The following is a 57,671-nucleotide window of genomic DNA, read 5'->3' on the forward strand; positions in this document are numbered from 1 at the left end:
CGCGTCCGTATTGTGTCACCGTTAAGTACCGTGAGAACTATAAAACTGGAGCGACACACGAGGTTCGAACTCGTGACCTCAACCTTGGCAAGGTTGCGCTCTACCAACTGAGCTAGTGTCGCATATTAACAGCAGTCGCTATTAATGGAATTTGGTTGCGGGGGCCGGATTTGAACCGACGACCTTCGGGTTATGAGCCCGACGAGCTACCAAGCTGCTCCACCCCGCGTCCGTATTGTGTCACCGTTAAGTACCGTGAGAACTATGAAACTGGAGCGACACACGAGGTTCGAACTCGTGACCTCAACCTTGGCAAGGTTGCGCTCTACCAACTGAGCTAGTGTCGCATCAACAACGTTTCCGCTGTTTAGGGCTGCGAATTATAAGAGCATTTTTTTGTGATGCAAGTCCTTCCTTCAAAAAAACTTTATTTTTTTACTGAACGATGAAAAAGCAATCAAAAGCGATATAAATTACAACAATTTGGATCGCAACCTTAACAGTTAAATCTTGAAAATAGTACCACGATAGTACTTAAGTTCTGCAATCGACTCGCGAATGTCGTCCAAGGCCAAATGTGTTCCCTGTTTTGTGAACCCATTTAATACTTCAGGTTGCCAACGACGCGCCAATTCTTTAAGAGTGCTGACGTCAACATATCGGTAATGAAAGAACTCTTCTAATTCCGGCATGTGTTTGTACAAGAAGCGACGATCTTGCCCAATGCTGTTACCACATATTGGCGACGCCCCTTTCGGCACCCATTTTTCTAAGAATTCAATGGTTTGTGCGACCGCATCTTGTTCTGAGATTTTACTGTTGCGAACGCGTTCCACCAAGCCGCTTGCCGTATGCGTATTGGTGCACCAATCGTCCATTTTCTCTAGCTCTTCTTCCGGCTGATGAATCGCTAATACTGGACCTTCAGCTAAAATATTTAGCTCGCTATCCGTGACAATAGAAGCAATTTCAATGATTTTGTGCGTTTCAGGATCAAGCCCTGTCATCTCTAAATCAACCCAAATTAGGTTTTGATCGCTAAAGGACATGGTTACGCCGCCTATTTGTTTATCGATAAAAGAGGTACTATACCTCAAAATACGGGAAACACGATACTCACTCAGAGCCAAGATCACGGCTCAACCATTTGAGTAAATTCACATAAAGTACAGAATTGTGGCAAAGAAGAAAAAGTTAACCAAAGGTCAAGTGCGACGCGTACGCAGCAACCAACAAAAGCGTTTAAAAAAGCAAGAAGAGTCCATCCAGTGGGATGAAAACATGCTAGGCGCAAGCAAACAAGGTCTCGTGATCACTCGTTTTGGCCAGCACGCGGATATTGAAGACCTTGAAACAGGCGAGATTCAACGCTGTAACCTTCGCCGTGGTATCGAATCTTTAGTATCTGGCGATCGAGTTTTATGGCGCGAAGGCTTGGAGTCTATGGCTGGCATTTCTGGCGTTGTTGAAGCGGTAGAACCTCGTTCTTCAGTGCTCACTCGTCCAGATTACTACGATGGCCTAAAGCCCGTAGCTGCCAATATTGATCAAATGGTCATTGTCTCCTCGGTACTGCCCGAGCTATCACTGAATATTATTGACCGTTACCTCGTAGCATCAGAAACACTGAATATCGCACCATTGCTGGTCTTAAACAAAGTCGATCTTCTAGAAGCCGATGATCGTGCAATGTATGAAGAATGGCTCAAAGAATATGAACGCATTGGCTATAAAGTGCTTCTGGTCAGCAAGAAATCTGGAGAAGGCATTGCTGAACTAGAAACCCTGCTGCGTGACCGAATTAATATCTTTGTTGGTCAATCAGGCGTAGGGAAATCCAGCTTAGTCAACGCGTTAATGCCGGAACTAGAGAGCGAAGTGGAAGAAGGCGAAGTTTCCGAGAACTCAGGTTTAGGCCAACACACCACGACAGCAGCGCGCTTGTATCATATTCCGACGGGTGGCGACTTGATCGACTCGCCTGGAGTGCGTGAATTTGGGCTTTGGCATTTGGAAGCAGAAGAAGTAACGAAAGCATTCGTTGAATTCCGACCATACTTAGGCGGTTGTAAGTTCCGAGATTGTAAGCACAATGACGACCCTGGCTGCCTTCTACGTGAAGCTGTTGAGAAAGGGGAAATCAACGAAACTCGCTTTGAAAACTACCATCGCATTTTGGAAAGCATGGTTGAAAACAAAGCAAACCGTCAGTATTCACGCAATAAGAAAGCCGATCTGTAATTAAGTTAAGACTGTAACTGTGTAAAAAGTCTTCACCTAATACTGACAAGCAAATTAAATTTCAGTAACATCACGCGCCCTAAAGCGCGAATCTAACAGAAGTATCGGAATTAAAGATGGACAAGTTTAAAGTTGGACTGCAGTACTGGATCCCACAACACGGCCTCACTCGCCTAATGGGTAAACTGGCTTCAGCAAAAGCTGGCGGTCTAACAACAGCAGTTATTCGTTGGTTTATCAAACAATACAATGTGAACATGGATGAGGCGAAGCACTCAGATCCTAAGCATTTTAAAACGTTCAACGAGTTTTTCGTTCGTGAGCTAAAAGAGGGCGCACGCCCAATTTCTGAAGGCGAAAACGTCATCACTCACCCAGCCGACGCTTGTGTTAGCCAATTTGGCCCTATTGAAGATGGTCAACTTATCCAAGCAAAAGGTCATCACTTCTCAGCGCAAGAACTGCTGGGCGGTGACGCGAATTTAGCAAACGAATTTAAAGATGGATCTTTTGCCACGCTGTACCTGTCTCCGCGCGATTACCATCGTGTACACATGCCGTGTGACGGCACACTGCGCCAAATGATTTACGTGCCTGGTGACCTGTTCTCGGTAAACCCACTTACGGCAGAAAACGTTCCAAATCTATTCGCACGTAACGAGCGTGTGGTGTGTATCTTTGACACTGAGTTTGGTCCAATGGCACAAGTGCTTGTTGGTGCGACAATTGTTGGCAGCATTGAGCAAGTGTGGGCTGGCACGATCACTCCGCCTCGTGGCAATACTGTCTACAAATGGGATTACCCAGCTGAGGGGGACAAGGCCGTGATCTTGAAAAAAGGCGAAGAGATGGGCCGCTTCAAACTGGGTTCTACTGTTATTAACCTGTTTGCCAAAGACGCGATTGAGTTTGACGCAAGCATGGAAAACGGTAAGCCAACCGTAATGGGCACACCTTACGCCTTGAAAAAATAAGCAAAAACCCCATTAAAAGAGCCCTTTCTCAAGGGCTCTTTTTATTGATAAAAAGCAAAATTCCGTTCAAAATTTAGCCTCTATTTCTCAAACTCATACCTGCCTCTAAGACCTTCATTCCACAATCAATTATCCTGCGCTTAGGATGAATATTTAGAGGGGCAGCCAATGCCAAAGATGAGTGTAAACACGCTGGCGAAATTGCTGGTATGCTTTTTAATTCCGCTCGGTGTTTTGATGATGCCGATTGATGCTATTCCTATTGATGATCTTACTTTAATTCAGCATCGTCTGTTGGCTATTTTTCTTCTTGCTGCCCTACTTTGGGTTCTTGAGCCGGTACCCGTTTTTGCTACGTCCATTCTTATTATCGCTCTTGAACTGATCATGATATCGGATAAAGGTTTGCATCTATTTCGCAATCCACCAGCGGGGCATGATTTAGGAGAGTTAATTGCTTACACCGATATTTTCTCGGCCTTCTCTTCACCGATCATTATTCTTTTTATGGGTGGTTTTGCTCTCGCGATTGCGGCTTCCAAATACGAGCTCGACAACAACCTCGCCCGAGTTCTATTAAAACCATTCGGCACACAACCTAAGTTCATCATGCTGGGCTTGATGTTAATTACCGCCGTTTTTTCAATGTTTATGTCCAATACTGCCACGACCGTGATGATGCTAGCCCTGCTTGGCCCCATCGTCGCTTCAGCACCTAAAGGGGATTTAGGCATTAAAGCACTGGTGTTGTGTATTCCAATTGCCGCGAATACAGGCGGCATTGCGACTCCGATAGGCACGCCACCTAATGCAATAGCGCTCCAATACCTCACCGGAGAAAACGCCATAGACTTCCTATCTTGGATGACAATGGGCCTACCATTTGTGCTGATACAACTCACTGTTGCTTGGTTTTTGTTGCAGAAGCTGTTTCCGTCCAGCGAACCAGAAATGAAACTAAAGCTGGATGGTACGTTCAAAAAGAGCTGGCGCGCGATCGTCGTCTACATCACTTTTGCATTAACCATTTTGCTTTGGATGACAACGAAAGTGCACGGCATGAACACGTATGTTGTTGCGATTATCCCGCTTGCGGTCTTCACCTTAACGGGCATTATGGGCAAAGAAGAACTCAAGCTGATTAACTGGGACGTGCTATGGCTGGTTGCTGGTGGTATCGCAATTGGTATTGCCTTAGACAAAACGGGCTTAGCCGAAGCATTAGCGCACGCCATTGATTACAGCTTACTATCACCATTTGCCGTTGTCTTTGCCCTATCGGTCGTATGTTGGTTAATGGCGAACTTTATGTCTAATACCGCAACGGCAAACTTATTGATGCCTATTGCTGCCGCTATTGGTACATCCATGCCAAGCCTTATTGCGGTTGGTGGCCTACAAGGTTTACTGGTTGTCGTCGCATTCTCCGCATCACTTGGCATGATCTTACCGGTTTCCACGCCACCAAACTCTTTGGCTTATTCAACAGGCCTCATCGAGAGCAAAGACATGGCGAAAGTAGGCCTGATTCTCGGTTTGATTGGTCTACTTATCGTGTATGGCGCAGTTTTGGTACTGTTTTAATCGAAGAGCTCCATGAAAAAGCGTGTTGTCATGGAGCTGTTCGCCAACTACTGCCCTCATAGAGCGGCTTTTACATCCATTAAATTTCGTGCATATTAAGACTCCTCAAATCTACAAGGACGTCGACACATCATGGGTTACGAATGGCTTGCTTTATGCGCCGCTTTTTTGTGGGCAGTTTCTAGCCTAATTTCGGTCATTCCTGCACAACACCTAGGCGCTTTTTCTTACAGCCGCTGGCGCATGGGCTGTACGGCCGTGATCTTATCAACAATGGCCTGGATAACTGGCGGCTGGTTAACGGTTTCTTGGGAACATGTAACGCCAATGATGGCGTCGGGTCTGATTGGAATTTTCATCGGTGATACCGCTCTGTTTGCGTGCTTGAATCGTATGGGACCAAGACAAGCCGGACTACTGTTTTCCTGCCATGCGGTATTCTCTGCTATTTTGGGCTACTTCTTATTTAGCGAAGTCATGACCACAATAGAACTCCTGGGCGCATCCTTGGTATTTAGCGGCGTGGTGATGGCGATATTCTTTGGTCGAAGAGGCCAAGTGAATAACGTCTTGGAAGACATTAAAGGTAACATCTGGGTGGGTATTGGACTTGGCTTAACCGCTGCAATGTGCCAAGCATTGGGCGGCATCATCGCCAAGCCAGTAATGCAAACCAGCATTGACCCTGTTGCGGCTTCTGCTATTCGAATGATCAGTGCATTTTTCGCCCACAGCATGTTGTTAGTTCTAGGGGTCAAAGTCGCTCGCTCGACACAACACATTACTTGGCGAGTATTTGGTATTACTGCGCTTAACGGTTTCTTGGCGATGGCCGTCGGCATGACGCTAATCTTATACGCACTGCAAGAAGGGAATGTAGGTATGGTTGCACTGCTATCTTCAACCACGCCAATTATGTTGCTACCGCTACTCTGGATTTACACTAAACGCCGACCAAACCGATTTGCATGGTTGGGCGCAGCCCTAGCTGTGATTGGTGCTGGCATTTTGGTTCAATAACCTTACAGACCAGCCCTTGTTGCCAGATACAAAAAAGCCCGAGTTTAAACTCGGGCTTTTGTCATTCTGAGTTGTCAGTTAATTATTTAACTAGCACTTCACCCGTCATTTCTGCTGGGATTTCTAGACCCGCTAGAGAAAGCATGGTTGGTGCAAGGTCAGAAAGTTTGCCGCCTTCTTTGAACTCAACCGCTTTATCACCTACGTAAATAAGAGGAACCGGTAGGTTAGTGTGCGCTGTGTGAGTACCACCCGTTTCTGGGTCAACCATCATTTCTGCGTTACCATGGTCCGCAGTGATCAGCAGCTGACCGCCAACTTCTTTGATTGCTTCAACTACTTTGCCAACACTTTCATCTAGCGCTTCGATTGCTTTCTCAGCTGCTTCGTAAACGCCAGTGTGACCAACCATATCTGCGTTCGGGTAGTTACAGATGATAGTGTCGAACTTACCAGACTTGATCGCCGCAACCAGTTTCTCTGTAAGCTCAGGGGAGCTCATTTCTGGCTGAAGGTCGTAAGTGGCTACTTTTGGAGAAGCAACAAGCTGGCGCTCTTCGCCTTCAAATTCGTTTTCAACACCGCCGTTGAAGAAAAACGTTACGTGCGCGTATTTCTCTGTTTCAGAGATACGTAGCTGAGTTTGACCTTGCTTAGACAGCCACTCACCGTACGTGTTTTCTAGAGACGCTGGTGGGAATGCGATTGCTAGAGGGATATCTGCCGCGTATTGAGTCAACATAACGAAGTTAACTGCTGGGAATACCGCACGCTCAAAACCATCAAAGTCAGGCACGAATGCGCGAGTGATTTGACGAGCACGGTCAGCACGGTAGTTCATGAAGATAACCGCATCGCCGTCTTGCATGATTGCGTCTTCTTCGCCTTCCGCTTTAATGGCTGTCGCTTTCACGAACTCATCGTTCTCTTCACGAGCGTAAGCGGCTTCTAGACCAGCAACGGCGGTTTCTGCTGTGAACTCAGCTTTCGCTTGAGTCAGAAGATCGTAAGCCACTTGAACGCGATCCCAGTTGTTGTCACGGTCCATAGCGTAGTAGCGACCTACTAGAGAAGCAACACGACCTTTACCTAGTTTCGCGAATAGATCTTGGAAACGTTGTAGCGAGTTTTCTGCACTACGTGGTGGCGTGTCACGACCGTCTAGGAAACAGTGTAGGTAGATTTTCTCAGCGCCACGAGCCGCTGCCATTTCAACCGCTGCGTAGATATGGTCTTCATGAGAGTGTACGCCACCTGGAGACATCAGACCCATGATATGTACCGCTTTCTCTGCTTTAACAGCAGCATCAACTGCTTCAACAAGCGCTGGTGTTTCAGCAAACTCACCGTCAGCGATCGATTTAGTGATACGAGTTAGATCTTGGTATACAACGCGACCTGCGCCAATGTTAGTGTGACCAACTTCTGAGTTACCCATTTGACCATCAGGAAGGCCAACATCCATGCCTGAAGCAGAGATTAGAGTGTGTGGGTTATTCGCAATCAGAGCATCCATTACTGGTGTTTTCGCATTCGCAATTGCGTTACTTGCTGTGTCTTCACGGTAACCGTAACCGTCAAGAATAACTAGAGCCAGTGGCTTCTTAGCTGACATAGTGATGACCTCATCAAATTTAAGTAACTTTTGGCGTAGGGCCTCGCTGCCCTATCTAACCTTGAAACAAAACTAGCGTAATTTTACTACACTTTTTAACCAAAACTGTAGGCTAAGATCAAATAATGTTTGCGATTTATTGTTGCTATCTTACAAGTTAAGCGAACAACGAGTCAGTGCCGACAAACGTGTTCCACAAGCATAGTCATTCCTAATACGCTTTGTACACCCCAGTCTAGGTTCGGTTTTCTTACGCTTCTGATTCTTGTTTTTGCACCTGAAACAGCGCTTATTTAAAGCATTATCGAACAAGATTGGTTAGTACCTATTGTTCGCTTTTTTCGGTAAAACAAAAGTCACTTAAGTCGATAAATCCAATAGGCAAAAACAATCAAGCCACCATAGTCCAAGGCACGGATGGCAATAACATAAAGGGTTTATAGAGATCTCAATTATTCGTTAGAAAATTTTAACCCTCTCGCCTAAGAGGCTTAACCCCGCTATACTCCTGCTTTATTTTTCCGCCAACAGCGTAAGAGCTCAAGACATGCAAGAGTACATTGAATTTTTCCAACAGAACATGATTCTATCTTTGGTTTGGGTAGGTCTTCTTGTCGCCTTTATCATGAACATCGTGAAGTCAGCGACGGCCGCATACAAAGAAATCAACGTAAACCAACTGACTCATCTTATGAACCGTGAAAACGGCGTTGTAGTGGATATCCGCACAAAGGACGAGTTCAAAAAAGGTCATATCACCGACTCACTTCACATTTTACCGTCAGATATCAAAGCGGGTAACTTTGGTAGCCTTGAAAACCACAAATCAGACCCAATCATTGTGGTATGCAAGACAGGGCAAAACGCTCAAGAAAGCGCGAACCTATTAGTAAAAGCAGGCTTTGAAAAAGTAAGCCTACTGAAGAACGGCTTGATTGCATGGAACGAAGCGAACCTGCCTTTAGTACGTGGTAAAAAGTAATACCCGGCAGCTTCGATAACGGGGCAGAGGCAAAAGATAAGGTACGCATTCAAGCGTGTTTTTGCCAAGCTTCGTGGATAATAAACTGAGCAAATTGAAAGCAGTTGAAGCATTAAGTTGTGACGCTTTGCACGTAATACACGCTTCATCTAGTCAAGGTAGATTGGCTCAGTTAGTCTCGGGACATACCAGTTTTCTGAGTTTAGACGTTTCTAGGCTCTACAAATATTTATTTAAGGATTAAAAAATGGCTGAAGCAGCACCTCAAGAAGCACAACAAAACTTCGCAATTCAACGCATCTTCCTAAAAGACGTTTCTTTCGAAGCGCCAAACTCTCCAGTAATCTTCCAAAAAGAATGGAACCCAGACGTTAAACTAGACCTAGACACTCAAAGCCGTGAGCTTGGTGAAGGCGTTTACGAAGTGGTTCTACGTCTAACTGTAACTGTGAAGAACGAAGAAGAAACAGCGTTCCTATGTGAAGTTCAACAAGGTGGTATCTTCACTGCTGAGCAAATGGAAGCAGGCCAACTAGCACATTGCCTAGGCGCATTCTGCCCGAACATCCTATTCCCATACGCTCGTGAAACTATCTCAAGCCTAGTGGTTAAAGGTACGTTCCCTCAACTGAACCTAGCGCCAGTTAACTTCGACGCGCTATTCATGAACTACCTACAACAGCAAGCTCAACAAGGCGAAGCTGAAGCGTAATTCACTTTTTGTAAGTGACGAATAGCCTGAGTGCTGACGTCACCGACTCTAATAAAATGCACAGAGCGTCTACCATCCGATGCAATGTGCATTTTTTATTTCTGACAAAAGTTCCTAGTTCCTAATCGCCAGAAGGCGTAAAATTTGACGATTAGGAACTAGATTCTACTAGTAGAAAGACAATTAGGCGGTAGCATGACACAAGCAAATACAAACAATGCTTACGGTAAAGACATCGCAATGACGGTGATTGGCGCAGGTTCATACGGTACCTCTCTGGCGATCTCACTCGCTCGTAACGGCGCGAACGTAGTCCTTTGGGGACACGAGCCTGAGCACATGGCACGTTTAGAAGCGGATCGCGCGAACCACGCTTTCTTACCTGGTGTTGATTTCCCTGAAAGCTTGATCATTGAATCGGATTTAGAAAAAGCCGTACAAGCAAGCCGAGATTTATTGGTTGTGGTTCCAAGCCATGTTTTTGGCATCGTACTGAACAGCTGTAAGCCTTTCTTACGTGAAGACTCTCGTATCTGCTGGGCAACCAAAGGTCTTGAGCCAGAAACGGGTCGTCTGCTGAAAGACGTCGCTTATGACATTATCGGTGAAAACTACTCACTGGCTGTATTGTCTGGCCCAACGTTCGCCAAAGAGCTCGCGATGGGCATGCCTACTGCAATTTCAGTTGCTTCTCCAGATGCTGAATTTGTCGCTGACCTACAAGAAAAAATCCACTGCAGCAAAACTTTCCGCGTGTACGCCAATAGTGACTTTATCGGCATGCAATTGGGCGGTGCGGTGAAAAACGTTATCGCAATTGGTGCGGGTATGTCTGACGGCATCGGTTTTGGAGCCAACGCGCGTACTGCATTGATTACTCGTGGTTTGGCCGAAATGAGCCGTCTTGGTGCTGCGCTTGGTGCAAAACCAGAAACCTTCATGGGTATGGCTGGTTTGGGCGACCTTGTCCTAACGTGTACCGACAATCAATCACGCAACCGCCGCTTTGGTTTAGCGCTAGGTCAAGGTAAAGACGTCGACACGGCACAAGAAGAAATTGGCCAAGTCGTAGAAGGCTACCGCAACACGAAAGAAGTATGGATGCTCTCTCAACGCATGGGTGTTGAGATGCCAATTGTTGATCAAATTTATCAAGTATTGTATCAAGGGAAGGATGCACGCCTGGCAGCGCAAGATTTACTTGCTCGTGACAAAAAAGCCGAAGGAAAGTAGCACTCTACGCCCCTTCGCACCTCATCTGAGAAGAATAGAAGTTGTCGGGTCACGGAAGAACCACTCAGGATATTGAGAATGAAACACTGCGAAAAACAAAAAGTCTGGAACAGAATTGTCTCAGAAGCCCGCGAAATGTCAGAGCAAGAGCCAATGCTGGCCAGCTTTTACCATGCCACCATCATCAAGCATGAAAGTTTCTGTGCCGCGCTCAGCTACATTTTGGCAAACAAGTTAAACACGGCATCGATGCCAGCAATGGCAGTACGTGAAGTGGTAGAAGAAGCGTTCTCTGCCGACCCAACCATTACCGATTGTGCCGCTTGTGACATTTGTGCCACGGTTAATCGCGACCCTGCAGTTTCGATGTACTCTATGCCGCTGCTGTACTTAAAGGGCTACCACGCTCTGCAAGGCTACCGCGTGGCAAACTGGCTATGGAAGCAAGGGCGCCATGCACTGGCCACCTACCTGCAAAACCAAATTTCGGTTGCGTGTCAGGTAGACATTCACCCGGCAGCACGCATTGGTAGCGGCATCATGCTCGACCACGCAACGGGAATCGTCATCGGTGAAACTGCAGTTATCGATAATGACGTCTCAATTCTACAAGACGTTACCTTAGGCGGTACGGGTAAAGAGTGCGGCGATCGTCACCCGAAAATCCGTGAAGGTGTGATGATTGGTGCAGGTGCAAAAATTCTTGGCAATATCGAAGTGGGCGAAGGCGCGAAAATCGGTTCTTGCTCTGTGGTATTGCAAGCAGTACCACCACACACAACTGTGGCGGGGGTTCCTGCGAAAATCGTCGGTCGTCCAAAAACGGACAAACCTTCTCTCGATATGGATCAAGGCTTTAATGGTAAATCACAAAGCTTTATCCATGGAGATGGTATTTAATCGTCAACAAACCTTTTGACAACAACGTGGTAGGTAAATCTCAAGTGCGAAAACAAAATCACCCTGTTCTACGCTCGGCTATTTTATTAACTTGTGCTTTATCTGCCACATATCCCCTCGCCTCTTCTGCCGCTAGTCAACAAGAGCTCAAAGGCGTATCAAGTGAGATAAGCCGTCAACGCAAATCTCTCTCTTCCCAAGAAAAGCAACTCAATGAGCTACAAAAATCGCTCAAAGAGCAAGAACTTGGCATTTCTAAACTTGAACGCGAAATAAGACAAACCAAATCTGAGCTAGCACAAGCAGACAAAAACATAGACAAGCTAGAAGATAAAATTGCCTTGCAAGAAGCGCAGCGCCAAGAGCAAGAGGAAGAGCTCAAACAGTTGCTGCAAACGTATTACGTGACCGAACGAGCGAAAGCCAATGGTCACTTGTTGAATCAAGGTGTGGAAGAAGACCGTATGAGTCAATACTTCCAGCACTTAGCCAAAGCGCGTGCTGAAGTGATTGATGCAATCACCAAAACCACTCAAGAATTGGCACACAACAAAAACCAGCTTGAGCTAGAAAAAGATCAAATCGAGACGTTACTCAAACAGCAATCTGAGAAACGTACGGCGCTGGCAAGTACACAATCCAAACGTAAGCAAACCTTGAATAAAATTCAGAGCAGTATCAAGAACGATAAACGCTACCTTGCTGAACTGCAGCGCAACGAAACACGCCTAAAAGCCGAGATCGCCAAAGCGGCTAAGCGTAATACCGTGCCAATGGACGGACTGGGCAAACAGCGCGGTAAACTGCCATGGCCACTCAAAGGTCGTGTATTACACAACTTCGGTACTCGCCAAACCGGGCAAGTAAACTGGAAGGGCATGGTGCTTGCGGCCAATTATGGTCAACAAGTGAAAGCCGTTTACCCGGGCACTGTCGTATTTGCGGAGTATTTACGCGGTTATGGCTTAGTGGTATTGCTTGACCACGGCAAAGGTGACATGACGCTCTACGGCTACAACCAAGCGTTGACGAAAAAAGAAGGCGATCGCGTGACCGCTGGCGAAGTGATCGCTCTTGCGGGTGATACTGGCGGGCAAGATCGCGCATCACTCTACTTCGAAATTCGCCGCAACAGTGAAGCGCAAAACCCGAAATCTTGGTTGAAGCGCTGATTATCTGACTCATCGACTTATAATAAAAAAGGAGCCACTCGGCTCCTTTTTTGTATTCATATTTTGGCAAATGCTATGCGTAGTACGTTTCTACCGCATCAATAAAAGCACTTACATCATCTTTGCTTAATGTGTTGATGCCTGCCGCCGCTTCTCGGCCGCCACCAGTTGGAAACTGTCCACACACGGCAACGGCGCCTTGTTTGTTGTTCAACGGGGCACGTAGAGAGACCGTGTAAGTGCCATCTGCATTTTCGGTGAGTACTGCATGAGCAGAATCTGGGTTTTGATTTGCCAGCCAGTTGCCATACACACCGCTGATTCGACGTGATGCGGCCGTGTTTGGTAGCTCGAACAGCTTTAGCTTACCGCTCTCATGCGTGGCAGGCACTGCCAGAGCGGCATCCATATCTTGTTGGTAAGCAGACTGCAGTTGGTAGTAAGGCGAAGTTTTATCTTCAATTACATCAAATGGCGACGCGTACTTCAGCAAGGCTTGGTACAAATCCGCAGGATGGAAATGTAAGTCATCCACTTTCGAACCGTAACCGTTGTAATTAATCAAAGTGCCAAGCTCTTTAAGCTGCGCTTTCTGATCGTGTGACAATCCGACCTTGTCAGCTAATTCATCTGCTTTCGCGATCATGTTATCGCCATAAGCCGCCGTAATCGCCCATGTGTGAAAACGTCCATTTAGCAATTGATCGACAATCAACGCCGTACACATGTTGGCATCGAGATCGATGTGCGCATCCAAGTTGCCATGCTGAGGAATATCACCCGCCTTATGGTGATCGGCGTAAAACACGTGCGCGCCTTGAGCCAATGCTTGCTCTAGGCCTACCATGTTCTTTTCCATCGAAATGTCTAACACCGTTAGCTCATCACCCGCTTGCACGTCTACTTTTTCCACCAGCTTGATGTCGCGCTTTACACCAGTAATTAACTGAGCCTCGATAGGATCAGCCAAGCGTAATTGTAGAAGCGCAATGATGCCATCAGCATCGCCATTAAAAATGTCGTAATTCATGGAGCGATAGTTCCTTTATCGAGAGTCATATCCCAGAGAGGGCTGAACGGTATGAGGACTATTGTGCGTGGCATATTTGACAAGTCAACTCGAGCCACGACTCGAAAATGAGAGTGACTCTCGAAATATTAAGCAGTTTGACGTTTAACTGTGTAGATTGCTGACTGCATCTTCCAGTAACAGTAGCTGCTCTAACCCCTGCTCAGTTGCTAATGGCTTAACGACATTAAGCATCTGCAACATCCCTTGCTTCACCATTTGCTCAGTGATGCTGGTTTTCGAAGCCATTGCAGACTGATACGCCAACCAGCTACACGCAATCAAATGCAACGTACACACCAGTGACTTCAACTGCTGTTGATCAACATTAAGCAGCTTCAGCGATACAAACTCTTGCATGATCGCAATGAGGTTCGCTTGCAGCTTTTCTTGCACATCGATGTACTGCTCATGTAACTGCTCATCTCGTGACAAGATCTCAGGTAGATTCGCGTAGAAAAAGCGGTATTTCCACATTAGCGTAAAGATGGAATCTAGGTAGCTCTTCAGCATAGTCAGGCTTTCTTGTGAGCCTTGAATAGGGGTAAATCTTTCTAAAAGTTCTGCTGAATAAAGCGCAAAGATCTCACGAACGATTTCTTGCTTATTACGGAAGTGGTAATACAGATTACCTGGGCTAATTTCGATGTGATCGGCAATGTGATTGGTGGTGATGTTGCGTTCACCATGTTGGTTGAACAACTCCAGTGCCGCGTAGACGATTTTGTCGCGCGTTTTCATTGTTATCGTGTTCCCTCTTCATTAACGAATCGAGTATAGCGACTTCACCAACCTAGGTCGATAGAGGCTCCAAATACGGTAACATAACAGACCAGTTAGAATACCCGTTGAGTTGGCGACAAGGTCTAACCAAGAGGTTTGTCTTCCGACATACCCTTGTAGCCATTCGATGGCAGCACTAAATAATAAGATACTAATCGCCACCGCCCAACGCTGACGCCAACGCCACACGCAAAAGCAACCTAAAAACGCAAATCCGCTGTACGCCATGGCGTGCTGCATTTTATCAAGATACGCAATGTTGCCCCAGTCTTGCAACTCGCCCGAGCTCAACGATAAGTAAGCGATCAGTATTGCGTAGCTGAGAATGACCAAACGTGCAGCAGCCAAGTTCATTGAATATCCTTATGCGATTGGGAATGGAAAAGCCGTCACTTGATCAATGTGGTCACAGCCAAGCGCTAGCATGATCAAACGATCGATGCCTAACGCAACACCCGCACAATCTGGCAACCCTGCCTCCAATGCGGAGATCAAATGATAGTCGATTGGCTGCGGTTTTAAACCCATGTCGAGACGCTTCGCGTTATCTTGCTCAAAACGCGCCAGTTGCTCTTTCGGGTTATCGAGCTCATGGAACCCATTTGCCAGCTCAATTCCCTTAAAATACACCTCAAAGCGATCCGCAACACGATGGTCTTGAGGATTGATTTTCGCAAGCGCCGCCTGTGATGCCGGGAAGTCGTACACAAAAGCAGGCACATCCTGACCAATTTTGTGTTCGACTCCCACGCTAAATAGCAATTGCAGTAACGTATCGCGATCTTCTTCAGGCTCTGCAATGTCACTCAAACCCAGCTTGCTTGCCGCCGCTTTCAGCTCCGTCATCGAGCCTTCTAGTGGGCACACACCCAACACATCAATGAAGGCTTGTTGATAAGTCATGCGCTGCGCTGCGCCACACTTCAATACCAGTTGCAACAGATCATCCATTTCATCCATCAATTTATGATGGTCAAAGCCAACGCGATACCACTCCAACATCGTGAATTCTGGATTGTGGTAACGACCATTTTCTTCGTTACGAAATGCTTTGTTGATTTGATAAATACAACCGCTGCCAGCCGCCAGCAGGCGCTTCATGTGGAATTCAGGGCTGGTCATAAAGAACAGCTTGCTACCATCGGCGTAACCCGGGCCAACAAACTCGGTTTGGAAAGTATGCAAATGAATGTCGGTCACGGTTGCGTGACTCATGGCTGGCGTGTCGACTTCCATCACCTGTCGATCAGCGAAGAATTGGCGAATCGACGCGATTAACGTCGCACGTTGACGAAGTTGGTCAATGGAAGCAGTAGGTTGCCAGTTGGTTTGCATAACAAGTCTCTCAAACTTTAATTCAGCGAGGAAAGTCTCATTCTACATGCTTTTTACTCTTCAAGAAGAGAGGAATATCCCTTCTTATTTTTACTAACGTGCTCGCCTATTTGAGGCAAGCATTACTCGTGCCGCAGCACAAAAAACACTCAGTTAAAATCCTATTATCCATGCGGTTAATGTCACGCAACACAGGTTTAACATCCCTAATGTTAATGCTTGAGGGCCAAAACCTCGATGCCGTGATAGCAGTCACATAACCTATAAATTCTATGCCCTTAAGTGCATTACCGAAGCAAAAACCCAATTACATCAATTTTTCTGCCATGTGGCTCATCTACACTAACCCTACTACTTTTGGGGAGTTCTTTTTAAAGAGCGCCTCGTAATGACAATAACAAGCGGATTTCCGCAATCACACACTGGAGGATAACTGTGCAAATTATCACCACAGATATCGCAGTCATCGGCGCAGGCGGCGCTGGTCTTCGTACTGCTATTGCAGCGGCTGAAGCAAACCCAGACTTAGAAGTCGCTCTGATTTCTAAAGTTTATCCAATGCGCTCCCACACGGTCGCTGCAGAGGGTGGCTCAGCAGCAGTTATCAAGGATGAAGATAGCTTAGACAACCACTTCAACGACACTGTTGGCGGTGGTGACTGGCTATGTGAACAGGACGTTGTTGAATACTTTGTAGAGAACGCGACTCGCGAAATGATCCAAATGGAGCAATGGGGTTGCCCATGGAGTCGTAAAGAGAACGGTGAAGTCAACGTACGCCGCTTTGGTGGTATGAAGGTTGAACGTACTTGGTTCGCTGCAGACAAAACTGGCTTCCACATGCTTCATACGCTATTCCAGACATCAATGAAGTACAGCAACATCAAACGTTTTGATGAGTACTTTGTGGTGGACCTGCTTGTTGATGAAGGCGAAGTTCAAGGTCTGATTGCTATTCACATGTCTGAAGGCGAGCTTGTCATTATCAAAGCAAAATCTGTTGTTCTAGCAACAGGTGGCGCGGGTCGTGTTTACCACTGTAACACCAATGGCGGTATCGTAACGGGCGATGGTATGGCAATGGCTTACCGTCACGGCGTTCCTCTACGTGATATGGAATTCGTTCAATACCACCCAACCGGTCTTCCAGGCACAGGTATCCTGATGACGGAAGGTTGTCGTGGTGAAGGCGGTATCATCGTTAACAAGAACGGCTACCGTTACCTACAAGATTACGGCATGGGTCCTGAAACTCCAGTTGGCCAACCGAAGAACAAATACATGGAACTGGGTCCTCGTGACAAAGTTTCTCAAGCTTTCTGGCACGAACAACAGAAAGGCAACACCATCAAGCACCCTCTTGGTGATGTGGTACACCTTGATCTTCGCCACCTAGGTGAAGAGTACCTACAAGAGCGTCTACCGTTCATCTGTGAGCTAGCAAAAGCTTACGTAAACGTAGACCCTGCAAAAGAGCCAATTCCAATTCGTCCAACGGTTCACTACACCATGGGTGGTATCGAGACAAACGGCGGCTGTGAAACTCGCATTAAAGGTCTATTCGCGGTTGGTGAATGTGCGTCTGTTGGTCTTCACGGTGCAAACCGTCTAGGTTCTAACTCACTGGCTGAGTTCGTGGTATTTGGTCGCGTAGCGGGTGAAAACGCAGTGAAACGCGCTGAAGAATTCAAAGGTTGGAACGAGTCTGCAATCGATGCTCAAGTGAAAGCAGTTGAAGAGCGCATCGCCAAACTGATGAACCAAGAAGGTGATGAGAACTGGGCAAACATCCGTACTGAAATGGGTCATACCATGGAAGCGGGTTGTGGTATCTACCGTCAAGAAGATTTGATGCAAGAAACCATTAACAAGATCACCGAACTAAAAGAACGCTACAAACGCATCAGCATTAAAGACAAAGGCAAAGTGTTTAACACTGATCTTCTGTACGCAATTGAAGTGGGTTACGGCCTAGAAGTCGCAGAAGCGATGGTTCACTCTGCGATTCTACGTAAAGAGTCTCGCGGCGCGCACCAACGTCTGGACGACGGTTGTACAGAGCGTGATGACGTGAACTTCCTAAAACACTCACTTGCTTTCTACAAACCAGATTCAGCGCCAAGTATCGATTACAGCAATGTGACTATCACTAAGTCACAACCAAAAGCTCGTCTATACGGTGAAGCAGCAGAAAAAGCCGCAGCTGAAGAGAAGAACGCAGAGGAGCAAGCATAATGTCAGCAAATCGCATTCAAAAAGTAGACATTCTGCGTTATGACCCAGAAAAAGATGCAGAACCATACAAGCAAACATTCGAAGTGCCATTCGATGAAACCATGTCTGTGCTTGACGCACTGGGCTACATTAAAGATCACCTAGACAAAGATCTATCTTACCGTTGGTCTTGCCGTATGGCGATCTGTGGTTCTTGCGGCATCATGGTGAACAACGTACCGAAGCTTGCTTGTAAGAGCTTCCTACGTGATTACCCAGACGGTGTGACTATCGAGCCTCTAGCAAACTTCCCAATCGAAAAAGACTTGATTGTTGATATGACACCGTTCATCGAACGTCTTGAGGCAATCAAACCGTACATCATTGGTAACGACCGTAAACCAGAAGACGGTACGAACTTGCAAACGCCAGAGCAAATGGCGAAATACAAGCAGTTCGCTGGTTGTATCAACTGCGGTCTATGCTACGCGGCGTGTCCTCAGTTTGGTCTAAACCCTGAGTTCATCGGTCCTGCGGCACTAACGCTAGCGCACCGCTACAACCTAGACAGCCGTGACAACGGTAAAGATGAGCGCATGAAGCTTATCAACGGTGAAAACGGTGCTTGGGGTTGTACGTTTGTTGGTTACTGTTCTGAAGTTTGTCCGAAGAACGTTGACCCAGCAGCGGCAGTAAACCAAGGCAAAGTGGAGTCTTCTATGGACTTCGTGATTGCTATGTTGAAACCTGATGGTTCACCAAAGAAAGTGGAGGCATAAGGATGAGCAATCGTAAACCTTACGTTCGTGAAGTAAAACGCACTTGGTGGAAGAACCATCCTTTCTACCGCTTCTACATGCTACGTGAAGCGACTGTGCTGCCTTTGATCCTATTCACTCTGTTCCTAACTTTCGGTTTAGGTTGCTTGGTGAAAGGCCCTGACGCATGGCAAGGTTGGTTGGATTTTATGGCAAACCCAATCGTAGTCGCAATCAACATCGTTGCACTACTAGGTAGCCTATTCCACGCTCAAACTTTCTTCAGCATGATGCCACAAGTAATGCCAATTCGTTTGAAAGGCAAACTAGTGGACAAGAAAATCATCGTATTGACTCAGTGGGCCGCGGTTGCGTTCATCTCACTGATCGTTCTCATCGTGGTGTAAGGAGCTGAGCATGAAACCGAATTATAGTGTAAACACATCACCAAAACGTTCTGATGAGCCAATCTGGTGGGGTCTATTTGGTGCTGGCGGTACTTGGTTCGCGATGATTACGCCAATCACGGTATTGGTGCTAGGTATCTTGGTCCCACTAGGCGTGATTGATGCAGAAGCGATGAGCTATGAGCGTGTCTCCGAATTCGCAACCAGTATCATCGGTGCGCTATTCATCATTGGCACCCTAGCTCTACCAATGTGGCATGCGATGCACCGTGTACACCACGGCATGCACGACCTTAAATTCCACACTGGTGTGATAGGTAAAATTGCATGCTATGCATTTGCAGGCCTCATTACTGCACTAGCCGTTATCTTTATCTTCATGATTTAAGATACTGACTAAAAAGAAAAAGCTGGCTCTATGCCAGCTTTTTTATTGCTTTGGGTTACCCATGATCTTTTTGCTTTTTAAGCTTTTGACCACCCATAATCTTATTGCTGTATGACCTTCTTCGTTTGGTCCATAAGACCCAGGGCGCCAAAGCCAGTAATCACATCTAGGTTTGTTTTCAAGCCCGTTTCTTCGCTACCACCAATGTAGTTTTGTGGCATCTGAACTTGGAAGTTTTGCAAGTTGTTGTACAACGAGTTCGCTACGTCTCGATTCAACTCTGCCAAGTAAACTTCACGGTTTGCCCCTAACGCCGAGTACTTCGCTTTTAGGACTTCAGATTCTGCACGACCTTTCGCTAATATTGCTTTCGCTTCAAACTCAGCAGAAAGTGCGTTCGCCTTTTGAATGGCTAAGTTAGCCTCTGCGATAGCTAGCTCTTTCTCCTTCTCGACTTCAGCAAGTCGTTTGGTTTTTTCCACTTCAACGATTTCACGCTCTGCAATCTGACGTGCAACTTCCACTTCTTTTTGCTGAGCAATAATAGCGAGTTCTTTACCACGCTGAGCGTCTTGCACTTCACGTGTTCGTTGAATCTCTTTACGTAACTGCTCGGTCTCAGCCTGTGCTTTCGACGTTTCTTGTTCCTGAATCGCGCGAATACGATCCGCCACTAAACGCTTTTTATCCGCCAATAGCTGATCCAATTGCTTTTCTGGCTGTGGGTCACCAATGGTCACCTGCGTCACTTGAATGCCGTATTGTTGTAACGGGTTGTCTTGACGAATTGGTTGCCCGGTTTTATCTACAACTGGCACCGTTTTCCAAACCAGTTGATTGGTGCGCTGTAGTTGGTTCGCATTGGCCTGATTCGCCCCAACAGGCGCAAGATCCAACTCTTCCACTTCAACCTGACGTCGCTCTGTTAGATAAATCCCCTCTCGCAACTGATCGCCAAGTTTCGATTTGAACTGGTTCAAACCACCTTGGAAAAACTCTTCACCCGTGTATTGGGTTGCAGTAATCACCGTCACGTTACGTGCGTTCTTTACAAGCAACGCATCAATCAAGTTACTATTGTTGCGGAACTCTTTGTGCATCTTCTTCACCGCTTCAGGGTCATTACTGAGCTTAAAGCGGAATGTTACGGGAATCTGACCAATGTAGGTGTCGGCAAACCGAACCTGAATCGCATCAAGACGTTGATAAAAATCTTCGCCCTTGCTATTACCGAATGACACGGTGATCACTTGATCATATTTGGTGATTTTGGAAAGAAATGGCATACGAAAATGAATGCCAGGTTCAGTAAACACATCCAACTCACCAGTGATATTGTTCTGATGCACGTAGCTGTAACCTGCATCGGTCATCAGCACAGAGCTATTAATCGTTAAGCCTATTGCCAACAGCGGTACGCCAAACACCGCAGCTTTCAATCCTTTGTGTAGTAACTGACGTCTTTCTTCCACCTTTAAACCCCTACCTAAACCTCTGCTTTCCATTTTGTTCTCCTTTTTGGGTTGTTACTGAGTTAAATCGATAAAAATCAGATTGCTATGCAACTCAGCAACAAGTACTAATGTATCAAAATGTTACATTAAGGAATAATCGACAGATTCATGAAATAAATAAGATTTTTACGAATAATACAAAATCATCGAAAATTTGCGGAGGATATCGATTTTCTATGCAGGGACATTCAAGAGAGAATTACAGGCAATAAAAAAGGCCGCCGAAGCGACCTTTCTAACAATCAATCTAAAGTGCTTACTTCACACGGCCTACGTATTCAGCCGTACGAGTATCTACTCGAATCACTTCACCAATTGAGATGAACAGAGGAACACGAACAACAGCGCCAGTTGATAGCGTAGCTGGTTTACCGCCAGTACCTTGAGTATCACCTTTCAGGCCTGGATCTGTGTCTACCACTTCTAGCTCAACGAAGTTTGGTGGAGTAACAGTAATTGGGTTACCGTTCCAAAGTGTGATCATACAAGTGTTGTTTTCTACCAACCACTTAGCGTTGTCACCTACCGCTTTTGCGTCTGCTGCGATCTGTTCAAACGTTTCACTGTTCATAAAGTGGTAGAATTCGCCGTCTGAATATAGATAATCTAGGTCGATATCCATTACGTCTGCCACTTCACAAGTGTCACCAGACTTGAATGTTTTCTCTAGCACTTTACCAGAAAGAAGTTTACGAATTTTAACGCGGTTGAACGCTTGGCCTTTACCTGGTTTAACGTATTCGTTTTCCAGAATTACACAAGGCTCGTTATCAAGCATTAACTTAAGACCGCCTTTAAATTCATTGGTGCTAACTGTAGCCATTTTTTCCTCTTACATTCTTAGAGCTAAATTCAATGCCGCACATAATAACCCGAAAAGTCGAATCTGTTGAGCAAAACTGGCTCAAACAGTTGGCGAATGGGATCTCTGATCCTGCAAAATTGCTCGAAATACTGGAAATAGATCCTTCACCGTGGCAAGACGGGTTTGCCGCGCGCAAGCTGTTTGCACAGCGTGTACCGCAAAGTTTTGTCGATAGGATGGAGAAAGGCAACCCTAAAGACCCTCTTTTACGTCAGGTTTTACCATTAAGTGACGAATTTGAAGTACATCCGGGCTATTCCAACGATCCGTTAGAAGAGCAGGATAATGAAGTCCCAGGTCTGCTACACAAGTATCGCAACCGCGCCTTAATGATCGTCAAAGGTGGCTGCGCGGTAAATTGCCGTTACTGTTTTCGTCGTCACTTCCCTTATCAAGAAAATAAAAGCGGGAAACAAGCATGGACAAAGTGCTTAGAGTACATGGCGCAGCAACCAGAGTTGAACGAAGTCATCTTCTCAGGTGGTGACCCATTAATGGCAAAAGACGATGAGATTCATTGGCTTTTAGAGCACATTGCTCACATACCTCACATCAAACGTCTGCGTATTCATAGCCGTTTACCTGTGGTGATTCCCGCTCGAGTCACTGATGAACTATGCCAACTGCTGCAAGCATCAAGGTTGCAAATCATCCTCGTGACTCACATCAACCATGCCAACGAAATCAATGACGAATTTGCTGAACAGATGTTCAAGCTCAAAAGAGCAGGCGTTACGCTTCTAAACCAAGGCGTTCTGCTGAAAGGCGTGAATGATTCGGTAGAAGCTCAAGTGGCGTTAAGTGAAGCCTTATTTGACGCGGGTATCTTGCCTTATTACCTCCACGTGCTTGATAAGGTGCAAGGCGCGGCGCACTACTTTATTTCGGACGAAGAAGCAAAAGCCATTATGCGCGGACTCATCACGCGTGTATCGGGTTATCTGGTACCAAAACTGACACGAGAAATTGGTGGCAGGCCAAGTAAAACTCCATTGGATTTGCATTTAGAATAGGTCCTGACGCTCAATTAAATTTGTCGTCACGACCGTTCCTTTTTGTTCGCTTTGCACGGTAAGTCTATGCATACTCCGCTCTTTTGGAGGTCAAGATGCATACAGCACTCGAACAAATTTTCGATCTTGGCCCATTCAGCTGGCCTGCCCTACTATGCTGTGCCATTAATGGGCTAATGATCGGTATCGAACGCCAAACTCGTGGTAAACCTGTTGGCATTCGCACGGCAATTCTTATTATTTCAGGCACTTACCTGTTTATGTCGATGGCAGTATCGTTATCGCCAAATACGCTCGATCAAGCACGCGTGCTTGGTCAGATTATTACTGGCGTCGGCTTCTTGGGCGCAGGCGTGATGATGACACTCGATGGAAAAATCCACGGCGTAACATCCGCAGCGGTTATTTGGGTACTGGCGGGGTTAGGGTTGATGATAGGTTTGGGTTATTTAACGCAGTCGGTGGTCATTACCCTACTGGCTTTAACGGTGTTACTGGGCGTGGATAAAGCAGAAAACCACATCAAAGCATTGCGCCGGGGGGTTCACCAAAGAATTCAACAACGCAAAACCTCATCCCGCTTAATTAAATAGTTAACGCGCCGATAAACTCGCTTCACCCCATCAGTAATTAAAAAGCCCTCGACGAATATCGAGGGCTTTCTGTATCTAAAGATTCTGACTTGCTCAGGGATTATTTAGAGAAGTTGATGAGTGGGAAACATTTGAAGAAACCGTTATCCGCACAGTTCAAAAGACCAATTTGTACGCCATCAATTTGATCGGTCATGTTGAAGAAACCAAACTGGAAATTAGACTTTTTAGAGATACTCGCTAAGCCCACATCCGCCATGGTGTAGCCTTCAGAATAGTTCACCGCGCTCCAGTTCAAGCCTTTTACATTGTTCGTAATGTTGACAGCACCCAAGTTAACACCCGTCGTCTGACCTTGGTTCCAGTTAACTAAGCCTAAAGACGCACCTTTCATTTCTTGGTTTACCTTTGCTGCACCAAAAAACAGACCGAAGTTCACACCTGTCGTACGATCCGTTTCTGACATACCAAGCAGTGAAAAGTCGACACCTTTAACCTCATTCACCTGTCCATGCAACACGGCTAAACGAACACCACCAACTGACGAATTAGAAGGTGCGTTTGTGTTGTCGATAGTAGAGAACATCACAGGTGTACTGTCAGCAAGAGCAACTGGTGATGCGATAGCGGCTGCAACCGCCAATGACGTCATAAGCTTTTTCATTTTCATCTCCATGATGGGAAGCAACAATTTACAACATAGTGTAATGTTCAGATTTTGCGCTATCCACGTTCAAAAAGTGTTAGCGGTAGGTCAGATTTAACCATCTGACTCAAAAGAAAAAATTTTATTGCTTCTATTTTCATGTTTTTCCACTGACATTTCTTGAACTCGCCTCTCACAATCGAAGCCACATCAGAATGCTATATTTCTCGGATAACGCGCATAAAAAAGTCGAGGCAAATGCCTCGACTTTTAAAGGTTTGGTCGGTTATCTTTCCGCTATAAGGATTCCCTTAGAGCAAAGAGATAAGCTGGCTTACATCATGCCGCCCATACCGCCCATGCCACCCATGCCGCCCATGTCAGGCATCGCTGGTGCGTCTTTTTGCGGTAGGTCAGTAACCATTGCTTCAGTCGTGATCATCAGACCCGCAACCGATGCTGCGAACTGTAGCGCAGAACGAGTTACTTTCGTTGGGTCTAGAATACCCATCTCTAGCATGTCGCCGTATTCGCCTGTTGCCGCGTTGTAACCGTAAGAGCCTTCACCCGCTTTCACGTTGTTCGCAACCACTGAGTCTTCCTCACCTGCGTTCTTCGTGATTTGACGGATTGGCGCTTCCATTGCACGTAGTGCAACGCGAATACCAACGTTTTGCTCTTCGTTGTCACCCGTTAGGTGAGCAATCTTAGATGCCGCGCGGATAAGTGCAACACCACCACCAGCAACAACACCTTCTTCAACCGCTGCACGAGTTGCGGCTAGCGCATCTTCTACACGGTCTTTCTTCTCTTTCATTTCAACTTCAGTCGCTGCACCAACTTTGATTACTGCAACACCGCCAGCCAGTTTCGCTACGCGCTCTTGTAGTTTCTCTTTGTCGTAGTCTGAAGTTGCGTCTTCGATTTGTTGACGAATTTGAGCTACGCGACCAGAGATCATCTCTTCTTCACCGATACCATCGATGATAGTCGTGTTTTCTTTCGTGATAGAAACACGCTTCGCTTGACCTAGATCTTCTAGTGCTACTTTTTCAAGCTCTAGACCGATTTCTTCAGAAATCACAGTACCGCCTGTTAGGATAGCGATGTCTTGTAGCATTGCTTTACGACGGTCACCGAAGCCAGGTGCTTTCACTGCAGCAACTTTCACGATGCCACGCATGTTGTTGACAACCAATGTTGCTAGCGCTTCGCCTTCTACATCTTCTGCGATGATAAGCAGTGGACGAGACGCTTTCGCTACAGCTTCTAGCGTTGGAAGAAGTTCACGAATGTTTGAGATCTTCTTATCAACTAGCAGGATGAATGGGTTTTCTAGATCAACACTGCCTGACTCTTGGTTGTTGATGAAGTAAGGAGATAGGTAACCGCGGTCGAACTGCATACCTTCTACTACGTCTAGCTCATCTTGTAGCGCCTGACCTTCTTCAACAGTGATAACGCCATCACGGCCCACACGCTCCATTGCTTCAGCAATGATGTTACCTACGCTTGCGTCAGAGTTCGCAGAGATAGTACCAACCTGTGCGATTGCTTTCGTGTCGTTACATTCAACAGAAAGCTCTTTTAGTTGCTCTACTGCTGCTGCTACTGCTTTGTCGATACCACGCTTAAGGTCCATTGGGTTCATACCCGCTGCGACTGCTTTTAGACCTTCGTTTACGATAGATTGTGCTAGTACTGTTGCTGTTGTTGTACCGTCACCTGCCGCGTCGTTTGCTTTAGACGCAACTTCTTTAACCATTTGTGCGCCCATGTTCTGGAATTTATCTTCCAGTTCAATTTCACGCGCGACTGATACACCATCTTTCGTGATAGTCGGTGCACCAAAAGATTTGTCTAGAACGACATTACGTCCTTTTGGACCCAGTGTTACTTTTACTGCGTCAGCCAGAACGTTTACACCCTCTAGCATTTTAACTCGTGCGTCATTACCAAATTTAACGTCTTTAGCAGCCATCTTTGATTTCCTTTCTAAAATTCTTTGTGTGTAATTTCGTAATTGAATCTGAGCAAAAAATTACTCAATGATTGCTATTATTCAACGATCGCCATGATGTCGTTTTCAGACATGACAAGCACTTCTTTACCGTCGATTTTTTCAGTTTTTGTACCGTAACCTTCAGCGAAGATAACAGTATCACCAACTTTAACGTCCAGCGGCAGTACTGTGCCGTTTTCTAGGATGCGGCCTTTACCCACAGCTAGAACAACACCGCGAGTTGATTTTTCTGCAGCAGAACCAGTCAGAACGATGCCACCAGCAGACTTAGATTCAACTTCTTTACGTTCAACGATAACTCGGTCATGTAATGGACGAATGTTCATCGGTCGTCTCTCCTGAAAATTTCCATGTTTATTTGATAATTGTCCTTAGGGACTGTAGCCCCAGACACGTGATCCCTATATAAGGGGTCGAAGCAGCGATCCCAAGGGGGTGGCACAAAATTTTTGTGACTTAGTTAAAATAACGAACAACTAAGCAACGGTTTGCGTTCGAAATGCTCACTCGCCCAGCATCTCGCTTTCTTGTATCCTTGCAGTTTGCTCACCACATAGTTGTCATACATGCAGGAAAATAACAAGCTGGAACCCCAAGCGACCGATAAGCATGGTTTGTTGACCGCACCCATTCCTGAAACGCTGCGGAAAATGACCGTCCCCATGACCATGGGCATGATCGCGATTTTGATGTTTAACTTGGTGGACACGTTTTTTATCTCGTTGCTTGGTACTCAAGCGCTAGCGGCGATCAGCTATACCTTCCCTGTAACCTTTGCGGTTAACTGCATCACGATGGGAATAGGGATGGGTCTATCGACCAATATTGGTCGCTTACTTGGACAAGGTCACGCCCCACAAGCCGCTCGGTTTACCACTCACGGTTTGTTATTAGCGGTGTTACTCGTGGCTATCGCCTCTTCGATTGGCCTTGCCACCATTGCACCACTGTTCCGCTTTCTTGGCTCAGCCGACGACCTAATTCCACTCATCGAAGAGTACATGCAGGTGTGGTATCTCACCATTCCATTGTTGGTGATCCCAATGGCGGGCAATAGCGCGATACGAGCATCTGGGGATACAAAAACACCCGCCAAAATCATGATGTTGGCGGGCTTGATTAACGGCATGCTCGATCCACTACTGATCTTCGGACTTGGCCCATTCCCCGAGCTTGGCATCCAAGGGGCGGCAATAGCCAGTGCTTTTAGCTGGTTAGGTGCGCTATGTGGCTCATTCTATGTGCTAGTTAAACGCGAAAAGTTGCTCGCCCCCCCCCAATGGTCCTTGCTGAAACAAGATTGGCAGCAAACGTTAAAAATCGGCACTCCTGCCGCACTGTCGAACGCGATGAATCCATTGTCCGGTGCCATTCTGATGATGCTGTTATCCAGCCACGGTACGGCAGCAGTTGCGGCTTACGGTGCGGCGCAGCGTATTGAGTCTATTTTGATCCTAGTCTTGATGTCTCTGACCTCAGCACTCACGCCATTCATGGCACAAAACTTAGGGGCGAAAAACCCTCAACGCGCCTTTTCCGGCTTATTTATCAGCATGCGTTTTGCGGTGGTGTTCCAAGGGTTTATCTTCTTGATGATGGTGCCATTGAGTATTCCTCTAGCGGCATTGTTCTCGCAGGAAGAAGCAGTTAAAAATCTGCTGTGGCATTACCTGCTTGTGGTGCCGTTCAGTTATGGTTTTCAAGGCATTGTGATGATGTTAATCAGTGGGTTGAATGCGATGCACAAACCATTACGAGCATTCCAATGGAGCTTTATGCGTTTGTTTGTGTTTACCCTGCCATCGGCATGGATCGGAAGCCAAATTTACAGTATTGAAGGCTTGTTTATAGGTATCGCAGTGGGGAATACGTTAGGTGGCCTACTTGGCTATATGTTTGCACTGCGCGAACGTAAATTGACGCTCATTGAACAGAGCAGCGCTTCGTAAGATTTTGTCCGATGCGTCAGCTTCCTTTTGCTGATACTCAAATACAAAAAAACCGCGGAAAGCCGCGGTTTTTCTTTATCTATTTCAAACTTGCTTAGAACAGTTCTTCAGCAACTTTGTATAGATCGTTGCGTACTGGACGCTTCATGTTTTCGATCGCGTCGATGATGTCGTGGTGAACAAGTTGCTCTTTCACGATACCGACACAGCGACCGCCATGACCTTCAAGCAGTAGGTGAACAGCGTAGTTACCCATGCGAGATGCTAGAACGCGGTCAAATGCCGTTGGACGACCACCACGTTGGATGTGACCAAGTACTGTTGCACGAGTTTCACGACCTGTCGCCGCTTCGATGTCACGAGCCAGTTCATTGGCATCCATCATTAGCTCAGTCAACGCGATGATTGCGTGTTTCTTACCTTTTGCGATGCCGTCTTGGATGTTGCTGATCAGCTTGTCTTTGTCTAGGCCAGTTTCTGGAGTGATGATGTACTCACAACCACCCGCGATTGCAGACATCAGAGTTAGGTCACCACAGTGACGACCCATGATTTCTACAATTGAAATACGTTGGTGAGATGAAGAAGTATCACGTAGACGGTCGATCGCATCGATAACTGTGTTTAGTGCACTTAGGTAGCCCACTGTGTAGTCAGTACCAGCGATATCGTTGTCGATTGTGCCTGGTAGACCGATACATGGGTAACCCATTTCAGTCAGTTTCTTCGCACCCATGTACGAACCGTCACCACCGATCACGACTAGCGCATCAATACCATGTTTTTTCAGGTTCTCAATCGCTTTTTCACGCACTTCCACTTCTTTGAATTCAGGGAAACGTGCAGAACCTAGGAACGTACCACCTTTGTTGATCACATCTGAAACGCTAGAACGATCTAGCTTCTCGATGCGGCCTTCGTATAGGCCTAGGTAGCCGTCGTACACACCGAATACTTCCAATCCCTCGGATAGTGCTGTACGTACTACGCCGCGTATCGCCGCGTTCATACCAGGTGCGTCACCGCCACTTGTTAAAACACCGATCTTCTTAATCATGCTCACCCTCGATCTTTGGCAATCAATTATTTAATTTTCTTTTAGGCCCCTTGTTACCAAGCAACCTGCATAATCCAGAACTGTGCGTTATGTTACATTTCCTCTACAGGATTACCAATGAAAACGCACTTTTTTATGTAACTTTTCTACTTATGTAAGAGTATTACAGTTTCTCTATGAAACTTTGTTGATTCACATCAGGATCACGAATCTTAATAAGTATTGATGGAAAGATAGTCAATAAGTGCCTGTTTGTCGTCAGGCACTTATGGATTTTTCGAGCCCTACCAATCTTGCGCTTTTTGCTCTTTCTCTGGCCCAAAAACGACAGACAATGGATCTTGATGGATCAAAACATCCGCATCAGGAAACAAAGCTAAAAGGTTTTCCTCAACTTTATCGGCAATATAGTGCGCTTCGATTAAACGTAAGTTATCGTCTAACTCCAAGTGCAACTGAATAAAGCGTGTCGGCCCTGACATACGGGTACGCAGTTGATGAACCCCAAGAACCCCTTTCACATTCAAACATTCATTGCGGATTTGCTCCAATTCGGAATCCGGCAGCTTTCGGTCTAATAACGTCTGAATCGCTTCGCTGACCATTTTGAAGGCGCTGTAAAGAATGAAGACACCAATGCCAATCGCAAACACCGCATCCGCTTGCGTCACGCCAAAGTAGCTGAGTCCCAGAGCCACCATGATCGCAGCGTTCATATACAAATCAGTCTGATAATGCAGAGAATCCGCCGCGATTGCTTGGCTCCCTGTCACGCGTACCACATGTTTTTGGAACATCACCAAGCCAAGTGTGACCACTATCGCAAACAGCGATACATAAACACCGAGCTCCGGCGCATGCAGTGCGTGTGGGCGGAAAAATCGGTCAATCCCGTTCAGGATCAAAAACACCGCCGACCCCGAAATAAACATCGCCTGAGCCAAGGCCGCTAAAGACTCAGCTTTACCATGCCCAAACGTATGTTCGCGATCTGCTGGTTGTAAGGCATAACGGACAACAACGAGATTTACCACCGACGCGGCGATATCCAACATTGAGTCGATCAGTGATGCCAATAGGCTAACTGAGCCGGTTACCCACCACGTGATGACTTTTACAATCAAGAGAAGAGTCGCCACAATAGTTGCAGTCCAAGCTGCGGTCGTCACTAAACGTGCATATTGCTGTTTCATAATCAAAGAGTTAACTCAAACCATACGTTGAGTATATTGAATGCCCATGAAATAACCAGATCAAAAAGAGGCAACCAATGGCTGCCTCTTTGTATAACATCAATTCATGACTTAATTATTGCGGTATTTTTCCATGCGCTTATGCATTCTGTCGCCACACTCTTGCATGCGTTCATTTTGCAACTTCACAAACTCTGCTTTTTGTTCTGGCGTTAATACGCTCAGCATTTGGTGCTTTCTTTCTAGCATTTGCACACGATGCTCAGTTTGGCGTTCAACCATTTCTTTTGCTAATGAGGTCGCTTGTGCTTCATCAAAACTATCCGCTAGTAAGAGTGACTGCATTTTTGCGTGGTGTGCTTGTCGCTCAGCCATACGAGCTTCGCGATTTTCAGAATATTTGCCTTTCATCTGTGCGCGGTTTGCTTCACGGAAAGACTTAAGCTGATCTTTTTGAGCATCCGTCAAACTCAAATCACGCATAATGCCACGGTCCATTCCCATGCCACATTCATCACGCGGGCCTTGATGATGGTTTTTACCACCGTAAGCGAATGCGCTTGCTGCGCCGAGAGTAAGAGGTAGAACAACAGCAGCTAACACAAGTTTTTTTGCAGATTTCATAATTTGATTCCTTACACAGGTGAGTGATTCTTCTGAGCTGTTCTCACAGCGCTTGAGTATAGAATACGACCCACTAGGTAAAGCGACGTATAGGGAGCGTAAAGAATCGTAAAGAGTGATTTTTACCCTCTTCGCAGCACATCATTCCAATGTAATATTAAGCTATCGGTAACTTACTATAGGTGCCCCCATGGCAAACATTCTTTTAATTGATGACGATATCGAGCTAACCAGCTTATTAAAAGAAGTACTCAGTTTCGAAGGATTTGACGTCAGCGAAGCAAATGATGGCGAAGCAGGCTTAGCTGCGGTCAATGATAAGATTGATTTGATTTTGTTGGATGTCATGATGCCGAAGCTAAATGGCATGGAAACCCTTAAACGCTTGCGTGAAAACTGGGAAACTCCTGTCTTGATGCTGACCGCTAAAGGGGAAGAAATTGACCGCGTGATCGGTTTAGAGCTAGGCGCGGATGATTATTTACCGAAACCTTTTAGTGACCGTGAACTGTTAGCACGTATCCGTGCGATCTTACGCCGTACCAGCAGCACACAAAAAAACACCAAAAACAGCGATTGCATTGAGTATCAAGAGCTCCGTCTTTACCCAGGTAAACAAGAAGCATACTGCGATCAACAGTTGCTCGATCTCACAGCAACCGAGTTTGCTCTGTTGACCCACTTTGTGCAAAACCCAGGACAAGTGCTAACTAAAGAAACATTGAGCTTAGATGTGCTTGGTAAACGACTCGCCGCTTTTGATCGCGCGATCGATATGCATGTTTCGAACTTACGTAAAAAATTACCAGATCAGAGCAATGGCAAGCCGCGCATCAAAACCCTGCGTGGTCGTGGCTATATGCTGCTTGAGGAGGATTAATGCGCCTATCACGCATCAAACTGCCAAACATCAATAGCTTGTATGGACGCATCTTTGCCATTTTTTGGTTCACTATGTTATTGGTGTTGATAGCCGTGCTATCACTGCCACATTTGGACCCTCGCAAAGCTCGCGACATTCCAGAAGAGCACTATAAACGTATGGTAGAAACGCGTGACGCAATCCAACAAAAATACCGTCAGCAAACTGATTTAGGTCGAATACTATTTCGTATCGAGGGTAACCGTCACGGTAAGCATGACCCTCGTCCGCGCGTATTTTTTTCTGACTACAGCGGTAATGTTCTTACGACAGAAAAACGCAGTAATTTCCAATTACGTGCCATGCAAAACTTTGTCACCAGTATCGAAGATTACAACCAGCCAAAGCAGAAACTGTATGGTCGATACATGATTGCAGGTCCAATCCCGATAACTTTGGCTGGCTCCGATATCTTGATGTATGTGGGCTTCAAGTGGAATGAGCCACCACCACTACTCTTGCGTCTGTTTGATCACCCATTCCAGCTGTTGCTCGCGGTCATGCTGGTTAGTACACCATTGCTGTTATGGCTTGCCTGGGCACTAAGTCAGCCAGCGCGTCGTCTTGAAGCCGCCGCTCAACGTGTGGCGAAAGGCGAATTTGTCACAGACCCAAATTTAGAAAAAGGCACGGCAGAGTTTCGTCAGGCTGGCAGCAGCTTCAACCAGATGGTCGAGGCGGTTAATCAAATGATTTCAGGACAACAACGCCTGCTATCCGATATCTCTCACGAGCTGCGCTCACCTTTAACTCGTCTACGCATGGCAAGCGCATTAGCAACGCGTAAACAAGGCGAAAGCCCAGAACTGACTCGTATCGATACCGAAGCGCAGCGCTTGGAACAGATGATCAGCGAATTGCTTGAACTGTCTCGCATGCAGGCGAACAGCCATATGACTCGCGAAACGCAGCCACTGGAAAGTTTGTGGGAAGAGATCATTAAAGATGCGCAGTTTGAAGCTGAGCAAATGGGTAAGCACCTACACTATTCTGAACTGCCAAAACGAAGTATCTCCGGCAATCCTAAACTGCTGATGAGTGCTGTGGAAAACATCGTTCGTAACGCCATTTATTACGGGAAAGATGAGGTGCAAATCGACATCAAGGCCGATGATGATACGCTGCATATCACGGTGGATGACAATGGCGAGGGCGTTCCTGAAGAAGAATTAGCCGCGATTTTTCGTCCGTTCTATCGCGTTTCAACGGCCCGCGATCGCCACTCCGGCGGCACGGGTCTCGGCCTAACCATTACCGAAAGTGCCATCCGCCAGCACAGTGGAACGATCGTCGCCAGTCGAAGTCCGTTAGGCGGATTGCGCATGAGTATCACCTTACCTATCAATCGTTAACTTCAAGCCGATGAGCTAACAGTAAGCCACACCCTATTTCTAGAGTGAGAGATTCACGGCTTCATCTTCACTTTAGAAATTGGGTGGGAACGCCTTCGAATACCCTTACAAAGATCAAAGTTGATAATAATTATCGTTAGCATTAAAGTGAATTTTCCAATTAAGGAGGATTTACTATGTCACATACATTTCCCGCTCTGCCTTACCCGTACGATTCACTAGAGCCGTACATCGACGCGAAAACCATGGAAGTGCATTACAGCAAACATCACAAGACTTATTTCGATAAGTTCGTAAGTGCCGTTGAAGGGAGCGAGCTCGAAACTCAGTCATTAGACGAGATCTTTGACAATATCTCTAAGCTCAGCCCTGCAGTGCGTAATAATGGCGGCGGCTACTACAACCACATCATTTATTGGAATTGCATGTCTCCAAACGGTGGCGGTGAGCCTCAAGGCGCACTTGCTCAGGCAATTAACGATAAATTTGGTAGCTTTGCGCAATTTAAAGAAGCGTTTGCCCAAGCCGCGATTAATACCTTTGGTTCTGGCTTTGCATGGTTGATCGTAAAAGATGGTGAGATTCACATTACGTCCACCAGCAATCAAGACAACCCTCTGATGGACGTAGTGGATGTACGCGGCGAACCAATCCTCGCATTAGACGTGTGGGAGCACGCGTATTACATCAGCTACCAAAACCGTCGCCCAGAATACATTGACGCATGGTGGAACGTCGTCAACTGGCGAGCGGTTGAAGAAAATTACGCTCACGCTCTATTATAAAGAGCATCGATACTTACGGTATTAACGTCCGCGCTAATGCCTGCTTTCATACCCAGGTCAATCTTGCTGAATCTCGCATATCTTGCTGACTTGGGTATATACTGCCCCTCTATTTGACCAACTCTATTTCAATACCATGTTTGATATCGCTTTATACGAACCAGAAATCGCGCCGAACACCGGCAACATCATTCGACTTTGTGCCAACTGCGGTGCAAACCTTCACTTAATTGAACCTCTGGGTTTCGATCTTGAAGAGAAGAAAGTCCGCCGCGCTGGTTTGGATTACCATGATTTAGCTCGCGTAACGCGTCATAAGAACTATCAAGCATTCTTAGAATATTTAGAGAAAGAGAAACAAGGTAACTACCGATTGTTTGCCTGCACCACCAAAACCACAGGTCACCACGTTGATGCACAATACCAAGCAGGTGACGTATTGATGTTTGGTCCAGAAACTCGTGGCTTGCCTGCTGAAATCATCGATAGCTTGCCAATGGAGCAGCGTATCCGCATTCCAATGATGCCAGATGCGCGCAGCCTAAACCTTTCGAACGCCGTTGCGATCATTGCTTTTGAAGCATGGCGTCAAATGGGGTTTGAAGGCGCGTTGTAAGCACCACGAATTCCAAACACAAAAAAGGGCGCTTAGTGCGCCCTTTTGTTTTCTTTACTCTCTGACTCAATCAGTTGAGCTTGTTGCGATCATCATCGTCTTTACGCTCGTATTCCCCTTCAAAGGTATTGCCATCGTCTGACTGGGAATTAAATGGGTCACGGCGGAACGGGTCTTGCTCAAATGGCCCTTGGTTAGAGAAACCACCTTGGAAGCCACCACCATGCATGGTTTTCACCACCATTTTACTCATCAAGTATTTGGCAATCGCGGCGCGTGGTGCAGGAAGCAACACCAGCATACCAAGAGCATCGGTCATAAAGCCCGGTGTTAACAGCAGCACGCCAGCCACCGCTAGCATTACACCTTCAAAAATTTGCTGGGCTGGAATTTCACCTTGTTCCAGACGCCCCTGCACCGACATCAGAGTTTGGATGCCTTGGCTGCGCACCAACGATGCACCGACAAATGCCGTGATTAATACTAATGCGATAGTCGGCCATAAACCTAAAAAGCCGCCCACCTGAATAAATAAGCCGATTTCAATGATCGGGACAAAAATAAACGCCAATAATAAGATAGGAAACACACGCCCTCCTTTGTTTAATTCAGTGTAATGGTAAAAGCGGACTAAGCTCAAACGAATCGTTGTAAAAAAGCGTGTTCATACTGGTCTCTTCCTACGCAGAAAAAGTGGTAGTGGAGTGTTTCATTCAATTGCATACCGATTTTTTCGTGCTTTTAAAGTGCTAATTTCGAACTCTAAAAACCCATGTTTGTCGAGGAAAATCGAGTACCCATAAAGGGTTATTAATAACCCGTTCATACTTTGCAAATTATTGACTCATGAAAAACGAAAAAGGTGATCTAGTTACTATTTTTATGCGCTAGGTGCAGTATCATGTGCCACATAAGTCAGGACGGATTTTCCAGCCAAAAATTCTGATGAATGGATTCTAGATTGCAGAAATGGCTAATAAATAACTTTATTATCAGAATTATCATCTAAGGATCCTGCTATGGCTACCCTATCTGATGCTCCAAAAACAGCAAACCCAGCCACTCGTATTGAAGAAGATCTATTAGGTCAACGTCATGTCCCTGCAGATGCGTACTACGGTATTCATACGCTACGTGCGATCGAGAACTTCAACATCTCTAATATGACCATCTCTGACGTACCAGAATTTGTACGCGGTATGGTAATGACCAAAAAAGCAGCGGCGTTGGCAAACAAAGAACTTGGGGCGATTCCAAAAGACGTTGCAAACTACATCATCGAAGCGTGTGATTTGATCCTAGAAACTGGCAAGTGCATGGATCAATTCCCATCAGACGTATTCCAAGGTGGTGCGGGCACTTCCGTGAACATGAACACAAACGAAGTGATCGCAAACGTTGCTCTTGAGCTAATGGGCAAAGAGAAAGGTCAATACGAATTTGTTAACCCAAATGACCACGTAAACAAGAGCCAATCAACCAACTGTGCGTACCCAACAGGTTTCCGTATCGCGGTTTACAACAGCGTACACAAACTAATGGAAGCAATTGAGTACCTAAAAGGCGCATTCGAACTTAAAGCAATTGAGTTTAAAGATGTACTGAAAATGGGTCGTACTCAGCTACAAGACGCGGTACCGATGACTGTAGGTCAAGAGTTCCACGCTTGGGCAGTAACACTAAACGAAGAGATTCGTGCTCTAGATTACACCTCTAAACTACTCCTAGAGATCAACCTAGGCGCAACCGCAATCGGTACAGGTCTAAATACCCCGACTGGCTACCAAGCGCTTGCAGTAAAACATCTAGCGGAAGTAACAGGTCTTGACGTTGTTGCGGCAGAAGACCTTATCGAAGCGACTTCTGACTGTGGCGCATACGTAATGACGCACAGTGCACTAAAACGTCTAGCGGTGAAACTATCGAAGATCTGTAACGACCTTCGTCTACTTTCTTCTGGCCCACGCGCGGGTCTAAATGAATTGAACCTACCTGAAATGCAAGCAGGTTCTTCAATCATGCCAGCAAAAGTAAACCCAGTTATCCCAGAAGTAGTAAACCAAGTTTGCTTTAAAGTTCTAGGTAACGACAACACGGTTTCTTTCGCAGCAGAAGGCGGTCAGCTACAGCTAAACGTAATGGAACCAGTTATCGCACAAAGCATGTTTGAGTCTATCTCTCTACTACACAATGCGTGTGTGAACCTACGTGATAAATGTATCGACGGCATCACGGTCAACAAAGAGACTTGTGAAAACTACGTTTACAACTCTATCGGTATCGTCACTTATCTAAACCCATACATCGGCCACCACGAAGGTGACATCGTAGGTAAGATTTGTGCGGAAACCGGTAAGAGTGTTCGCGAAGTTGTGCTAGAGCGCGGCCTGCTAACCGCAGAAGAGCTTGATGAAATCTTGTCAGTAGAAAACTTCATGCATCCAACTTACAAAGCGAAACGCTACGAGTAATAACTAATTCGAAGGGGGCCACTCAGGCCCCTTTTTTAGGCTCTCATACGGTTAACCACATTTTTTATATGCTTTTATTGCCATTAGGCCACTGGGTTCTAATTCTCTGAGCATTTACTCCTGTTCCTGAGTGTTCAAAAAATCAGAATCAATAAAAAACTAAAGAGGTATCAATATGGTCATGGTCGAACTCTTCGTGGTTCTGCTCTTCATTTATTTGGGGGCTAGAATCGGCGGTATCGGCATTGGTTTTGCTGGTGGTGCTGGGGTCATTGCGTTGTCTTTGATCTTAGGTGTGCCAACAAGCCAAGCTTACATCCCAGTTGACGTAATTTTGATCATCATGTCGGTCATCACGGCTATCGCAGCAATGCAAGTGGCAGGTGGTTTAGACTGGATGGTGCAAGTTGCTGAAAACTTTTTGCGCAAGCACCCTGAGCGCATCACCTTTTATGCGCCTATCGTAACTTACCTAATGACGCTGATGGCTGGTACCGGCCACACGGCATTCTCTACTTTGCCAGTAATTGCAGAAGTCGCGAAAGGCCAAGGCGTGCGTCCTTCTCGTCCACTGTCTATCGCAGTAGTGGCATCGCAAATCGCTATCACCGCATCACCAATCTCAGCGGCAGTAGTGGCATTCGCTGCGATGCTGCATCCATTCGGCGTTGACTACCTAACACTATTGGCAATCTGTATCCCAACGACGTTCATCGCGTGTATGATCGGTGCGTTCGTTGCGAACTTCATGGGCTGTGAGCTAAAAGACGATGCTGAATACCAAGAGCGTCTAGAAAAAGGCTTAATCAAGCTAAATACAGAAGCAAAACGCGAAATCCTACCAACAGCGAAGAAAGCGACGTTCATCTTCCTAGGCGCAATCGCATTCGTAGTGTGTTACGCAGCAGCAATTTCTGGCTCTGTTGGCCTTATCGAGAACCCTGCTCTAGGTCGTAACGAAGCTATCATGACGGTAATGCTAGCAGCCGCGGCAGCTATCGTAATGAGCTGTAAAATCGACGCTGGCAAAATTCCAGCCGCAGCAACATTCCGCTCTGGTATGACAGCGTGTGTGTGTGTTCTTGGTGTGGCATGGTTAGGTTCTACGTTCGTTAACGCGCACGTTGACGGCATCAAAGAAGTCGCTGGAGCACTACTAGCAGACTACCCATGGATGCTAGCGCTTGTTCTATTCTTCGCGTCTATGCTGCTTTACTCGCAAGGTGCAACCACGGTTGCGCTGATGCCAGCAGCACTTGCTATCGGTGTGGCACCACTTACCGCAGTTGCATCTTTCGCAGCAGTAAGTGCGCTATTCGTACTGCCAACTTACCCAACGCTTCTAGCAGCGGTTGAGATGGACGACACGGGTTCAACGCGTATCGGTAAGTACGTATTCAACCACCCATTCTTTGTACCTGGTGTGGTAACCATTGCTTCTGCGGTAGCACTTGGCTTCGCATTCGGTGGTCTACTGATCTAGTAGAAACAGAGTCTTACTCGGGGAGCTTCGGCTCCCTTTTTTATTGCCTGTTGTCTTGATTTATGCTCAATAAATCTTCATTTTCATGAAACTTATTGACTCGCCTCCGGGTCTGATTGAGTTACACTAACGGCAATTATCTAAGATGAATTGACTCTTTTATGCGCGCATTACTTTCCGTTTTACTCTTAGGGCTCATTACCTTTTCCACTCCGTCTTTAGCTTTATTTGGCAAAGACCAGTTTACCAATAGCCAGAACAACAGTTTTGGTAGCAGCAGCGACAGCTTTGTTCCGGTCGATCAGGCATTTCCGTTTAATTTCTACCAGCAAGACGACAAATTGATGCTCGATTGGCAGGTACGCGATGGTTATTACCTGTATCAAGAGCGTTTATCTGTGTCTGGTGAGAACATCTCACTGGGCGAACTGCAAATGGAAAACGGCACGCCACATAAAGATGAATTCTTTGGTGATGTGCATATCTATACCACACCACTATTTGTCAATATCCCAATGAGTAATTGGCAAGAGGGCGCACGTGTCATTGTGCAATATCAAGGCTGTGCGAAAGCGGGCTTCTGCTACCCACCAGAAACGCGTGAGATTCCAATCAGCGCGTTTTCTTCATCCAATTCCGACACCGTAGCACCGACTGCCAAGGCACCGACGACAGAAAAAGCACAGCCAGCAACAAAACCAACCACCACTTCAGTACCAGTCAGTGAGCAAGATAGCTTAGCCGCGAATCTAGCCGACAAGTGGTGGACGCCGTTGTTGTTTTTGGCACTTGGTGTGGGTCTAGCATTTACCCCTTGTGTACTGCCGATGTACCCAATTTTGACCAGCATCGTGCTTGGCAGTGGCAAGCTGAGCCAACGTCGTGCGCTTGGTTTGTCATTTGTTTACGTACAAGGCATGGCGCTGACTTACACGCTGCTCGGCCTTGTAGTGGCGTCTGCGGGCATGCAGTTCCAAGCGGCGATGCAACACCCTTATGTGCTGATTGGTTTGAGTGTACTGTTCATCGCATTAGCTATGTCGATGTTTGGTCTGTACTCATTGCAGTTACCAAGCAGCGTGCAAACGTGGCTGAATAACTTAAGTAACAAGCAGCAAGGTGGTAGCAGTGCTGGCGTGTTTGCAATGGGGGCAATATCTGGCTTGGTTTGTTCTCCGTGTACTACCGCCCCACTCTCTGGTGCGCTGCTTTACGTCGCACAAAGTGGCGACTTACTCACTGGTGGAGTCGCCCTTTACGCGCTGGCGATGGGCATGGGGATTCCGTTGATCCTTGTGGCGGTATTTGGCAACAAGTTGCTACCAAAAGCCGGCGGTTGGATGGACCGCGTGAAAACGCTGTTCGGCTTTATTCTGCTTGCTGCGCCTATCTTCTTGTTGGAACGCATCATGCCAGAAATGTGGTCAACAATTCTGTGGTCAACACTGGGCATCGCTGCCTTTGGTTGGCTGTATCATGTGAAAAACAGCTTGGAGTTTGGTGGCTGGAAACAAAGCGCCGTTGGCATCATCGCCGTATTGGGTTTGCTCGCGTCAGCACAGCCAGTATTAAATTACTGGTTTGGTAATAACGCAACGCAAGCTCAACAAACTTCCGTAAGCTTTACACGCATTGCCAATGTTGCAGAGTTGGAAGAACAACTAGCGCTAGCCAAAGCAGCTGGCAAACCTGTGATGCTCGACTTCTACGCCGATTGGTGTGTGGCGTGTAAAGAGTTTGAGAAGTACACCTTCCATGATCCAAGCGTCGAAGCCAAGCTAAAAGACTTTGTTCTTCTGCAAGCTGATGTAACCAAGAACCAAGTGCAAGATATTGAGTTACTCAAACACATGAACGTGCTTGGCTTGCCAACCATCGAGTTCTGGGATGCGAATGGCGAACACATTTCAAACGCGCGTTTAACCGGCTTTATGCAAGCCGAGCCTTTCTTAGAGCACATCCAACAATTCTGATCATCAGATATTCAAACGCCAGTGATGACCACTGGCGTTTTTTATTACCCAGATTTGAATGAGAAAATTGCGCTTATATGCAATTTTCCTAATAAAAGTCGATTTGGTTCAGACTTTTAGCGAATAAATATTGTCCACTATCTCAAAGCTGGACAATAATAAATTTAACGAAATAGTCAAAAGTGTTTAACGTCATGGATTCGACCTACACCATCATCATTGCAGATGATCACCCACTCTTCCGTAATGCCTTGTTTCAATCTATCCACATGGCAATCAGTGGGGCAAATTTGCTTGAAGCGGACTCACTCGACGCACTACTGGCTTTGTTAGAGCGAGAAGAAGAGCCAGATTTGGTGCTATTGGATCTCAAAATGCCAGGAGCAAATGGTATGTCTGGCTTGATTCACTTGCGAGCAGAACACCCAGACTTACCAATCGTCGTCGTCTCGGCTAGTGAAGAGCCAGCGATCGTGACACAAGTGAAAAGCCATGGTGCGTTTGGTTTTATTCCTAAATCGAGCGACATGCGCGAATTGGTGAATGCGCTCAATCAAGTGCTCAATGGCGACCCGTATTTTCCTGAAGGGCTGATCACCAATAACGCGGCATGTAATGACTTAGCCGAGAAGATTGCCGCGCTAACGCCACAGCAATATAAGGTGTTGGGGATGTTGTCAGATGGCTTACTGAACAAACAAATCGCCTACGAATTGAATGTTTCAGAAGCCACCATCAAAGCGCACATGACGGCGATTTTCCGCAAGCTCGGCGTAAAAAACCGCACACAAGCCGTCATCATGCTAACGGAGATGAACGACTAGGTTCACTCCTCGTCAGCGAGCAGGCTTTGCTCGCTTGGCAAACGGATACCTACTTTGGTGACTTGTTGGTCAACGACATCGGCAATGATCCATTGCAAGCCTTGCCACTCGAATTGGTCCCCTAACACTGGTGTAGTCCCCAGTTGTTCTTCTACAAGGTTTCTTAAGCTTTTATCGAGTGACTCATCGCCCAAGTTCAGGCCATACATCATCGCAATATCGGCAAGGTTCACTTCAATATCTAGGAAGAAATCACCAAAGAATCGTGCCAATGACGCTTTCTCAGGCGCTTCACTGAATAGCAAGCTCAGAGCATCCAAATCCTTTTCTTGCGCCAACACACACAAGGTATCGTCTTCTTCGAGGCGCGTACTACCTGACGGATGCAATAACGCTTTATTGCGAAATACTGCGGCGATGCGCGTTCCATCCGGCATCGAAAGACTACGCAATGGTTCACCAATACACCATTTATCCGCTTTAAGCTTATAGATAAACAGTTCCCACTCACTAGTTGGGTAAATCTCCACACCAGTGCGTGAAATTGGCTCAGGTTTAGAAGGCAGCTCTACCTTCGCCAGAGACATCGCTTTAGTCAATGTGCCACCTTGCACAATCAAAGAGACCATTACCACGAAAAACGCCAAATTGAAGTACAACTGCGCATCTGGCAATCCTGCCATCATTGGAAATACCGCCAGAATGATTGGGACAGCACCGCGCAATCCCACCCAAGAAACAAACCACTTTTCACGTGGTGTGAAACTCTTGAATGGCAGTAAACCGATCCAAACCGAGATTGGACGGGCAAATAAAATCATCCCAAAGGCCAGCGCCAAACCAGGCAACGCAATAGAGAGCAAGTTGGAAGGCGTAACCAATAAACCAAGCACGAGGAACATACCGATTTGAGCTAGCCACGTCATGCCATCTAGAACATGAAGAATGGAATGGCGGCTGCGTGTTGGACGATTACCTAGCAGTAAACCAACCAGATAAATTGACAGAATACCGCTGCCACCTAATGCATTAGATAAAGCGAAAATCAGCAAGCCACCACTGACGGTTAAAATCGAATATAAGCCATCCGGCAGTTGATTACGATTGATGACCTTCCACAAAATCCAGCCACCAGCAAAACCGAGTAAAGCGCCAATACCAAACTGCTTAAGAAAACTGAGCGCCAAAAAGCCCACACTCAAATCTGCATCTGGGTTCGCTAAAATAGCAATCAGAGTAACAGTCAGAAACACCGCCATAGGATCATTGGTGCCGGATTCAATTTCCAGCGTTGAGCCAACACGTTCGTTAAGACTACGACCTTTGAGTAGAGAAAAAACCGCGGCGGCATCAGTGGAACCGACTATCGCACCAACTAATATACCTTGCAGCAAGTCTAAGTCGAATAACCACGTTGCCATCAGCCCGGTCAAAATAGTGGTGATCGCAACCCCAAACGTTGCTAAAGACACCGAAGGCCATAACGCCACCCTAAAGCTGGCAACCCGTGTTCTCATACCACCATCGAGCAAAATGATGGCTAATGCGAGGTTACTGACCAAGTAAGCGATCGAAAAATTATCAAATAAAATACCGCCTAAACCGTCTTCCCCCGCCAGCATTCCAACGGCTAAAAATACCAAAAGAATTGGGATTCCCAACTTAGAGGAAACTGGGCTTAAAAGAACGCTAAGTGCGATTAACAACGCACCTATAAGAAAAAAACTATTAATGGTGTCTGCGTCCATTCTCACCCTCCCTTAATGAAAAACGATATGCTTGTGATGAGCTAAGGCGACTTCGTTAATAAGTTAATGCCTTAATCTGCCTCCTCCTTAAACCGTCCCAAAGCGCGAGGTTGTACGAGAATGACTCAGTTATATTACTTTATTGTGCGCTAAAACGGTGATTTGGTACGAAAACTTTATGTAAATAAATTACTTGTGAATTTTTCACGCCAATTTTTTCGCTGATTGATAAAAAGAAGAACGCAGAATGTTTCTGTTAAGGATCGCTAAAATCAATGAAGAAAAAATTAATCACGTCTCTTATTCGTGCTTTTTATCATTTTTCTCCTTAGACCTTTGGCTAATTTAACAGCTTTTTAACATTAACAAATAACCCTAACTCTTCTCTAAGCGCCCATATCACGGGAGTTTTTTATTTTTTATACCCCGACTAAAGTTGAAAAGAGTTCTTGCCAACACCTTGCTAATGTACATGTTGAAACATTTTTTTAACAACAATACCAATCGTAAGGAGACGGCAATGGCATTTGAAAGCGAAGAAAGAGCCAAAGCCTATTGGGACAAAAACGTGAAGCTCATGATTGGCCTTATGGTCATCTGGTTCGTAGTGTCTTTCGGCTGCGGCATTTTATTTGTCGACGTACTTAATCAATTTCAATTAGGTGGATACAAACTTGGTTTCTGGTTTGCTCAGCAAGGCTCCATCTACACCTTCCTAGGTATTATTTTCTATTACGCATGGAAGATGCGCCAAATCGACCGTGAATTCGGCGTAGATGAGTAAGGAGTAACTCAGATGGATTTGAAAACTATTACCTACTTGGTTGTTGGTGCAACCTTCGTCCTCTACATCGGTATTGCGATCTGGGCGCGTGCGGGGTCAACCAAAGAGTTCTATGTCGCAGGTGGCGGGGTAAACCCAATCGCTAACGGTATGGCAACCGCTGCTGACTGGATGTCGGCGGCATCGTTCATCTCAATGGCGGGTCTGATTGCCTTTATGGGTTACGGCGGCTCCGTATTCCTAATGGGTTGGACTGGCGGTTACGTACTGCTTGCGCTACTACTCGCCCCTTATCTACGTAAGTTTGGTAAGTTTACGGTGCCAGAGTTTGTTGGTGAACGCTTCTACTCGAACACGGCACGTATCGTGGCGGTTATCTGTCTTATCATCGCATCGGTCACTTATGTTATCGGCCAGATGAAAGGCGTTGGCGTTGCCTTCGGTCGCTTCCTAGAAGTTGATTACTCAACAGGCCTACTGATTGGTATGTGTATCGTATTCATGTACGCAGTACTTGGCGGCATGAAAGGCATCACTTACACGCAGATTGCTCAATATTGCGTACTCATTCTTGCTTACACTATCCCTGCAATCTTTATCTCTCTGCAACTTACAGGTAACCCGCTACCTCAGATTGGCCTCGGGAGTACCATTCAAGGCACCGATGTTTATCTGCTCGATAGGCTCGACCAAGTGGTGACCGAACTCGGCTTTAGTGAGTACACTACGCAGGTTCGCGGTAGCACACTAAACATGTTCGTTTACACCATGTCATTGATGATCGGTACTGCGGGTCTACCACACGTTATCATCCGTTTCTTTACGGTACCTAAGGTACGTGATGCGCGTACTTCTGCTGGCTGGGCACTTGTGTTCATCGCGATTCTATACACAACAGCGCCAGCAGTTTCAGCAATGGCTCGTCTAAACCTAATGGATACCGTTAACCCAGCTCCGGGCCAACACCTTGCGTATGATGAGCGCCCTGATTGGTTCAAAAACTGGGAAACAACAGGTCTATTAGGCTTTGATGATAAGAATGGCGATGGCCTGATCGAGTACACCTCAAACCCTGACACCAATGAGTTGCGAGTTGACCGTGACATCATGGTACTAGCAAACCCAGAAATCGCTAAGCTACCAAACTGGGTCATTGCACTCGTAGCCGCTGGTGGCCTCGCTGCAGCACTATCCACAGCAGCGGGTCTGTTGCTTGCTATTTCGTCGGCGATTTCCCATGACTTAATTAAAGGGGTTATAAACCCGAACATATCCGAGAAGAAGGAGCTGCTTGCCAGCCGAATCTCGATGGCGGTGGCAATCGCAGCCGCAGGCTATCTCGGATTGAATCCTCCAGGCTTTGCAGCTGGTACGGTGGCGCTCGCCTTTGGTCTTGCTGCGTCATCCATCTTCCCTGCGTTGATGATGGGTATCTTCAGTAAAGGCATCAATAAAGAAGGCGCAATCGCCGGTATGATTGCCGGTATCAGTATCACGCTGTTCTACGTATTCCAGCACAAAGGCATCCTATTCGTTGCTGACTGGAAATATCTAGAAAGCTGGGGAACCAACTGGTTCCTAGGTATTGAGCCAAACGCGTTTGGTGCTATCGGCGCACTATTTAACTTCATCGTGGCATTCGCGGTATCGAAAGTTACGGCGGAAACACCTCAAGAAGTTAAAGATCTTGTTGAACACGTTCGTGTCCCTGTTGGTGCAGGCGATGCCGTGGACCACTAAAATATAACGCAAGCCACAAAAGCCCCACTTGGGGCTTTTTTATTCACCTAACTTATTCTAATAATTAGATTCCCTGAGCCGTAGCAAGGAAGCACACGAATGGCATTGGTTATATGTTCGGGGAACGCAGAAACCATTGTTTAGAACAAGGCAAAGATTGCAGCAAGCTAGTTGCTCTACCTTCAAAATCATTAACGAAGTTATTAGTGATTTTAGCCAGTTAAAATGAACAGATAATTGATGGAATTAGTATTTTATGTTCAAAAACAAGCACTTTATTCTCGCTCTGCTGATTGCGCCGATTCTTTCTTTGATCGCCTACTTCGGCACCGATATGGCACTCAGCGAGAAACCCCACGCGGCACAAGAAGGGGAAACTTACAAACTCGCGAGTAAGTCTAACTGTCGTTACACCAGTGGACTGTGTGACATGGAAAATGGCGACTTTAAAGTGAAGTTTCGCTCAGAACAGCTCACGAAAAATGGCTTAGAATTGTCACTCAATGCCGCTTATCCACTCGAAGGGGTCAAAGTTTCCATCGTTAATGACGAAGATAAAAATGCTCAGCCGGTTGATATGAAGCCCGCCGATCAGGCTGGAAAAAGTTGGTACATTACCTTACCAAGACCAGCATCCGCAGAAAGTTGGTTAAGAGTCGTCATTCAATCTGGAGGCACACTTTATTACGGCGAAACACAAACCGCGTTTGTGAAGTACGAAACCTTATTTACAGAGTAATGGCCACAGATAAAGACACCGATATCCAAAACGTCGATACCTCATTGTCACCTCAGGACTAAATAATTCCCTCTCTGCCGACGCTTTTACGTCGGCTTTTGTTTCCGTAAGTCTTTCTTCAACAACCTCTTACTCTAAAAAGAGTTGCCAACCCACCACTTAATTGATAATAATTATCATTACATTGAAAGAGAGGTGGTTATGGACAACAAACGGGACATCTTCAACGCATTTTTTAAAGCACAAGATAGATTCCTTCTCGCCGCACCACACGGCTTTGAGCCAGACGTAATTCATGACTATATTCATTGGGGAATGGTGTTGTCTTCCTGCTATGAACACGGTGCCGATGAAGAAAATCTATTGTTGTGTGAGCTGTTTTTGCGTCAGGTTTATTTCCATCTACTAGACGCAATTCAAGACTCCACTCGCAGTCGCATCTTCCGTCGTGTCTGTCTCGATTCTATCCATACGCCATTATTCTGTCTCAAACGCTATTACTATCAGTTTGAACAAGGCGACGTGAAATTTCTCGCATTACAACAACAATTACGCCTGATTCAAATCTCACTCGATTAACCAAAAGGATCCCTACCATGAGCACCGAATTCCGCATAGAAACTGACAGTATGGGCGAAGTGAAAGTCCCAGCAGATGCACTCTACCAAGCCCAAACTCAGCGCGCCGTCGATAACTTCTCATTCAGTCAACATAAGATGCCATCTGGCTTCATCCAAGCGTTGGCACACATCAAGCAGACTGCGGCACTCACCAACGCACAATTGGGGCTGCTTGAAGGTGATATCGCTAATGCGATTGCTGACGCAGCTCAGGCGATTATCGAGGGCAATCATATTGAGCAGTTCCCAATTGACGTATTTCAAACCGGATCAGGCACCAGCTCAAATATGAATGCGAATGAAGTGATTGCAACACTGGCCTCCCAGCATCTAGGCGGTACCGTCAGTCCTAATGATCACGTCAACATGGGACAAAGCAGTAACGATGTGGTGCCAACCGCAATTCAAGTGAGCGCAGCATTAGCCATTGAAACACAGCTCTTCCCGGCCCTGTCACACCTCATCCAAACACTAGAGTCTAAGCAACAAGCACTGAAAGATGTTGTAAAAACCGGGCGCACTCACTTAATGGACGCGATGCCTATAACCTTTGCTCAAGAGCTTGGCGGTTGGCAGTTCCAAATCGACCATGCTAAGCAAGCGATTGAGCAAGCACTGCCAGCGGTAAAAGCCTTAGCCCAAGGTGGTACGGCGGTTGGTACAGGGATCAATGCCGATCCACGCTTTGCAGACTTATTCGCTAGCAACCTAACCCAGTCAACTCGTATTCAGTTCACGGCCAGTGATAACTTCTTTTTCAATTTAAGCAGTCAAGATGCGATCGTCGCCCTATCGGGACAGCTCAAAACAGCAGCAGTTGCGATCATGAAGATCGCAAACGATCTTCGCTGGATGAACTCAGGCCCATTGGCTGGTTTAGGTGAGATTGAATTACAGGGCTTGCAACCGGGTTCTTCCATCATGCCTGGCAAAGTAAATCCTGTGATCCCAGAAGCCGCAGCTATGGCCTCAGCGCAAGTCATTGGTAATGACACCACGATTACCGTCGCGGGCCAAGCAGGCAACTTCCAACTAAACGTCATGCTACCTGTCATTGCTCATAACGTATTGGAGAGCATCGAGTTGCTCGCTAACAGCGCAACCGCTTTAGCCGATAAGGCCATTGCAACATTCGAAGTTCGTCAAAATAACTTGGATGTAGCGCTCGCCAAAAACCCAATTTTGGTCACGGCCCTCAACCCGGTCATTGGCTACCTAAAAGCGGCAGAAATCGCGAAGAAAGCCTATAAGCAGGGTCGTGCGATTATTGATGTCGCAGAAGAAGAAACCGATTTAGATAGAGCAACGCTAGAACGATTACTTAATCCCGCAAAGCTCACCCAAGGTGGTGTCGCGGAATAATCGGCAAACTCAGCCTACAAACCAAAATAAGATTACAAACACAGAGACCTCCATTCGGAGGTCTCTTTTATAGCAACGCTAAAACACTCTAAATCTATGCGACGCGGTTGAGCACCGAACGCAATTTAAGCGGCTTAACTGGCTTCGCAATAAAGCTGAACCCATTTGCCTTGATGCCATCAAGCATATCATCGGTGCGATCCGCGCTGATGATGACACCTTCAAAGCAGCTGCCTAGTCTCAAGCGACATTGCTGTAGCACTTCCAAGCCAGTACGACCATCATCAAGTCGGTAATCGGAGAAAATCACGTCCGGAATCCAACCATCCTCGAGTGCTTGTAGACTTTCGACCAAATCGGTCGCCACTCGCGTATCGCAGCCCCATCGAGACAGTAAGTTTTCCATACCGACTAAAATATCGGGCTCATTATCCACACATAGAATTCTTAGATGACCAAGTTCAGACTGGTTACTTGTCGCAACTTGAACTGGGTGCGGCTGCACATGATCGGCTTTATCAAGCGTGATAGAAAAGACACTGCCTTTACCAACCCAAGAACGCATCGAAATTTCATGCCCGAGCACTTGAGCAATTCCCTTGGAAATCGCCAAACCAAGCCCGAGACCTTGGTCGGAACGAACTTGAGTTCCGCGATTAAACTCTTCAAAGATCTCTTGCTGCTTCTCTTCTTCAATACCTACACCGTTGTCCCACACATCAATACGCACTCGCCCTTTGACACGGCGAACACCGAGCACCACTTTGCCATTCGGGTTATAACGAAACGCATTGGTCAGGAAGTTTTGCACCACACGGCGCAGCAGTTTGGGATCCGATTTCACCATGAGTGAGGATGGAATCATGGTGAATGTTATACCTTGTTGCTTGGCTAATGCGCTGAACTCCGCATTCAAATTCGACAACACATCGTTTAACGCAAAACCGTGCATATTGACTTCCAGCTTGCCCGACTCCAAGCGCGAAATATCCAGCAAATCTCCTATCAGGTCTTCGGCCGCCTCTAAAGCACTCTCAATGTGAGCCGACAGCTTTTTAGCTTCGCTGTCTTTGGCTACTTCCGACAATGAAGAAGCGAACAGGCGCGCCGCGTTGAGTGGCTGCATCAAGTCATGGCTTACTGCCGCCAAGAACCGTGATTTGGACTTCGATTCCAAATCGGAGCGTTGCGTCGCTGCCACTAGCTGCTTGTTAAGCTGTTCTAATTCCCGAGTCCGCAGACGCACCCTTTCTTCCAACGTCTCGTTGGCGTCTTTCAGCGCTTGCTCTGCATCACGGAATACGGTGATGTCGGTAAAGCTCATCACAAAGCCACCACCTGGCATTGGGTTACCTTGTACCTCAATCACGCGACCATCAGGACGAACCCGAGAAGAGGTGTGCCGAGTCCCTTGCTCAAGGTGATAAACGCGACGACGGACGTGGTCATCAGGATCGCCTGGTCCACATAAACCTTGCTCTGCATTGTGCCGAATCACATCCGCAATCGGTCGCCCAACTTGGATCAAGCCTGGCGGAAATTCAAAGAGTTCTAAGTAGCGTTGGTTCCAAGCCACCAAGCGTAATTGCTTATCGACCACCGCAATACCTTGCCCGATATGTTCAATCGCCCCCTGAAGTAGGCCTCGGCTAAAATCGTACAGTTCAGAGGCTTCATCGACGATAGTCGCCACCTCTTCAAGCTGCATGTTTCTTCCCTGCAACGCAGAAGTAAGTACTAACTTAGCAGAAGAAGCACCGAATACCCCGGCTAATACACGTTCGGTATGTCGAATCAGAGAAGATGGCGCTTGCTGATTCGGCATTAGCTCTTCTCGTTGCTGGCTCCAGTACGCTTGAAAAGCCGCTTTTACTCGCGTTCGCCCAACAAACCTAGATGCTAACATTTCTAGTTCCGCGACCGTAACACGACTCTGGTACAGGCTCATGTTTTCGCTTTCAGGCAGTGGCGTACCAACGAATGACGCCGATTGTAAGCGCTCACTTAGGCTTGGTCGTGTGGCCATAGAAACCACAACAAAACACACTGCATTGGCGACCACGCTGAGGATCATCCCCCAATCTGAAATCGCAATGTCAAAGCCAGCCAATACCTCTGGTGGGGTGATCAACCAAATCAAAAAGTTGTTACTGGCATTCCCGGCAAGCATGTCCGTTTGGCTCATTAACGTAATCAGCCAAATGGTAAAGCCTACCGCCAAGCCAACATACACACCTTTCTTATTCCCTTGACGCCAGTACATACCTCCCACCAGCGCAGGTGCGAATTGCGTGATCGCCGCAAATGAGAGAAAGCCGATCGCTGAGAGTGAGTGAATGGTATCTAACGCTTGATAAAAACCCCAGGCGCCAATTAGTAGGACTAAAATCAGACCACGGCGGATCCGCAGTAATAATTCAGAGAAGTGATGATGGTTACGCTGCGTCAATCGCATGCGACGCAACAGTAGTGGCATAACCAAGTCGTTCGATACCATGATCGCTAAGGCAATCGTCGACACGATAACCATGCCACTGGCTGCCGAAGTGCCGCCTAAAAATGCAAGCAAAGCGATTTCACTCGCCCCTACCGACATCGGTACACTGATCACATAAGTATCAGGCGAAGCACCACTCAACAACCCTTGCCCTACCCACGCAATAGGTAAAACAAAAATCCCCATCAAGATCAGATAAATGGGAAACAACCAACGAGCAACATGCAAATCTTGCGCGCGTTCGTTCTCCACCACCATCGTGTGGAATTGTCGTGGAAGACACACAATCGCCAGCATCGTGAGTACGGTATGAATCAATATGGTAGGGATGTTTGGTGACTGATACGTCTGTGCGGCAACGTCAACTAAGCTCAAATTCTCGGTGTTCATCGCTAACCAAACAATGAATACACCGACCACTAAAAACGCCAACAGTTTGATAATCGATTCGAAGGCAATCGCCATCATCATCCCACGATGGTGTTCCGTGTTATCAATGTGCCGGGTACCAAATAGCATGGTAAAAATTGCCAGTGCGACCACGACAAACCACGACACGCTATCGTTTTGATAACCAAAATCGGTAGCCAGTTCTGGGGCAATGATTTCTAGCCCCATGGTGATACCACGCAACTGCAAAGCGATGTACGGCAAAATTCCCGCAACCGCAATGAGTGTAACAACTACGGCCAAACCTTGAGATTTGCCGTAACGAGCCCCGATAAAATCAGCAATCGACGTGATGTGTTCCCGTTTAGCAATCAAAATAAGCCGAGCTAAAACGCGCCATCCGATGGTAAACACTAAAATGGGGGCAATATAGATGGGCAAGAAAGACCAAGGGTTACTACTGGCCTGCCCGACCGTGCCGTAGAAGGTCCACGATGTACAGTACACCGCAATGGAAAGGCTATAAATCCACGGCCGCCAGCGTGCTAACCACCTTTTCTGAATGTCGCCGTACCACGCGATGATAAATAAGGCTCCCAAGTACGCCAAAGAAACGGGAACCACCAGCCATCCTTGCATCCGATATCCTTTCTTGCCTTTCTTGCCGTTTTAAAGCAAGAGAATAAAAAAACCTCTCCATTAGGGAGAGGTTTCATTTAACACTGCTTTCACAACGGAGACAAAGCTTAGTTTTTAACCTTTGTCACAGAAGTCTAATTCTGTGTTTCCAGTGACTTGTCTGATACATCGACCACATGATGTGGCTCTTGTGGTTCGAGCTTGATGAACAATGCCAATAAACCCATCGCGGCCATGCCCCAGAACACAAGTGGTCCCCAGTGCTCATAACCCCAACCGCTCAACACGGTCATCAGTGCGATGAATGCGCCTAGCGGAATCGCGTTATACAATGCTTGCAGCGCCACTATCTTATTCTCTTCCGAGTTTTGGATATATTGAATCGCAGCAATGTGTGCCGTTGCGAAGGTCACGCCATGCAATAATTGAACAATCACCAAAGCAACAATCGACGTTGTCGATGCCGTAATGCCCCAACGCATCATCACACCAACGGCAGCAACAACAAATAACGCGCGCATTGACCAACCGACAAATAAACGCTTGCTCAGCGCAAACACTGCCACTTCGGCTGCAACACCCAAGCTCCACAGATAGCCAATCACATCTTCCGAATGACCTGCGGCTTTCCAGTGAATAGCGCTAAAACCGTAGTAAGCCGCATGACTGCCCTGAATTAATGACACCAACACTAAGAATTTAAGTATCGGCTTGTCAGTCAAAAGAGCACTCAGTTTTGGACGCTCCGCGCTTTGCCCACCAAGCGTAACGGGCATCGGGTTAGTCATACGCATTGAAAATAGCAACGAAACTAATACCCCAGCCATCGCCGTGTACAAGATCATATCAGAGCCAAATTCAGCCACCAGATAACCCACGGCCGTCGAACCCGCGATAAAGGCGATCGAGCCCCATAAGCGCGTACGGCCATAATCGAGCATTTTCAGACGAGCGTAGTAGTTTGCCATCGCATCCGATAATGGAACAATCGGTCCACAACAGAGGTTAAATAGCACCGTCGCTAACGCCATTAACCAAAAACTGCCACCTGTAAAAAAGTGAAATCCAACAAAAAGGAGGGCAGCGAAACTCAACCAACGTAAAGCAGGCATAAGGTGTTCAACTTTGTGGACTCGTGGGGTGATCACGATATTGGCGACACAACGTGTCGCAAGACCTAACCCAACTAGCAAACCGATGTCGGTCGAAGAGACACCTTGCTCCTTAAACCAAAGTGACCAAAATGGCAGATATACGCCATACGCAAAGAAGAATCCGAGAAAGTACTGGGAAATCCAGCCATACGGAGAAGGTTTCAACATTACTAATATCCTAAAACGGGAACATCAACGTTCGAACCGAGAATTATGGATCGCTATGCGTATTATAAAAAGGGAAGAATAGGCAACTTATCGTTTCCTCGATGGAATACTAACTTTGCGACATTGGCCATCTTAAAGCGAAATCATCGTGATTTAGACCAAAGTCGTCTGGCTTCCGGTAGGAAATTTGTCAGACTTAGAGAGTGTTCCTTCCATCATTGGGTGTTCTCATGCCTGACAAATTTAACATGCAATCTCCACCGTTCGACCGCTTAACCGAAGCACAACAGACACGACTGCGCTCGTCTCTGGACGTTGCCTACTATCGAGCTCGAGATGTTATTTTATCTTGCGGACAGAAGAACCCTCACTTGCATATTCTGATCAAAGGCGCGGTAGAAGAGCGCTCCCAAGATCAGCAGGAAGTGTTCGCGCATTATGCCAACGACGATATGTTTGATGTGCGCTCGTTACTTGAAGACAACGTACGTCATCAATACATCGCACTTGAGGACACGCTCTCCTATCTGCTACCGAAAGACGTCTTTCTGGCGCTTTACAACGAGAATGGTCAGTTTGCGGCCTATTTCGATAACAATTTATCAAAGCGACAAGAGCTCATCGAAGCCGCTCATCAACAACAAAACTTGGCAGAGTTTATCCTCACCAAAGTGGACCGCAGCATTTATCACCCACCGATGATCCTTGAGCCAAATACGCCGATTAACGAGGTGACGCACACCCTAAAAGCAAATGGGATCGATGCAGCACTTGTCAAACTCAATGATGACGATCCGCGATTAGAAAAATGGCCTTCGGCTCATCCATACGCCATCGTGACGCGCACCAACATGCTGCACTCCGTGATGTTAGATGGCTGCGCACTCAATACCCCTGTCGGTGATATCGCCACCTTTCCTGTCTATCACGTTGATGATGGTGACTTTTTGTTCAATGCCATGATCACCATGACCCGAAATCGAATGAAACGTCTCATGGTATGTGATGGCAACCAAGCCGTCGGCATGCTGGATATGACCCAAATTCTCAGCGCGTTCTCCACCCACTCTCACGTGTTAACGCTCAGTATTGCCAGAGCAAGCAGTGTGGAAGAGCTCGCATTAGCCTCAAACCGCCAACGTCAATTGGTCGAGAGCTTATTGAGAAACGGCATCCGCACTCGCTTTATCATGGAGTTAATTTCCGCCGTGAACGAGCAAATTATCGAAAAAGCGTTCGAGTTAGTGGTTCCACCAGCCTTGCACGATCATTGCTGCTTAATCGTACTCGGCTCAGAAGGTCGAGGAGAACAAATTCTCAAGACAGACCAAGACAATGCTCTAATTATTCAAGATGGTTTGGAATGGCCTCATTGCGAACAAGTGATGCAATCCTTCACGCACACTCTACAACAGCTCGGTTATCCACTTTGCCCGGGTAAAGTCATGGTCAACAACCCGAAATGGGTCAAAACGCAGCAAGAGTGGATAAACACCTTAGACCGCTGGATAGCCAAAGCCGAACCACAACAAATCATGGACTTAGCCATTTTCAGTGACGCCCATGCTGTTGCGGGGAATCGCGAACTGCTGGCTCCAATCGCGACCCACCTTCGCGACACAATGAAAGATCGCATGTTGATACTGTCTGATTTTACTCGCCCTGCCTTGCAGTTTTCTGTGCCCCTAACTCTGTTTGGCAACGTAAAAAGTGCTAAGGACGGGTTAGATATTAAACGCGGCGGCATTTTCCCAATTGTGCACGGCATTCGCACCTTGTCTTTGGAATATGCCATTGAGGAGAAGAACACGTTTGAGCGCATTGAAGCACTGAGAAATAAGCGCATCTTAGAGCCTGAAACGGCAGATAACCTCAACGAAGCACTGAAATTGTTCTTTAAGGTTCGCCTTAATCAACAACTCAAAAAGCAAGAAGCATTGAATAACATTGATATTAAACAACTGGATAGAACCGAGCGTGATTTACTTCGCCACAGCTTACATGTAGTGAAAAAATTTAAGCAATTTTTAGGCTTCCACTATCAAATTCGTGATTAACCATGATTTTCATAAATCATACAGAGGCGTAGGCAATGAACTGGTTACAACGCAAATACTGGCACTACAAACTGAAAGGCTCTCCTTATCAGTCGCTTTTTTGCACGCCCGATAAAACGGAATACGTTTCTCTCGACTGCGAAACCACCAGCCTTGATCCAAATCGCGCCGAGTTGGTGACCATTGCGGCCACGAAGATCATCGACAACCGCATCATCACTAGCCAGCCATTTGAAGTCCGCTTACGCGCGCCGCAATCGCTCGATTCTGGCTCAGTCAAAATTCATCGAATTCGCCACCAAGACTTAGTCGACGGGATTAGCGAAAAAGAGGCGCTGCTCGAGCTGCTCGACTTTATCGGCAACCGACCACTTGTCGGTTATCACATTCGTTACGATAAAAAGATCTTAGATCTTGCTTGTCTGAGGCAACTTGGCTTTCCACTTCCTAACCCGCTCATCGAGGTAAGTCAGATTTATCACGACAAGCTGGAAAGACATTTGCCGAATGCCTATTTCGACTTAAGTCTGGATGCGATTTGTAAACACCTCGAACTTCCTATCCAAGATAAACACGACGCTTTACAAGATGCGATTTCTGCCGCTTTGGTCTTTGTTCGCTTAACGAAAGGCGATTTGCCCAACCTAACCGCGCCGTATACATAAAAATCAGTTGACCTAGCTCCCAGAAATACTTTTGTTTCAGCGATTTCACGGCGCTTCCTTCACTCTCATCCTAAAGTCTAATTGTGGAAATACGCGCAGTGACTGACAGTTATAAGCACAACGTCGTCATTACCACGACCAAGTTATTTAGAACCAAAAAACAGCCCTACAAAAACATATTCAAAATCTTATCTAGATTGGTGTAAGGCCGAGAAATAAGGCACAAGGAGAGAAGCCATGAGCGAAGCCCACGTTTATCCGGTAAAAGAAAATATTAAAACTCATACACACGCGGATAATGATACTTACTTAGCCATGTATCAGCAGTCGGTAACCGATCCAGAGGGCTTCTGGAACGAACACGGCAAAATCGTTGATTGGATCAAACCTTTCACCAAAGTAAAAAGCACCTCTTTCGATACTGGTCATGTCGACATTCGTTGGTTTGAAGACGGCACACTGAACGTCTCGGCTAACTGTATTGACCGTCATCTCGCAGAACACGGGGATGACGTCGCCATCATTTGGGAAGGCGATGATCCAGCCGACGACAAAACACTCACTTTCAACGAACTGCACAAAGAAGTATGTAAGTTCTCCAACGCATTGAAAGAGCAAGGCGTACGTAAAGGCGACGTGGTTTGTCTCTACATGCCAATGGTGCCAGAAGCCGCAGTGGCTATGCTCGCTTGTACCCGCATCGGTGCGGTTCATACCGTTGTATTTGGCGGTTTCTCACCAGAAGCACTCTCTGGCCGTATCATCGACTCTGACGCGAAAGTCGTGATCACCGCTGATGAAGGCGTGCGCGGCGGGCGTGCCGTTCCACTGAAAAAGAACGTGGACGAAGCACTAACTAACCCAGACGTAAAAACCATCAATAAAGTGTTGGTGCTTAAACGTACAGGTGGTGATGTCGAATGGCATGAACACCGTGATGTTTGGTGGCACGAAGCAACAGCTAACGTTTCTGACGTTTGCCCACCAGAAGAGATGAAAGCCGAAGATCCGCTCTTCATCCTTTACACTTCAGGTTCAACAGGCAAACCTAAAGGTGTACTACACACGACTGGTGGTTACCTCGTCTACGCGGCGATGACCTTCAAATATGTGTTCGATTACCAACCAGGCGAAACCTTCTGGTGTACCGCGGACGTGGGTTGGATTACCGGTCACACTTACCTAATCTACGGTCCACTTGCAAATGGGGCGAAGACCATCTTATTCGAAGGTGTACCAAACTACCCAAGCACAAGCCGTATGAGCGAAGTAGTCGATAAACACCAAGTCAACATTCTATACACCGCCCCAACCGCGATTCGTGCGCTAATGGCAAAAGGTGATGAAGCGGTTGCAGGCACATCTCGTTCAAGCCTGCGCATCATGGGCTCAGTGGGCGAACCAATCAACCCAGAAGCGTGGGAGTGGTACTACAAAACGATTGGTAACGAGAACTCACCTATCGTCGATACTTGGTGGCAAACGGAAACTGGCGGCATCTTGATTGCGCCACTACCGGGGGCAACCGATCTAAAACCAGGCTCTGCGACTCGCCCATTCTTCGGCGTCCAGCCTGCTCTTGTCGATAATATGGGCAACATTCTTGAAGATACCGTTGCTGAAGGTAACTTGGTTATCCTTGATTCTTGGCCAGGCCAGATGCGCACGGTTTACGGCGACCATGAGCGCTTTGAACAGACCTACTTCTCAACCTTTAAGGGGATGTACTTCACCAGTGATGGTGCGCGTCGTGACGAAGACGGCTACTACTGGATCACTGGCCGTGTTGATGACGTACTAAACGTGTCGGGTCACCGT

Annotated in this window: 50 protein-coding genes and 3 tRNA genes (1 of these 53 running past the window's edge); 32 read left to right on the top strand and 21 right to left on the bottom strand. The window is 46.7% G+C overall.

Going from position 1 to position 57,671, the window contains the following annotated elements; all coding sequences use genetic code 11:
- Nucleotides 1-46: 46 nt before the first annotated feature.
- The 4 genes from NB463_RS15335 to orn form a co-directional block, all read right to left on the bottom strand.
- A tRNA-Gly gene (locus NB463_RS15335) sits at nt 47-122 on the bottom strand.
- 30 nt (nt 123-152) lie between these two features.
- Nucleotides 153-229: transfer RNA gene (locus NB463_RS15340), tRNA-Met, on the bottom strand.
- A 42-nt stretch (nt 230-271) separates the two neighbouring features.
- Nucleotides 272-347 (bottom strand) — tRNA-Gly (locus NB463_RS15345).
- A gap of 156 nt (nt 348-503) precedes the next feature.
- Nucleotides 504-1,049 (bottom strand): oligoribonuclease, encoded by a 546-nt coding sequence (orn, locus tag NB463_RS15350; protein WP_053807763.1) that lies wholly within the window; start codon nt 1,047-1,049, stop codon nt 504-506.
- Nucleotides 1,050-1,176: 127 nt separating this feature from the next.
- On the opposite strand from orn, the gene rsgA reads away from it, so the two are divergent.
- The 4 genes from rsgA (at nt 1,177) to NB463_RS15370 (ending at nt 5,819) form a co-directional block, all read left to right on the top strand.
- A complete protein-coding gene (rsgA, locus tag NB463_RS15355) occupies nt 1,177-2,241 on the top strand; it encodes a small ribosomal subunit biogenesis GTPase RsgA (RefSeq protein WP_005395388.1) in 1,065 nt (354 codons plus the stop codon).
- A 116-nt stretch (nt 2,242-2,357) separates the two neighbouring features.
- Nucleotides 2,358-3,215 carry an archaetidylserine decarboxylase gene (gene asd, locus NB463_RS15360; RefSeq protein WP_005395389.1) on the top strand — a complete coding sequence of 286 codons (858 nt, stop codon included), beginning with the start codon at nt 2,358-2,360 and terminating at the stop codon, nt 3,213-3,215.
- Nucleotides 3,216-3,383: 168 nt separating this feature from the next.
- Nucleotides 3,384-4,799 (top strand): SLC13 family permease, encoded by a 1,416-nt coding sequence (locus NB463_RS15365; RefSeq protein WP_053807762.1) that lies wholly within the window; start codon nt 3,384-3,386, stop codon nt 4,797-4,799.
- A 132-nt stretch (nt 4,800-4,931) separates the two neighbouring features.
- Complete coding sequence (locus NB463_RS15370; RefSeq protein WP_005381469.1) at nt 4,932-5,819, top strand: DMT family transporter; 888 nt, start codon at nt 4,932-4,934, stop codon at nt 5,817-5,819.
- A gap of 82 nt (nt 5,820-5,901) precedes the next feature.
- Here the strand turns inward: NB463_RS15370 and gpmM are convergent, their stop codons facing one another.
- Nucleotides 5,902-7,434, bottom strand: a complete 1,533-nt coding sequence (gene gpmM, locus NB463_RS15375; protein ID WP_005395398.1) for a 2,3-bisphosphoglycerate-independent phosphoglycerate mutase — start codon at nt 7,432-7,434, stop codon at nt 5,902-5,904.
- A gap of 547 nt (nt 7,435-7,981) precedes the next feature.
- Between gpmM and NB463_RS15380 the strand changes: the two genes are divergently transcribed.
- From NB463_RS15380 to NB463_RS15400, 5 genes are all read left to right on the top strand, one after another.
- Nucleotides 7,982-8,416 (top strand): rhodanese-like domain-containing protein, encoded by a 435-nt coding sequence (locus NB463_RS15380; RefSeq protein ID WP_005395399.1) that lies wholly within the window; start codon nt 7,982-7,984, stop codon nt 8,414-8,416.
- A 247-nt stretch (nt 8,417-8,663) separates the two neighbouring features.
- On the top strand, nt 8,664-9,128 hold the full coding sequence (secB, locus tag NB463_RS15385; RefSeq protein ID WP_005395400.1) for a protein-export chaperone SecB: 465 nt from the start codon (nt 8,664-8,666) through the stop codon (nt 9,126-9,128).
- A 195-nt stretch (nt 9,129-9,323) separates the two neighbouring features.
- On the top strand, nt 9,324-10,361 hold the full coding sequence (gpsA, locus tag NB463_RS15390; protein ID WP_006743122.1) for an NAD(P)H-dependent glycerol-3-phosphate dehydrogenase: 1,038 nt from the start codon (nt 9,324-9,326) through the stop codon (nt 10,359-10,361).
- Between the two features lie 78 nt (nt 10,362-10,439).
- The gene (gene cysE, locus NB463_RS15395) at nt 10,440-11,261 is read left to right on the top strand and encodes a serine O-acetyltransferase (protein ID WP_005395410.1); all 822 of its coding nucleotides are present in this window, start codon (nt 10,440-10,442) and stop codon (nt 11,259-11,261) included.
- Between the two features lie 26 nt (nt 11,262-11,287).
- Entirely contained in the window at nt 11,288-12,433 is a 1,146-nt protein-coding gene (locus tag NB463_RS15400; RefSeq protein WP_053807760.1) for a murein hydrolase activator EnvC family protein, read from the top strand.
- Between the two features lie 73 nt (nt 12,434-12,506).
- Here NB463_RS15400 and NB463_RS15405 read toward each other — a convergent pair whose 3' ends face one another.
- The 4 genes from NB463_RS15405 to epmA all read right to left on the bottom strand — a co-directional run bounded on the left by NB463_RS15405 (nt 12,507) and on the right by epmA (nt 15,620).
- Nucleotides 12,507-13,463, bottom strand: a complete 957-nt coding sequence (locus NB463_RS15405; RefSeq protein WP_053807759.1) for an acetyltransferase — start codon at nt 13,461-13,463, stop codon at nt 12,507-12,509.
- A gap of 144 nt (nt 13,464-13,607) precedes the next feature.
- Nucleotides 13,608-14,243, bottom strand: a complete 636-nt coding sequence (locus NB463_RS15410) for a TetR/AcrR family transcriptional regulator (RefSeq protein WP_005395413.1) — start codon at nt 14,241-14,243, stop codon at nt 13,608-13,610.
- A 21-nt stretch (nt 14,244-14,264) separates the two neighbouring features.
- Nucleotides 14,265-14,639 carry a VanZ family protein gene (locus NB463_RS15415; protein WP_048626684.1) on the bottom strand — a complete coding sequence of 125 codons (375 nt, stop codon included), beginning with the start codon at nt 14,637-14,639 and terminating at the stop codon, nt 14,265-14,267.
- A gap of 9 nt (nt 14,640-14,648) precedes the next feature.
- Entirely contained in the window at nt 14,649-15,620 is a 972-nt protein-coding gene (epmA, locus tag NB463_RS15420) for an elongation factor P--(R)-beta-lysine ligase (protein WP_046874653.1), read from the bottom strand.
- Nucleotides 15,621-16,055: 435 nt separating this feature from the next.
- Here epmA and frdA point away from each other — a divergent pair, with 435 nt between their 5' ends.
- From frdA to frdD, 4 genes are read left to right on the top strand one after another with little or no spacing between them, the layout of a single operon-like run.
- Nucleotides 16,056-17,855, top strand: a complete 1,800-nt coding sequence (frdA, locus tag NB463_RS15425; protein WP_258430856.1) for a fumarate reductase (quinol) flavoprotein subunit — start codon at nt 16,056-16,058, stop codon at nt 17,853-17,855.
- The gene (locus tag NB463_RS15430) at nt 17,855-18,613 is read left to right on the top strand and encodes a succinate dehydrogenase/fumarate reductase iron-sulfur subunit (RefSeq protein ID WP_005381489.1); all 759 of its coding nucleotides are present in this window, start codon (nt 17,855-17,857) and stop codon (nt 18,611-18,613) included. Before frdA ends, NB463_RS15430 begins: the two co-directional genes overlap by 1 nt.
- Nucleotides 18,614-18,615: 2 nt before the next feature.
- Nucleotides 18,616-18,999 carry a fumarate reductase subunit FrdC gene (gene frdC, locus NB463_RS15435; RefSeq protein ID WP_109170182.1) on the top strand — a complete coding sequence of 128 codons (384 nt, stop codon included), beginning with the start codon at nt 18,616-18,618 and terminating at the stop codon, nt 18,997-18,999.
- A gap of 10 nt (nt 19,000-19,009) precedes the next feature.
- Nucleotides 19,010-19,387 (top strand): fumarate reductase subunit FrdD, encoded by a 378-nt coding sequence (frdD, locus tag NB463_RS15440; protein ID WP_005395421.1) that lies wholly within the window; start codon nt 19,010-19,012, stop codon nt 19,385-19,387.
- A gap of 101 nt (nt 19,388-19,488) precedes the next feature.
- Here the strand turns inward: frdD and NB463_RS15445 are convergent, their stop codons facing one another.
- Together NB463_RS15445 and efp are read right to left on the bottom strand one after the other, a co-directional pair.
- Nucleotides 19,489-20,892: an SPFH domain-containing protein gene (locus NB463_RS15445; RefSeq protein WP_005395423.1), complete on the bottom strand. Its 1,404-nt coding sequence runs from the start codon at nt 20,890-20,892 to the stop codon at nt 19,489-19,491.
- Nucleotides 20,893-21,157: 265 nt separating this feature from the next.
- Entirely contained in the window at nt 21,158-21,724 is a 567-nt protein-coding gene (gene efp, locus NB463_RS15450) for an elongation factor P (protein WP_005395425.1), read from the bottom strand.
- 32 nt (nt 21,725-21,756) lie between these two features.
- On the opposite strand from efp, the gene epmB reads away from it, so the two are divergent.
- Nucleotides 21,757-22,779 (top strand): EF-P beta-lysylation protein EpmB, encoded by a 1,023-nt coding sequence (gene epmB / locus NB463_RS15455; RefSeq protein ID WP_005381502.1) that lies wholly within the window; start codon nt 21,757-21,759, stop codon nt 22,777-22,779.
- 95 nt (nt 22,780-22,874) lie between these two features.
- The gene (locus tag NB463_RS15460; RefSeq protein WP_005395427.1) at nt 22,875-23,372 is read left to right on the top strand and encodes an MgtC/SapB family protein; all 498 of its coding nucleotides are present in this window, start codon (nt 22,875-22,877) and stop codon (nt 23,370-23,372) included.
- Nucleotides 23,373-23,472: 100 nt separating this feature from the next.
- Here the strand turns inward: NB463_RS15460 and NB463_RS15465 are convergent, their stop codons facing one another.
- The 3 genes from NB463_RS15465 to NB463_RS15475 form a co-directional block, all read right to left on the bottom strand.
- Nucleotides 23,473-24,036, bottom strand: coding sequence for a VC2662 family protein (locus NB463_RS15465; RefSeq protein WP_258430855.1), 564 nt, complete (start codon nt 24,034-24,036; stop codon nt 23,473-23,475).
- A gap of 316 nt (nt 24,037-24,352) precedes the next feature.
- The gene (groL, locus tag NB463_RS15470; RefSeq protein ID WP_005381509.1) at nt 24,353-25,999 is read right to left on the bottom strand and encodes a chaperonin GroEL; all 1,647 of its coding nucleotides are present in this window, start codon (nt 25,997-25,999) and stop codon (nt 24,353-24,355) included.
- Between the two features lie 77 nt (nt 26,000-26,076).
- Nucleotides 26,077-26,367, bottom strand: a complete 291-nt coding sequence (locus tag NB463_RS15475) for a co-chaperone GroES (protein WP_005381516.1) — start codon at nt 26,365-26,367, stop codon at nt 26,077-26,079.
- Nucleotides 26,368-26,607: 240 nt separating this feature from the next.
- Here NB463_RS15475 and NB463_RS15480 point away from each other — a divergent pair, with 240 nt between their 5' ends.
- On the top strand, nt 26,608-27,990 hold the full coding sequence (locus NB463_RS15480; protein WP_258430854.1) for an MATE family efflux transporter: 1,383 nt from the start codon (nt 26,608-26,610) through the stop codon (nt 27,988-27,990).
- Nucleotides 27,991-28,084: 94 nt separating this feature from the next.
- On the opposite strand, the gene pfkA is transcribed toward NB463_RS15480, so the two are convergent.
- The 3 genes from pfkA to NB463_RS15495 form a co-directional block, all read right to left on the bottom strand.
- Complete coding sequence (pfkA, locus tag NB463_RS15485; protein WP_048626679.1) at nt 28,085-29,047, bottom strand: 6-phosphofructokinase; 963 nt, start codon at nt 29,045-29,047, stop codon at nt 28,085-28,087.
- A 284-nt stretch (nt 29,048-29,331) separates the two neighbouring features.
- Nucleotides 29,332-30,240, bottom strand: coding sequence for a CDF family cation-efflux transporter FieF (gene fieF / locus NB463_RS15490; RefSeq protein WP_005397530.1), 909 nt, complete (start codon nt 30,238-30,240; stop codon nt 29,332-29,334).
- A gap of 111 nt (nt 30,241-30,351) precedes the next feature.
- On the bottom strand, nt 30,352-30,864 hold the full coding sequence (locus NB463_RS15495) for a CpxP family protein (RefSeq protein WP_053807756.1): 513 nt from the start codon (nt 30,862-30,864) through the stop codon (nt 30,352-30,354).
- A gap of 190 nt (nt 30,865-31,054) precedes the next feature.
- Between NB463_RS15495 and NB463_RS15500 the strand changes: the two genes are divergently transcribed.
- From NB463_RS15500 to trmL, 4 genes are all read left to right on the top strand, one after another.
- Nucleotides 31,055-31,744 (top strand): response regulator, encoded by a 690-nt coding sequence (locus NB463_RS15500; RefSeq protein ID WP_005397534.1) that lies wholly within the window; start codon nt 31,055-31,057, stop codon nt 31,742-31,744.
- Entirely contained in the window at nt 31,744-33,138 is a 1,395-nt protein-coding gene (cpxA, locus tag NB463_RS15505; RefSeq protein WP_053807755.1) for an envelope stress sensor histidine kinase CpxA, read from the top strand. Before NB463_RS15500 ends, cpxA begins: the two co-directional genes overlap by 1 nt.
- 176 nt (nt 33,139-33,314) lie before the next feature.
- Nucleotides 33,315-33,923 (top strand): superoxide dismutase, encoded by a 609-nt coding sequence (locus tag NB463_RS15510; RefSeq protein ID WP_005397537.1) that lies wholly within the window; start codon nt 33,315-33,317, stop codon nt 33,921-33,923.
- 136 nt (nt 33,924-34,059) lie between these two features.
- A complete protein-coding gene (gene trmL, locus NB463_RS15515; RefSeq protein ID WP_005382381.1) occupies nt 34,060-34,539 on the top strand; it encodes a tRNA (uridine(34)/cytosine(34)/5-carboxymethylaminomethyluridine(34)-2'-O)-methyltransferase TrmL in 480 nt (159 codons plus the stop codon).
- Nucleotides 34,540-34,609: 70 nt separating this feature from the next.
- On the opposite strand, the gene NB463_RS15520 is transcribed toward trmL, so the two are convergent.
- A complete protein-coding gene (locus NB463_RS15520; RefSeq protein WP_053807754.1) occupies nt 34,610-35,128 on the bottom strand; it encodes an FxsA family protein in 519 nt (172 codons plus the stop codon).
- A 430-nt stretch (nt 35,129-35,558) separates the two neighbouring features.
- Here NB463_RS15520 and aspA point away from each other — a divergent pair, with 430 nt between their 5' ends.
- The 4 genes from aspA (at nt 35,559) to NB463_RS15540 (ending at nt 41,290) form a co-directional block, all read left to right on the top strand.
- A complete protein-coding gene (gene aspA / locus NB463_RS15525; RefSeq protein ID WP_005397540.1) occupies nt 35,559-37,010 on the top strand; it encodes an aspartate ammonia-lyase in 1,452 nt (483 codons plus the stop codon).
- 175 nt (nt 37,011-37,185) lie between these two features.
- Nucleotides 37,186-38,493: an anaerobic C4-dicarboxylate transporter gene (locus NB463_RS15530; RefSeq protein WP_005382378.1), complete on the top strand. Its 1,308-nt coding sequence runs from the start codon at nt 37,186-37,188 to the stop codon at nt 38,491-38,493.
- A 161-nt stretch (nt 38,494-38,654) separates the two neighbouring features.
- Nucleotides 38,655-40,466 carry a protein-disulfide reductase DsbD gene (locus tag NB463_RS15535; RefSeq protein ID WP_257888886.1) on the top strand — a complete coding sequence of 604 codons (1,812 nt, stop codon included), beginning with the start codon at nt 38,655-38,657 and terminating at the stop codon, nt 40,464-40,466.
- Between the two features lie 194 nt (nt 40,467-40,660).
- Nucleotides 40,661-41,290, top strand: coding sequence for a response regulator (locus NB463_RS15540; protein ID WP_005397542.1), 630 nt, complete (start codon nt 40,661-40,663; stop codon nt 41,288-41,290).
- Between the two features lie 2 nt (nt 41,291-41,292).
- Here NB463_RS15540 and NB463_RS15545 read toward each other — a convergent pair whose 3' ends face one another.
- The gene (locus NB463_RS15545) at nt 41,293-43,038 is read right to left on the bottom strand and encodes a potassium/proton antiporter (protein WP_005397543.1); all 1,746 of its coding nucleotides are present in this window, start codon (nt 43,036-43,038) and stop codon (nt 41,293-41,295) included.
- A 520-nt stretch (nt 43,039-43,558) separates the two neighbouring features.
- Here NB463_RS15545 and NB463_RS15550 point away from each other — a divergent pair.
- The 5 genes from NB463_RS15550 (at nt 43,559) to NB463_RS15570 (ending at nt 48,283) form a co-directional block, all read left to right on the top strand.
- On the top strand, nt 43,559-43,822 hold the full coding sequence (locus tag NB463_RS15550; RefSeq protein WP_005397548.1) for a DUF4212 domain-containing protein: 264 nt from the start codon (nt 43,559-43,561) through the stop codon (nt 43,820-43,822).
- Between the two features lie 12 nt (nt 43,823-43,834).
- Nucleotides 43,835-45,562, top strand: coding sequence for a sodium:solute symporter family protein (locus NB463_RS15555; RefSeq protein ID WP_005397550.1), 1,728 nt, complete (start codon nt 43,835-43,837; stop codon nt 45,560-45,562).
- 256 nt (nt 45,563-45,818) lie between these two features.
- Nucleotides 45,819-46,301, top strand: a complete 483-nt coding sequence (locus tag NB463_RS15560; protein WP_139059577.1) for a hypothetical protein — start codon at nt 45,819-45,821, stop codon at nt 46,299-46,301.
- 201 nt (nt 46,302-46,502) lie between these two features.
- A complete protein-coding gene (locus NB463_RS15565; RefSeq protein WP_012841320.1) occupies nt 46,503-46,880 on the top strand; it encodes a hypothetical protein in 378 nt (125 codons plus the stop codon).
- Between the two features lie 17 nt (nt 46,881-46,897).
- Nucleotides 46,898-48,283, top strand: coding sequence for a class II fumarate hydratase (locus tag NB463_RS15570; RefSeq protein WP_258430853.1), 1,386 nt, complete (start codon nt 46,898-46,900; stop codon nt 48,281-48,283).
- A gap of 94 nt (nt 48,284-48,377) precedes the next feature.
- Here the strand turns inward: NB463_RS15570 and NB463_RS15575 are convergent, their stop codons facing one another.
- Together NB463_RS15575 and NB463_RS15580 are read right to left on the bottom strand one after the other, a co-directional pair.
- A complete protein-coding gene (locus NB463_RS15575) occupies nt 48,378-51,809 on the bottom strand; it encodes a hybrid sensor histidine kinase/response regulator (protein ID WP_047010249.1) in 3,432 nt (1,143 codons plus the stop codon).
- Nucleotides 51,810-51,943: 134 nt separating this feature from the next.
- Nucleotides 51,944-53,131, bottom strand: coding sequence for a 3-phenylpropionate MFS transporter (locus NB463_RS15580; RefSeq protein ID WP_005397849.1), 1,188 nt, complete (start codon nt 53,129-53,131; stop codon nt 51,944-51,946).
- A 230-nt stretch (nt 53,132-53,361) separates the two neighbouring features.
- Here NB463_RS15580 and NB463_RS15585 point away from each other — a divergent pair, with 230 nt between their 5' ends.
- The 3 genes from NB463_RS15585 to acs form a co-directional block, all read left to right on the top strand.
- Complete coding sequence (locus NB463_RS15585) at nt 53,362-55,188, top strand: DUF294 nucleotidyltransferase-like domain-containing protein (protein WP_258430852.1); 1,827 nt, start codon at nt 53,362-53,364, stop codon at nt 55,186-55,188.
- Nucleotides 55,189-55,223: 35 nt separating this feature from the next.
- Nucleotides 55,224-55,853, top strand: coding sequence for a 3'-5' exonuclease (locus NB463_RS15590; protein WP_005382363.1), 630 nt, complete (start codon nt 55,224-55,226; stop codon nt 55,851-55,853).
- 237 nt (nt 55,854-56,090) lie between these two features.
- Nucleotides 56,091-57,671, top strand: partial view of an acetate--CoA ligase gene (gene acs / locus NB463_RS15595; RefSeq protein ID WP_006742998.1) — the 5' portion only. Its footprint extends 372 nt past the window's final position; only the first 1,581 of its 1,953 coding nucleotides appear in the window; it begins with the start codon at nt 56,091-56,093; the stop codon falls past the right edge of the window.

Origin of the sequence: Vibrio sp. RM-41-2B (assembly GCF_024744415.1) — a bacterium.
Taxonomy (GTDB): domain Bacteria; phylum Pseudomonadota; class Gammaproteobacteria; order Enterobacterales; family Vibrionaceae; genus Vibrio; species Vibrio diabolicus.

Coding starts and splice junctions, on each gene's coding strand:
- cpxA (WP_053807755.1), top strand. CDS start 31,744: ATGCGCCTATCACGCATCAAACTGCCAAACATCAATAGCTTGTATGGA.
- NB463_RS15415 (WP_048626684.1), bottom strand. CDS start 14,639: ATGAACTTGGCTGCTGCACGTTTGGTCATTCTCAGCTACGCAATACTG.
- aspA (WP_005397540.1), top strand. CDS start 35,559: ATGGCTACCCTATCTGATGCTCCAAAAACAGCAAACCCAGCCACTCGT.
- NB463_RS15365 (WP_053807762.1), top strand. CDS start 3,384: ATGCCAAAGATGAGTGTAAACACGCTGGCGAAATTGCTGGTATGCTTT.
- NB463_RS15460 (WP_005395427.1), top strand. CDS start 22,875: ATGCATACAGCACTCGAACAAATTTTCGATCTTGGCCCATTCAGCTGG.
- NB463_RS15405 (WP_053807759.1), bottom strand. CDS start 13,463: ATGAATTACGACATTTTTAATGGCGATGCTGATGGCATCATTGCGCTT.
- epmA (WP_046874653.1), bottom strand. CDS start 15,620: ATGCAAACCAACTGGCAACCTACTGCTTCCATTGACCAACTTCGTCAA.
- NB463_RS15475 (WP_005381516.1), bottom strand. CDS start 26,367: ATGAACATTCGTCCATTACATGACCGAGTTATCGTTGAACGTAAAGAA.
- NB463_RS15590 (WP_005382363.1), top strand. CDS start 55,224: ATGAACTGGTTACAACGCAAATACTGGCACTACAAACTGAAAGGCTCT.
- NB463_RS15370 (WP_005381469.1), top strand. CDS start 4,932: ATGGGTTACGAATGGCTTGCTTTATGCGCCGCTTTTTTGTGGGCAGTT.
- fieF (WP_005397530.1), bottom strand. CDS start 30,240: ATGAAACAGCAATATGCACGTTTAGTGACGACCGCAGCTTGGACTGCA.
- NB463_RS15570 (WP_258430853.1), top strand. CDS start 46,898: ATGAGCACCGAATTCCGCATAGAAACTGACAGTATGGGCGAAGTGAAA.
- orn (WP_053807763.1), bottom strand. CDS start 1,049: ATGTCCTTTAGCGATCAAAACCTAATTTGGGTTGATTTAGAGATGACA.
- epmB (WP_005381502.1), top strand. CDS start 21,757: ATGCCGCACATAATAACCCGAAAAGTCGAATCTGTTGAGCAAAACTGG.
- gpmM (WP_005395398.1), bottom strand. CDS start 7,434: ATGTCAGCTAAGAAGCCACTGGCTCTAGTTATTCTTGACGGTTACGGT.
- NB463_RS15480 (WP_258430854.1), top strand. CDS start 26,608: ATGCAGGAAAATAACAAGCTGGAACCCCAAGCGACCGATAAGCATGGT.
- NB463_RS15465 (WP_258430855.1), bottom strand. CDS start 24,036: ATGAAAAAGCTTATGACGTCATTGGCGGTTGCAGCCGCTATCGCATCA.
- NB463_RS15540 (WP_005397542.1), top strand. CDS start 40,661: ATGGATTCGACCTACACCATCATCATTGCAGATGATCACCCACTCTTC.
- NB463_RS15580 (WP_005397849.1), bottom strand. CDS start 53,131: ATGTTGAAACCTTCTCCGTATGGCTGGATTTCCCAGTACTTTCTCGGA.
- NB463_RS15585 (WP_258430852.1), top strand. CDS start 53,362: ATGCCTGACAAATTTAACATGCAATCTCCACCGTTCGACCGCTTAACC.
- NB463_RS15410 (WP_005395413.1), bottom strand. CDS start 14,243: ATGAAAACGCGCGACAAAATCGTCTACGCGGCACTGGAGTTGTTCAAC.
- asd (WP_005395389.1), top strand. CDS start 2,358: ATGGACAAGTTTAAAGTTGGACTGCAGTACTGGATCCCACAACACGGC.
- trmL (WP_005382381.1), top strand. CDS start 34,060: ATGTTTGATATCGCTTTATACGAACCAGAAATCGCGCCGAACACCGGC.
- frdD (WP_005395421.1), top strand. CDS start 19,010: ATGAAACCGAATTATAGTGTAAACACATCACCAAAACGTTCTGATGAG.
- NB463_RS15545 (WP_005397543.1), bottom strand. CDS start 43,038: ATGGACGCAGACACCATTAATAGTTTTTTTCTTATAGGTGCGTTGTTA.
- NB463_RS15535 (WP_257888886.1), top strand. CDS start 38,655: ATGCGCGCATTACTTTCCGTTTTACTCTTAGGGCTCATTACCTTTTCC.
- gpsA (WP_006743122.1), top strand. CDS start 9,324: ATGACACAAGCAAATACAAACAATGCTTACGGTAAAGACATCGCAATG.
- NB463_RS15530 (WP_005382378.1), top strand. CDS start 37,186: ATGGTCATGGTCGAACTCTTCGTGGTTCTGCTCTTCATTTATTTGGGG.
- NB463_RS15500 (WP_005397534.1), top strand. CDS start 31,055: ATGGCAAACATTCTTTTAATTGATGACGATATCGAGCTAACCAGCTTA.
- NB463_RS15495 (WP_053807756.1), bottom strand. CDS start 30,864: ATGAAATCTGCAAAAAAACTTGTGTTAGCTGCTGTTGTTCTACCTCTT.
- secB (WP_005395400.1), top strand. CDS start 8,664: ATGGCTGAAGCAGCACCTCAAGAAGCACAACAAAACTTCGCAATTCAA.
- NB463_RS15510 (WP_005397537.1), top strand. CDS start 33,315: ATGTCACATACATTTCCCGCTCTGCCTTACCCGTACGATTCACTAGAG.
- frdC (WP_109170182.1), top strand. CDS start 18,616: ATGAGCAATCGTAAACCTTACGTTCGTGAAGTAAAACGCACTTGGTGG.
- efp (WP_005395425.1), bottom strand. CDS start 21,724: ATGGCTACAGTTAGCACCAATGAATTTAAAGGCGGTCTTAAGTTAATG.
- NB463_RS15430 (WP_005381489.1), top strand. CDS start 17,855: ATGTCAGCAAATCGCATTCAAAAAGTAGACATTCTGCGTTATGACCCA.
- NB463_RS15550 (WP_005397548.1), top strand. CDS start 43,559: ATGGCATTTGAAAGCGAAGAAAGAGCCAAAGCCTATTGGGACAAAAAC.
- NB463_RS15560 (WP_139059577.1), top strand. CDS start 45,819: ATGTTCAAAAACAAGCACTTTATTCTCGCTCTGCTGATTGCGCCGATT.
- NB463_RS15380 (WP_005395399.1), top strand. CDS start 7,982: ATGCAAGAGTACATTGAATTTTTCCAACAGAACATGATTCTATCTTTG.
- NB463_RS15445 (WP_005395423.1), bottom strand. CDS start 20,892: ATGGAAAGCAGAGGTTTAGGTAGGGGTTTAAAGGTGGAAGAAAGACGT.
- NB463_RS15575 (WP_047010249.1), bottom strand. CDS start 51,809: ATGCAAGGATGGCTGGTGGTTCCCGTTTCTTTGGCGTACTTGGGAGCC.
- groL (WP_005381509.1), bottom strand. CDS start 25,999: ATGGCTGCTAAAGACGTTAAATTTGGTAATGACGCACGAGTTAAAATG.
- pfkA (WP_048626679.1), bottom strand. CDS start 29,047: ATGATTAAGAAGATCGGTGTTTTAACAAGTGGCGGTGACGCACCTGGT.
- NB463_RS15555 (WP_005397550.1), top strand. CDS start 43,835: ATGGATTTGAAAACTATTACCTACTTGGTTGTTGGTGCAACCTTCGTC.
- NB463_RS15565 (WP_012841320.1), top strand. CDS start 46,503: ATGGACAACAAACGGGACATCTTCAACGCATTTTTTAAAGCACAAGAT.
- cysE (WP_005395410.1), top strand. CDS start 10,440: ATGAAACACTGCGAAAAACAAAAAGTCTGGAACAGAATTGTCTCAGAA.